The 53,834-nt window shown below is 61.8% G+C and carries 53 protein-coding genes and 1 tRNA gene (1 of these 54 only partly in view); 30 read left to right on the forward strand and 24 right to left on the reverse strand.

Annotated features, from left to right (window positions below):
* From K0F85_RS15540 to K0F85_RS15580, 9 genes are all read left to right on the forward strand, one after another.
* Positions 1–753 carry the 3' portion of a M20/M25/M40 family metallo-hydrolase gene (locus K0F85_RS15540; RefSeq protein ID WP_219116900.1) on the forward strand. It extends 480 nt beyond the left edge of the window, so only the last 753 of its 1,233 coding nucleotides appear in the window; the start codon falls outside the window, past its left edge; the stop codon is at positions 751–753.
* A gap of 63 nt (positions 754–816) precedes the next feature.
* Positions 817–2,172 (forward strand): amidase, encoded by a 1,356-nt coding sequence (locus tag K0F85_RS15545; protein ID WP_219116901.1) that lies wholly within the window; start codon positions 817–819, stop codon positions 2,170–2,172.
* A gap of 92 nt (positions 2,173–2,264) precedes the next feature.
* Positions 2,265–3,596 (forward strand): paraquat-inducible protein A, encoded by a 1,332-nt coding sequence (locus K0F85_RS15550; protein WP_257572809.1) that lies wholly within the window; start codon positions 2,265–2,267, stop codon positions 3,594–3,596.
* Positions 3,589–5,217: an intermembrane transport protein PqiB gene (locus K0F85_RS15555; protein WP_219116902.1), complete on the forward strand. Its 1,629-nt coding sequence runs from the start codon at positions 3,589–3,591 to the stop codon at positions 5,215–5,217. The genes K0F85_RS15550 and K0F85_RS15555 overlap by 8 nt, the downstream gene beginning before the upstream one ends.
* Complete coding sequence (locus tag K0F85_RS15560) at positions 5,214–5,819, forward strand: membrane integrity-associated transporter subunit PqiC (protein WP_257572810.1); 606 nt, start codon at positions 5,214–5,216, stop codon at positions 5,817–5,819. Before K0F85_RS15555 ends, K0F85_RS15560 begins: the two co-directional genes overlap by 4 nt.
* Before the next feature lie 53 nt (positions 5,820–5,872).
* The gene (locus K0F85_RS15565) at positions 5,873–6,271 is read left to right on the forward strand and encodes a DUF2946 domain-containing protein (RefSeq protein ID WP_219116903.1); all 399 of its coding nucleotides are present in this window, start codon (positions 5,873–5,875) and stop codon (positions 6,269–6,271) included.
* Positions 6,272–6,348: 77 nt separating this feature from the next.
* Positions 6,349–8,460 carry a TonB-dependent receptor gene (locus K0F85_RS15570; RefSeq protein ID WP_257572811.1) on the forward strand — a complete coding sequence of 704 codons (2,112 nt, stop codon included), beginning with the start codon at positions 6,349–6,351 and terminating at the stop codon, positions 8,458–8,460.
* A gap of 8 nt (positions 8,461–8,468) precedes the next feature.
* Positions 8,469–9,824: a PepSY domain-containing protein gene (locus K0F85_RS15575; RefSeq protein WP_219116904.1), complete on the forward strand. Its 1,356-nt coding sequence runs from the start codon at positions 8,469–8,471 to the stop codon at positions 9,822–9,824.
* Between the two features lie 57 nt (positions 9,825–9,881).
* A complete protein-coding gene (locus K0F85_RS15580) occupies positions 9,882–10,268 on the forward strand; it encodes a hypothetical protein (protein ID WP_219116905.1) in 387 nt (128 codons plus the stop codon).
* A 13-nt stretch (positions 10,269–10,281) separates the two neighbouring features.
* On the opposite strand, the gene K0F85_RS15585 is transcribed toward K0F85_RS15580, so the two are convergent.
* On the reverse strand, positions 10,282–11,196 hold the full coding sequence (locus K0F85_RS15585) for a LysR family transcriptional regulator (RefSeq protein ID WP_219116906.1): 915 nt from the start codon (positions 11,194–11,196) through the stop codon (positions 10,282–10,284).
* A 102-nt stretch (positions 11,197–11,298) separates the two neighbouring features.
* Between K0F85_RS15585 and K0F85_RS15590 the strand changes: the two genes are divergently transcribed.
* From K0F85_RS15590 to K0F85_RS15605, 4 genes are all read left to right on the forward strand, one after another.
* Entirely contained in the window at positions 11,299–12,408 is a 1,110-nt protein-coding gene (locus tag K0F85_RS15590) for a muconate/chloromuconate family cycloisomerase (protein WP_219116907.1), read from the forward strand.
* Positions 12,409–12,418: 10 nt separating this feature from the next.
* The gene (catC, locus tag K0F85_RS15595) at positions 12,419–12,709 is read left to right on the forward strand and encodes a muconolactone Delta-isomerase (RefSeq protein WP_219116908.1); all 291 of its coding nucleotides are present in this window, start codon (positions 12,419–12,421) and stop codon (positions 12,707–12,709) included.
* An 11-nt stretch (positions 12,710–12,720) separates the two neighbouring features.
* The gene (pcaD, locus tag K0F85_RS15600; RefSeq protein WP_257572812.1) at positions 12,721–13,524 is read left to right on the forward strand and encodes a 3-oxoadipate enol-lactonase; all 804 of its coding nucleotides are present in this window, start codon (positions 12,721–12,723) and stop codon (positions 13,522–13,524) included.
* A gap of 131 nt (positions 13,525–13,655) precedes the next feature.
* Positions 13,656–15,059 (forward strand): sodium:solute symporter family protein, encoded by a 1,404-nt coding sequence (locus tag K0F85_RS15605; protein WP_219116909.1) that lies wholly within the window; start codon positions 13,656–13,658, stop codon positions 15,057–15,059.
* Between the two features lies 1 nt (position 15,060).
* On the opposite strand, the gene K0F85_RS15610 is transcribed toward K0F85_RS15605, so the two are convergent.
* The 8 genes from K0F85_RS15610 to K0F85_RS15645 all read right to left on the reverse strand — a co-directional run bounded on the left by K0F85_RS15610 (position 15,061) and on the right by K0F85_RS15645 (position 24,497).
* Positions 15,061–16,455 (reverse strand): GntP family permease, encoded by a 1,395-nt coding sequence (locus K0F85_RS15610; RefSeq protein WP_219116910.1) that lies wholly within the window; start codon positions 16,453–16,455, stop codon positions 15,061–15,063.
* Positions 16,456–16,913: 458 nt separating this feature from the next.
* Positions 16,914–17,834 (reverse strand): fatty acid desaturase family protein, encoded by a 921-nt coding sequence (locus tag K0F85_RS15615; RefSeq protein WP_219116911.1) that lies wholly within the window; start codon positions 17,832–17,834, stop codon positions 16,914–16,916.
* A 10-nt stretch (positions 17,835–17,844) separates the two neighbouring features.
* Positions 17,845–18,963 carry a hypothetical protein gene (locus K0F85_RS15620; RefSeq protein WP_219116912.1) on the reverse strand — a complete coding sequence of 373 codons (1,119 nt, stop codon included), beginning with the start codon at positions 18,961–18,963 and terminating at the stop codon, positions 17,845–17,847.
* Positions 18,960–19,619, reverse strand: coding sequence for a hypothetical protein (locus tag K0F85_RS15625; protein ID WP_306984954.1), 660 nt, complete (start codon positions 19,617–19,619; stop codon positions 18,960–18,962). Before K0F85_RS15625 ends, K0F85_RS15620 begins: the two co-directional genes overlap by 4 nt.
* 55 nt (positions 19,620–19,674) lie before the next feature.
* Complete coding sequence (locus tag K0F85_RS15630) at positions 19,675–20,667, reverse strand: hypothetical protein (RefSeq protein WP_219116914.1); 993 nt, start codon at positions 20,665–20,667, stop codon at positions 19,675–19,677.
* Positions 20,668–20,684: 17 nt separating this feature from the next.
* Complete coding sequence (locus K0F85_RS15635) at positions 20,685–21,707, reverse strand: glycosyltransferase family 2 protein (protein WP_257572813.1); 1,023 nt, start codon at positions 21,705–21,707, stop codon at positions 20,685–20,687.
* A 565-nt stretch (positions 21,708–22,272) separates the two neighbouring features.
* Positions 22,273–22,349: transfer RNA gene (locus K0F85_RS15640), tRNA-Pro, on the reverse strand.
* A 54-nt stretch (positions 22,350–22,403) separates the two neighbouring features.
* Entirely contained in the window at positions 22,404–24,497 is a 2,094-nt protein-coding gene (locus K0F85_RS15645; RefSeq protein ID WP_219116916.1) for an AsmA family protein, read from the reverse strand.
* Positions 24,498–24,620: 123 nt separating this feature from the next.
* On the opposite strand from K0F85_RS15645, the gene K0F85_RS15650 reads away from it, so the two are divergent.
* Genes K0F85_RS15650 through arsH form a run of 3 tightly spaced genes read left to right on the forward strand, consistent with a single transcriptional unit; the run spans position 24,621 to position 26,168 of the window.
* Positions 24,621–24,992 (forward strand): helix-turn-helix transcriptional regulator, encoded by a 372-nt coding sequence (locus K0F85_RS15650; protein ID WP_219116917.1) that lies wholly within the window; start codon positions 24,621–24,623, stop codon positions 24,990–24,992.
* The gene (arsC, locus tag K0F85_RS15655) at positions 24,989–25,411 is read left to right on the forward strand and encodes an arsenate reductase (glutaredoxin) (RefSeq protein WP_219116918.1); all 423 of its coding nucleotides are present in this window, start codon (positions 24,989–24,991) and stop codon (positions 25,409–25,411) included. The genes K0F85_RS15650 and arsC overlap by 4 nt, the downstream gene beginning before the upstream one ends.
* A gap of 22 nt (positions 25,412–25,433) precedes the next feature.
* On the forward strand, positions 25,434–26,168 hold the full coding sequence (gene arsH, locus K0F85_RS15660) for an arsenical resistance protein ArsH (protein WP_219117049.1): 735 nt from the start codon (positions 25,434–25,436) through the stop codon (positions 26,166–26,168).
* Between the two features lie 51 nt (positions 26,169–26,219).
* On the opposite strand, the gene ispB is transcribed toward arsH, so the two are convergent.
* Positions 26,220–27,209, reverse strand: coding sequence for an octaprenyl diphosphate synthase (gene ispB, locus K0F85_RS15665; RefSeq protein WP_219116919.1), 990 nt, complete (start codon positions 27,207–27,209; stop codon positions 26,220–26,222).
* Positions 27,210–27,513: 304 nt separating this feature from the next.
* On the opposite strand from ispB, the gene rplU reads away from it, so the two are divergent.
* The 5 genes from rplU (at position 27,514) to proB (ending at position 30,931) form a co-directional block, all read left to right on the forward strand.
* On the forward strand, positions 27,514–27,825 hold the full coding sequence (gene rplU / locus K0F85_RS15670; protein WP_038500602.1) for a 50S ribosomal protein L21: 312 nt from the start codon (positions 27,514–27,516) through the stop codon (positions 27,823–27,825).
* Between the two features lie 40 nt (positions 27,826–27,865).
* The gene (rpmA, locus tag K0F85_RS15675) at positions 27,866–28,138 is read left to right on the forward strand and encodes a 50S ribosomal protein L27 (RefSeq protein ID WP_010395157.1); all 273 of its coding nucleotides are present in this window, start codon (positions 27,866–27,868) and stop codon (positions 28,136–28,138) included.
* Between the two features lie 113 nt (positions 28,139–28,251).
* Positions 28,252–29,361 carry a GTPase ObgE gene (gene obgE, locus K0F85_RS15680; protein ID WP_034754647.1) on the forward strand — a complete coding sequence of 370 codons (1,110 nt, stop codon included), beginning with the start codon at positions 28,252–28,254 and terminating at the stop codon, positions 29,359–29,361.
* 13 nt (positions 29,362–29,374) lie between these two features.
* Complete coding sequence (locus K0F85_RS15685; protein ID WP_219116920.1) at positions 29,375–29,785, forward strand: hypothetical protein; 411 nt, start codon at positions 29,375–29,377, stop codon at positions 29,783–29,785.
* Positions 29,786–29,812: 27 nt separating this feature from the next.
* Positions 29,813–30,931: a glutamate 5-kinase gene (gene proB / locus K0F85_RS15690; RefSeq protein ID WP_219116921.1), complete on the forward strand. Its 1,119-nt coding sequence runs from the start codon at positions 29,813–29,815 to the stop codon at positions 30,929–30,931.
* Positions 30,932–30,966: 35 nt separating this feature from the next.
* Here proB and K0F85_RS15695 read toward each other — a convergent pair whose 3' ends face one another.
* From K0F85_RS15695 to rsxB, 7 genes are read right to left on the reverse strand one after another with little or no spacing between them, the layout of a single operon-like run.
* Entirely contained in the window at positions 30,967–31,107 is a 141-nt protein-coding gene (locus K0F85_RS15695) for a hypothetical protein (RefSeq protein ID WP_175533213.1), read from the reverse strand.
* Between the two features lies 1 nt (position 31,108).
* Entirely contained in the window at positions 31,109–32,239 is a 1,131-nt protein-coding gene (locus tag K0F85_RS15700) for an MBOAT family O-acyltransferase (RefSeq protein WP_219116922.1), read from the reverse strand.
* Position 32,240: 1 nt separating this feature from the next.
* Complete coding sequence (locus K0F85_RS15705; protein ID WP_219116923.1) at positions 32,241–33,137, reverse strand: hypothetical protein; 897 nt, start codon at positions 33,135–33,137, stop codon at positions 32,241–32,243.
* Position 33,138: 1 nt separating this feature from the next.
* The gene (locus tag K0F85_RS15710) at positions 33,139–34,932 is read right to left on the reverse strand and encodes an AMP-binding protein (protein ID WP_219116924.1); all 1,794 of its coding nucleotides are present in this window, start codon (positions 34,930–34,932) and stop codon (positions 33,139–33,141) included.
* A gap of 14 nt (positions 34,933–34,946) precedes the next feature.
* A complete protein-coding gene (locus tag K0F85_RS15715; RefSeq protein WP_219116925.1) occupies positions 34,947–37,805 on the reverse strand; it encodes an AMP-binding protein in 2,859 nt (952 codons plus the stop codon).
* Positions 37,806–37,832: 27 nt separating this feature from the next.
* Positions 37,833–38,480: an endonuclease III gene (nth, locus tag K0F85_RS15720; RefSeq protein ID WP_219116926.1), complete on the reverse strand. Its 648-nt coding sequence runs from the start codon at positions 38,478–38,480 to the stop codon at positions 37,833–37,835.
* On the reverse strand, positions 38,477–39,205 hold the full coding sequence (rsxB, locus tag K0F85_RS15725) for an electron transport complex subunit RsxB (RefSeq protein ID WP_219116927.1): 729 nt from the start codon (positions 39,203–39,205) through the stop codon (positions 38,477–38,479). Before rsxB ends, nth begins: the two co-directional genes overlap by 4 nt.
* Before the next feature lie 327 nt (positions 39,206–39,532).
* Between rsxB and K0F85_RS15730 the strand changes: the two genes are divergently transcribed.
* Positions 39,533–40,318: an ABC transporter substrate-binding protein gene (locus K0F85_RS15730; protein ID WP_257572814.1), complete on the forward strand. Its 786-nt coding sequence runs from the start codon at positions 39,533–39,535 to the stop codon at positions 40,316–40,318.
* 210 nt (positions 40,319–40,528) lie between these two features.
* On the opposite strand, the gene K0F85_RS15735 is transcribed toward K0F85_RS15730, so the two are convergent.
* From K0F85_RS15735 to K0F85_RS15750, 4 genes are all read right to left on the reverse strand, one after another.
* Positions 40,529–41,749, reverse strand: a complete 1,221-nt coding sequence (locus tag K0F85_RS15735) for a polyhydroxyalkanoate depolymerase (protein ID WP_219116928.1) — start codon at positions 41,747–41,749, stop codon at positions 40,529–40,531.
* A 274-nt stretch (positions 41,750–42,023) separates the two neighbouring features.
* Positions 42,024–42,347: a ferredoxin FdxA gene (gene fdxA, locus K0F85_RS15740; protein WP_010395176.1), complete on the reverse strand. Its 324-nt coding sequence runs from the start codon at positions 42,345–42,347 to the stop codon at positions 42,024–42,026.
* Positions 42,348–42,679: 332 nt separating this feature from the next.
* Positions 42,680–42,967, reverse strand: coding sequence for a protealysin inhibitor emfourin (locus K0F85_RS15745; protein ID WP_219116929.1), 288 nt, complete (start codon positions 42,965–42,967; stop codon positions 42,680–42,682).
* A gap of 101 nt (positions 42,968–43,068) precedes the next feature.
* Complete coding sequence (locus K0F85_RS15750) at positions 43,069–44,466, reverse strand: hypothetical protein (protein ID WP_219116930.1); 1,398 nt, start codon at positions 44,464–44,466, stop codon at positions 43,069–43,071.
* Between the two features lie 199 nt (positions 44,467–44,665).
* Between K0F85_RS15750 and K0F85_RS15755 the strand changes: the two genes are divergently transcribed.
* From K0F85_RS15755 to proX, 4 genes are all read left to right on the forward strand, one after another.
* Positions 44,666–44,950, forward strand: a complete 285-nt coding sequence (locus K0F85_RS15755; RefSeq protein WP_071325161.1) for a polyhydroxyalkanoic acid system family protein — start codon at positions 44,666–44,668, stop codon at positions 44,948–44,950.
* A 591-nt stretch (positions 44,951–45,541) separates the two neighbouring features.
* Entirely contained in the window at positions 45,542–46,777 is a 1,236-nt protein-coding gene (gene proV / locus K0F85_RS15760; RefSeq protein WP_219116931.1) for a glycine betaine/L-proline ABC transporter ATP-binding protein ProV, read from the forward strand.
* Positions 46,774–47,877 (forward strand): glycine betaine/L-proline ABC transporter permease ProW, encoded by a 1,104-nt coding sequence (gene proW / locus K0F85_RS15765; RefSeq protein WP_219116932.1) that lies wholly within the window; start codon positions 46,774–46,776, stop codon positions 47,875–47,877. The genes proV and proW overlap by 4 nt, the downstream gene beginning before the upstream one ends.
* A 9-nt stretch (positions 47,878–47,886) precedes the next feature.
* Positions 47,887–48,945 (forward strand): glycine betaine/L-proline ABC transporter substrate-binding protein ProX, encoded by a 1,059-nt coding sequence (gene proX / locus K0F85_RS15770; protein ID WP_219116933.1) that lies wholly within the window; start codon positions 47,887–47,889, stop codon positions 48,943–48,945.
* A 93-nt stretch (positions 48,946–49,038) separates the two neighbouring features.
* Here proX and K0F85_RS15775 read toward each other — a convergent pair whose 3' ends face one another.
* The 3 genes from K0F85_RS15775 to K0F85_RS15785 all read right to left on the reverse strand — a co-directional run bounded on the left by K0F85_RS15775 (position 49,039) and on the right by K0F85_RS15785 (position 50,358).
* On the reverse strand, positions 49,039–49,500 hold the full coding sequence (locus K0F85_RS15775; protein ID WP_219116934.1) for a GNAT family N-acetyltransferase: 462 nt from the start codon (positions 49,498–49,500) through the stop codon (positions 49,039–49,041).
* 46 nt (positions 49,501–49,546) lie between these two features.
* Positions 49,547–49,801: an acyl-CoA-binding protein gene (locus K0F85_RS15780; protein ID WP_034782468.1), complete on the reverse strand. Its 255-nt coding sequence runs from the start codon at positions 49,799–49,801 to the stop codon at positions 49,547–49,549.
* A gap of 200 nt (positions 49,802–50,001) precedes the next feature.
* Positions 50,002–50,358, reverse strand: coding sequence for an FKBP-type peptidyl-prolyl cis-trans isomerase (locus tag K0F85_RS15785; protein ID WP_034760263.1), 357 nt, complete (start codon positions 50,356–50,358; stop codon positions 50,002–50,004).
* A 196-nt stretch (positions 50,359–50,554) separates the two neighbouring features.
* Between K0F85_RS15785 and K0F85_RS15790 the strand changes: the two genes are divergently transcribed.
* From K0F85_RS15790 to K0F85_RS28820, 4 genes are all read left to right on the forward strand, one after another.
* Positions 50,555–51,526, forward strand: a complete 972-nt coding sequence (locus K0F85_RS15790) for a cytochrome D1 domain-containing protein (RefSeq protein ID WP_219116935.1) — start codon at positions 50,555–50,557, stop codon at positions 51,524–51,526.
* The gene (locus K0F85_RS15795; RefSeq protein ID WP_374198711.1) at positions 51,526–52,356 is read left to right on the forward strand and encodes a polysaccharide deacetylase family protein; all 831 of its coding nucleotides are present in this window, start codon (positions 51,526–51,528) and stop codon (positions 52,354–52,356) included. The genes K0F85_RS15790 and K0F85_RS15795 overlap by 1 nt, the downstream gene beginning before the upstream one ends.
* Entirely contained in the window at positions 52,353–53,393 is a 1,041-nt protein-coding gene (locus K0F85_RS15800) for a sterol desaturase family protein (RefSeq protein WP_219116936.1), read from the forward strand. The genes K0F85_RS15795 and K0F85_RS15800 overlap by 4 nt, the downstream gene beginning before the upstream one ends.
* Positions 53,393–53,834: EI24 domain-containing protein (locus K0F85_RS28820; RefSeq protein ID WP_257572817.1), on the forward strand; the 442-nt coding region annotated here is incomplete at its 3' end. The genes K0F85_RS15800 and K0F85_RS28820, both read left to right, overlap by 1 nt.

Consider the following 53,834-nt stretch of genomic DNA (forward strand, 5'->3'; position numbering starts at 1 on the left):
GAATTCGGCGGCTTGCTGGGGCCGGGCTGGCTACTGGAACAGCAGCTGACGAAGCCCGACTTTGTCATCGCCGCCGGGTTCAGCTACGGCATAGTCACGGCGCACAACGCCTGCCTGCAGCTGGAAATCACCGTGCACGGCAAGTCGGGCCATGGTTCCATGCCGGAGACGGGGCATGATGCGCTGCAGGCGGCCAACAAGATCCTCAACGCCATCTATGGCCAGCTGCCGGAACTGAAGAAGATCAAATCCCAAGTGGCCGGCATCGACTCGCCGACCATGCTGGTGGGCCGCATCGACGGCGGCACGAATACCAATGTGGTGCCGGGCAAGGTGGTCATGAAGATGGACCGCCGCATGATTCCGGAAGAAGATCCGGTGGCGGTGGAGGCGCAGGTGCGCGCGCTGATCGAGGACGCCGTGCGCGGCGAGCCTGGCATCCGCATAGAGATCCGCCGCCTGCTGTTGTCGCACGCGCTGCGGCCCTTGCCCGGCTCCGAACAGCTGGTCGGCAGCCTGCAAAAGAATGCACAAGCGATTCTCGGCGAGACGATTCCCGCCGTCGGCACGCCCCTGTATGCGGATGCGCGCCTGTATGGCGAGCGGGGCATCCCCGCCGTGCTATATGGCGCTGGTCCGCGCACGGTGCCCGAATCGAACGCGAAGAAGGCCGATGAACGCCTGGCGCTGGACGACTTGCGCAAGGCCAGCAAGATCGTCGCCCTGACCTTGCTGGACTTCCTGGCTGCTTGATACGGCGGCGACTATGCCGCGTGCATCCGGTAAGATGCATGCTTGAAAAATCGAGGAGGCAGCATGGACTTGGCTGACAAGGGGACGATAAGGGACCTGGCCGCCGACCTGGCCGCCGGCCGCATCACCAGCGTGGCGCTGACAGAGCAGATGCTGGCACGCGCCGAGGCGCACCGGGCGCAGGGCGGCCATGCGTATGTCAGCCTCGATGGTGAACAGGCGCTGGCCGAGGCGCGCGCCAGCGATGCGGCGCGCGCGGCCGGCATCGTTGCTTCGCCCCTTGCCGGCATTCCCGTCTCGATCAAGGACTTGTTCGACGTCAGGGGGCAGGTCAGCAGCGCCGCCTCGCTGGCGCTGGCCGATGCGCCGTCCGCCGATGCGGATGCGGCGGCCGTGGCGCGCCTGCGCGCGGCCGGCGCCATCCTGCTGGGTCGCACCAACATGAGCGAATTCGCGTTTTCCGGCCTGGGCTTGAATCCCCATTACGGCACGCCGCGCAATCCGCACGACCGCGCGCGCGTGGCGGGCGGCTCCACCTCGGGCGGCGCCGTGACGGTGGCCTTGGCGATGGCGGCAGGTGCGCTGGGCACGGACACGGGCGGCTCGATCCGCATCCCCTCCGCTTTTTGCGGCTTGACCGGCTTCAAGCCGACGGCGGCCTCGGTCCCGCTGGCTGGCACGCTACCCTTGTCGCGTTCCCTGGACTCGGCCGGTCCCATCGCGCGCAGCGTCGATTGCTGCGCCATTCTGTACGCAGCGCTATCGGGCCATGACGTCGGCGCGCAGGCGCCAGCACTGAAAGGCTTGCGCTTCGGCTTTACCCTTGACTACGTCGGTACACACGTGGAGCCGCAGGTGCAGCAGGCTTTCGATGCTGCCCTGGATAAATTGCGCGCGGCCGGCGCGCTGGTGGAACAGTTCGACTTCCCTGAATTGCTCGAACTGCCGACGATTAATGGCGGCGGCGGCCTGGTGGCGGCGGAGGCGTGGCACTGGCACAGAGTGTTGCTTGAAGAGAAGGGCGCGCAATACGACCAGCGCGTGGCGGCGCGCATCCGCCGCGGCCAGCAGCAGGGCGCGTTTGACTATATCGACCTGCTCGACGCGCGCGCGCGCCTGGTCGCCATCGCAGAGCGGCGCCTGGCGCCATTCGATGCCTGGCTGATGCCCAGCGTGGCTATTCTGGCGCCGGAAGTGGCAGCGCTGGAAGCGGACGACGCCACTTTTTTTGCCACGAATGGTCTGGTGCTGCGCAACGCCAGCGTGATCAACTTCCTCGACGGCTGCGCGCTGTCGCTGCCCTGCCACGCCGAGGGCACATTGCCCGTGGGACTGGGCGTTTGCGGCCTGGCGGGCGCGGATGTCAGGGTGCTGCAAATTGGCCGGGCGGTCGAGGCCTTATTGGGCGCTCAACAATAAAGAATGCCATAGTGCAGGAAAATGCCAACTCTGTCATGATGGCTAGCATTAATATGGGATAGTCGGGCTTGCGCGCCGGCAAACTTCACACTGTGCACCGATACGAGCTGATTAGTTGTCATGACTGCGGCGTGCTGTACCGCAAACGTCCGCTGCGCCCCCGCGAGAAGGCGCGCTGCCTGCGTTGCCGCTCGGTGCTGTACCGGGCTGCCCACGCGCGAGGCGCATCGGCCGAACTGACCAAGGTGGTTGCCCTGACCCTGGGCGCCGCCCTGGTTTTCCTGATCGCGCAGTTTTTCCCCATCGTCGAACTCGACGTCAACGGCCTGACCTCCAGCGCTACCTTGCTCGGCGCCATCCGCGTGCTGTGGTCCGAGCAGATGCAGGTGGTGGCGACGATGGTTTTCCTGTTTACCATCCTCTTCCCGGCCGTCGAACTGGCTTCCCTGTTGTATGTGGCGCTGGGCCTGCGTGGCGGCGCCAAGGTGCCCGGCTTTAACCGCGTGCTGCGCGCCGTTCAGACGGCGCGCGAATGGGGCATGACGGAGGTGCTGATGATCGGCATCCTGATCACCGTCGTCAAGATGACCAGCCTGGCCACCGTGCTGCCGCAACCGGGCTTGTTCGCGTTTGGCGCACTGACCTTGCTGCTGGCTATCGTGGTCTCGTTCGACCCCAAGGCGCTGTGGAACCTGGGCGATGACCTGACCCGGCAAGCGCTGCCCGGCATCCGCTACAAGGCTTACGCGCCCGGTGAAAAGGTGCTGCCCTGCCATGCATGCGGCCTGGTGGCGCCACCCTTGGGCAAGGGCAAGCACCTGGCGTGCGTGCGCTGCGGCTCGGCTCTGCACGTGCGCAAGCCGAATAGCATCAACCGTACCTGGGCCTTGCTGATCGCCGCCATGATCCTTTATATTCCTGCTAACTTGCTGCCCGTGATGGTAACGCAATCGCTGTTCGGCGCGCAGGACGACACCATCATGAGCGGCGTGGTGCTGTTCTGGACTAGCGGATCGAAGGGCCTGGCCATCATCATTTTCATCGCCAGCGTGGTCGTGCCCATGCTCAAGCTGGGCGTGCTGGCGCTGCTGGCCTTCACCGCGCAGCGGCGTTCGCGCTGGCGGCCGCGCCAGCGCACCGTCTTGTACCGCATGGTTGAATTCATCGGCCGCTGGTCCATGCTCGACATCTTTGTCGTTACGCTGACGGTGGCGCTGGTGCGTTTCAAGTCGCTGGCCGTGATCACGGCAGGCCCCGGCGCGCTGGCCTTTGGGGCCGTGGTGGTGCTGACCATGCTGGCGGCGATGCAGTTCGACCCGCGCCTGATCTGGGACCCCGTCGACGGACAGGCGCCTGGTGAGGAGGAGCCCGTGGTGGTGGCAAATACCGGAAACAATACAGTGATTGGAGAACAGCATGTCTGACAAAGAAGCTGGCGACCTTGCCGAAACTGGGGGGCGGTCATTGCCCGAACCCGATGTGGAGCAGGGCAGCCGCTGGCTGCCGTCGCTGGTGTGGCTCATTCCGCTGTTGGCCGCGCTGATCGGCGCCGGCCTGGCCGCCAAGTCCATCCTCGACCAGGGACCGACGGTGACCGTCAGCTTCAAGAGCGCCGAAGGGCTGGAGCCGGGCAAGACCAAGGTCAAGTACAAGGATGTCGAAATCGGCCAGGTGCGCGCCATTACACTGGGCGAGGACTTGAGCAAGGTGCTGGTGACGATAGACATGAGCAAGGAGGCGCGGCGCTTCGCCACTGCAGAATCGCGCTTCTGGGTGGTGCGCCCGCAGATCGGCGCCAGCGGCGTGACGGGACTGGGCACCTTGCTCTCGGGCGCCTACATCGGCGTCGACACGGGCAAGTCGGAAGCCAAGAAGGATAATTTTATCGGCATGGAGAATCCGCCCGCCGTGGCGGGTGACCAGAAGGGCAAGCTGTACACCCTGCATGCGGACAGCCTCGGTTCCGTCGACGTGGGTTCGCCCCTGTTCTTCCACCGCCTGCGCGTGGGCAAGGTGGTCAGCTTCGCGCTGGACAAGGATGGCAACGGCATCACCATGTCGGTGTTCGTGAATGCGCCGTATGATCAATTCGTCGGCAAGAATGCGCGCTGGTGGCATGCCAGCGGCGTCGACGTGCGCCTCGATTCCAACGGTTTCAAGTTGAACACGCAGTCGCTGGCCGCGATGCTGGTGGGCGGCATTGCCTTTGAAGCGGAGAACGGCCGCAGGCCGGAGGACCCGGCACCGGCCGGCACCAGTTACCGCCTGGCGGCCGACGAGGCCAGCGCCATGCGCGAGCCCGATGGTGAAGCCATTACCACCGTATTCTATTTCGACCAGTCCCTGCGGGGCTTGCAGCCTGGCGCCACGGTGGATTTCCGCGGCATCGTGCTGGGCGAGGTGCGCTCGGTGGGCATCGAATTCGATCCCGTGAAGAAGAACTTCCGCATGCCCGTTACCGTCAATCTGTACCCGGCCCGCCTGGGCATGCGCTTCAAGGCCGCCGTCGACGATGAGGAAGGCTCGGCCGGCCATCAGCTGCTCGAACGCATGGTCAGCCGTGGTTTGCGCGCCCAGCTACGTACGGGCAACCTGCTCACCAGCCAGCTGTATATCGCGCTGGACTTCTTCCCGAAAGCGCCGAAGGCGGCGCTGGACTTGAACAGGTATCCGCTGGAAGTGCCCACCGTGCCCAATACCCTGGATGAACTGCAGACGCAGATCGCCAGCATCGCCCGCAAGCTTGACCAGGTGCCGTACGCGGAGATCGGCAACAACCTGAACGCCACCATCAAGCAGGCCAATACCCTGTTCAAGCAGCTCGATGGGCAAGTCGTGCCGGAAATGCGCGATACGCTGACGGCGGCGAAACAGACCTTCGGCACGGCAGAACAGGTGCTGCAAAAGGATTCGCCGCTGCAGTCGGACGTGCGCCAGGCCTTGCAGCAACTGACGCAAACCCTGCAATCGCTGAACGCCCTGTCGGATTACCTGGAACGTCACCCCGAGTCCCTGATCCGCGGCAAAAAAGGAGATGAAAAATGATGAAGCCTGTCCTCGCAACCTTCGCCGCGCTGCTGGCGACCGTCCTGCTGGGTGGCTGCTCCACGCCCCAGCCCGAGCATTTCTATACGCTCAGCGGTGGCGCCGACGCGCAGCCGGCCAAGCCCGTCAAATACTATGTCGAGGTGCTGGCCGTCAGCGTGCCGCAGCAAGTGAGCCGCAACCAGTTCGTCGTGACGGCGCCCTTGGGACGCATCGAATTACTGGAGCAGCAGCGCTGGGCGGGGCCGCTGGCCGGCGAGATCGGTCAGGCCCTGTCGACGGCCGTGACGAACGATCTGGGCGCCATCGATGTGTTCCGCACGCCGCACCCCGACAACCTGCCCGTGTACCGCATCAGCACCAATGTGCAGCGCTTCGAATCCGTGATGGGCCAGTATGCGCTGATCGATGCCGTATGGAGCGTGCGCCAGCTGGCCAGCAACAAGGTGGTCACCTGCCGCACTGTCGCCAATGAAAAGGTGGGCGCTGGCTACGATGAACTGGTGCTGGGCCACCGCCGCGCCGTCGGCCGCATCGCTGCCGATGCGGCGAGCGTGGTGCGTGCTTTTGACAACGGCAAGGCCGCCTGCCCGTCGGCTTGAGCCGTTTTCGCCTACCCAGTCCCGTCGGCCGCTGGTAAAATACCGGCATGGGAATGACCTCTTTCACACGCCGCTTTGCCGCCTGGATCGCCTGTTTCGCGATCCTGCTGGCGGCGCTCGCGCCGTCGATTTCCCAGGCTGTCGCCAATGCCAAGCAGGAATCCGGTTCTGGCTGGGCGGAAATCTGCTCGGTGGCCGGCATCCGTTTTGTCCAGCTTGTCCAGGTCGATGACGGCGCTGCCGACGGCAAGTCCGGCGGCAAGGTCATGCAGATGGAGCATTGCGCCTTCTGTTCCACGCATGCCGGTTCCGTGGGCTTGCCGCCCAGTCCCGTGCTGCCGCTGCCCATCGCCAGCGGCACGGCCATTTTCCCGGCGCTGTACTACCAGTCGCCATCCCCGCTCTTCATCTGGTCCACGGCGCAGTCACGCGCGCCGCCCACCCTCATTTAAGTCTTTGCATTTCCTATGCCTGCCCTGTCTGCCTTGCTGCATGACGGGCGGCATCCGCACACTTAAACGAGAATCACATGAACAAGAAATTATTGGTGCTGGCCGCAGCCATCACCCTGGCTTACCCCTGCGCGCAGGCGCAATCCGATCATGCCATCGACACCGTCGTCGTTTCCGGCTCGCGCGCGCAGGCGTGGCTGTCCGAAACGCCGCAGGCCATCGGTGTAGTCAATGCCAAAACACTGGAACGCGACAAGCCAAAGACCATGGGCGATATCCTCAACCGCATCGCCGGCGTGTACTGGAATGACTTGGGCAACGAGCAGCACAGCATGAGCATCCGTCAGCCGATCGGCACGAATGCCGTCTATCAGTACCTGGAAGACGGCATTCCCATTCGCCCGCTGGGTGTCTTCAACCACAACTCGCTCAATGAGATGAACATGGCGGGGGCCAGCGGCGTGGAAGTGGTGAAGGGCGCCGCCTCCTCGCTGTACGGCAGCAATGCCGTCGGCGGCGCCGTCAATTTCCTGACGGCCGGCGCCAGCGCGACGCCCACGGCCAAGGTGGGCGTGCGGCGCGACAACGTGGCCGGCTTCACCCGCTACGACAGCTCCGCCAGCGATACCTGGGGGCCGCTGGGTCTGCGCTTTTCCCATTACAGCTCGCGCCGTTCGCGCGACAACTGGCAAGAGTACAGCTATGGCGACAAGGATTCGTTTTCGCTACGCGCCGACTATGCACTCAGCCCCACGTCGCAGCTGCGCGCCACCATCGTCCACACGGATCTCGATGCGGCCATGACAGGTAGCCTGTTCGAGAATGACTACCGCAACAATCGAGGCAAGAGCCTGAACACGTTTAGCTACCGCAAGGACAAGACCACGCGCATGAATGTGGCGTGGGAGGGCGCGACGACGACCAATGGCACGAGCACCGTCACCGTGTTTACGCGCAAGAACGACCATGGGCAGATTCCCGCGTACTCCATAGGCAGCTGCGTGGGCGTGCTGTGCAAGGGCGTCATCAATAACAACCACGTCGATTCGCTGGGGCTGGACGTGAAACACCAGCAGAATTTTACGTGGCTGAACGCGCGCCTGATAATTGGTGTGTACGTGGACAAGAGCGACAATCCTTTTGTCAGCGATAACCTGTCCATCGTGCGTGATGCCGCCACGGGGCGCTACCTGCGCTATACGCTGGCCAATGCCAGCAATCCGCAGGGCGTTCGCGACTACCAGACGGATATCCTCAATACGGCCGTCTTCGGACAATGGGAATTCACGCCGCTGGCGGGTACGCGCGTGGTGCTGGGCGGCCGCTCGGACGCCATCCGCTATGACTACCATAACAAGCTGGCACCCGGCGGCAGCGTCAATTATGGCGCGCCCGACGAGTCGCGCAGCTTCTCGCATGTGAGCCCGAAGCTGGGCGCCACCTACGCCTTAGGCCATGCGGGCAGTGCGTATGCGAACGTCAGCCAGGGTTTCACGCCGCCCGAGGTGAGCCAGTTGTATGGCAAGACGGGCATCGCCGAGCTGCAGCCGTCCGTGTATAACAACTATGAACTGGGCTTGCGCTGGGCTTTCCTGCAGGGCCGGCTGAAACTCGATACGGCCCTGTACCGGCTCGACGGGCGCGACACCATTGTCAGTTACACGCTCTCGCCAGGCAACAGCGAAAACCGCAACGCGGGGCGCACGCGCAGTGAAGGGCTGGAGTTTGGCCTGAACTACGATAGTGGCCCGTTCGACGCGCGCTTCGCCACGGCTATCGCGCGCCACCGCTACCTGCGTTACCAGGTATCTGCCACTTTGGACTACAGCGGCCGCACCATGCCACAGGCGCCGCGCGACATCACGTCGATCGAGATCGGCTACAAGCCCGTGGCGGGTGCGCGTATCGCACTTGAAGCGGTGCACCAGGGCCGCTACTGGATGAACAATGCCAACACGGTGGAGTACCAGGGTCACGCCTTGCTGAACCTGCGGGCCAGCTATCAGGTCACGCGCGGGTGGGAAGCGTGGGCGCAGGTGCGCAACCTGGCCGATAAACGCTATGCCGATTCGGCCAGCAGCAGTTACGCGGGCACGGGCAGTTACGCGGCCAATACGCAGAACCAGTACACGCCCGGTGCGCCGCGCAGCGTGATGCTGGGCCTGGGTTATACCTTCAACGCACTGTGAGGATGGCCATGGACGACGCAACTTTTCTCATCGCACGGCGTAAAAGCCTGTACTGGCGCATCCACTTCTGGGCCGCGCTGATCGCCTCGCCGTTTGCGCTGGTGGCCACCCTGACGGGCATCCTCTATGTTTTCACGCCGCAGATCGAGGCAAGGCTGTACCAGCACCTCGATCATGTGGCGCCGCAAGCATCCATGCTGCCGCTGGACGCCGCCGTGGCGGCAGCGGAACGGGCGGCGCCGCGTGGCTGGGCAGTGCAGCACGTGGTGCCGCCGTTTCAACAGGACGACGCGGTGCAGGTGGCGTTCGCGCCGTCCGGCGGCGGCGTCGATGAACATGCCGGCCATGGCGGACATGCCGCGCCGGTCACGCCCGCCAGGCCGAAGTTCGGCCTGCCCGCGCAAGCCGTCGTCGTGTATGTGAATCCCTACGACGCGCGCGTGCTGGGCAAGCTGGCCAGCAGTGAGCGCTTCGGCAACTGGGCGAAAAAGCTGCATTCTCGCCTGCTGCAAAACGATGGCTGGCGCTGGATGATCGAGCTGGCCGCCAGCTGGCTGATGGTGATGCTGGTGACTGGCGTGGTGCTGTGGTGGCCGCGCGGTGCCCAATCGGGCTTGCCGAAGCGCGGCGCGCGCGGGCGCAATGGCTGGCGCCAGTGGCATGCTTTTCTCGGCGTGGCGCTCGGCGTCATCAGCTTCGTGATCCTCACTACGGGGCTGACGTGGAGCCAGCAGGCGGGCGGGCGCATCCGCGCGCTGCGCGACATCAGCGGCCAGGCGCCACCGCCCGTGCCGCGCGGCCTGCATTCGACCGAAGATGCGGCTGGCGGCCCGCTCGACTGGCAGGGCGCCTGGCAGGTGGCGCGCAGGCACGCGCCCGCCATCGCCGTGCAGCTGACGGCGCCAGCCAGCCAGGACGATGTGTGGCGCGCCACCATGGCCGACCGCAGCCAGCCCACGTTGCGCTTCGACCTGCAATTCGATGCCTACAGCGGCCAGCCCCTGTATTACGCTGGCTGGGAGGCGCAGACGGCGTTCGGCAAGGCGACCGCCATCGGCATCCCGTTTCACCGCGGCGAATTCGGCTGGTGGAATCAGGCCTTGCTGCTGCTGTTTGGCGCCAGCGTGCTGTTCTCGCTGGTGTCTGGCTGGGTGATGTTTTTCAAGCGGCGCCTGCCAGGTTCGCTGGGTTTGCCCAAGCTGCTGCCGGGCGCCTGGACCTCGCCCTCCGCGCTGGCCTGGCTGGTGGCGGCCGGCATGTGCGCGCTGATGCCATTGCTGCTTGTTTCCGCGTGCGTGCTGATGCTGCTGGAGCTAGTCCTGGCAAAATGGGGTAGGCGTATCGGCAGGATGCGACTACGCTAGAATAGGGGGCGCGGCCAGGCTCCTTGTCACGGGCCGCCCCTTTGCAATGGCAGAACCATGGTATTCATCGACTTTCCCGCCTTGTCCGCACTGGCCGCCGCGTCGGCGCTGGTGACAAAAAAATGCAGCTGCTGCGCAGTGCCGCTGGACGCCTGGCAGCGTCTTCCCACCTCGCTGGAACTGGACCGTTTCGAAGAGGTCGGCACCCTGCGCGAAGATCCGTACGAAGAGCCGACCTTCGCCGAATACCACCCCGATGGCACGCGCTATGACAGCATGGATGCGCCCATCGCGCCCCGTTACTATCCCGCCAATCTGAGCCAGGTGGCGCGTTGCCTGAACTGCGGCCGCCACTATCTGCGCTACAACGAAGCGGGCGGTTATTTTACGGAACTGCGCATCCGCGCACTGCGCCCGGAATTGCTGGCCGACGCCGCCTTGTAGCCAGCTCTTGCCGCTACAGGCTTTCCTTGACGTGCGCGATGCCGTGTTCATCGTAGATCGAATACACGGCAGCGAGGAGGTCTTCCAGTTCCGGCGAGCGGTCCCTATGCCGCATGCTGAATAAAATGGGCGAGAACGCATGCTTGTCATCGAGCTTGCGGTACACGACGTTCCGGTGATGCATGGCCTGTACGCTTTCCGGCACGATGGAAATGCCCTGGCCGGCCGCCACCAGTCCCATGGAAATCTGCAGTTCGCGCACTTCCGTGACGGGGCCGGGCGTGACATTGCCTACACTGAACATGCTCAGCACCTGGTCGGCGAAGCTGGGGCGGGGCGCTTTCGGATACACGAGCAGGGTTTCGTGTACCAGTTCAGTCAGGCGCAAGCCGCCTTCCCCCTCGGCCAGCCGGTGGCCGGGCGGCAGGGCGACCACTAGCCGCTCCTCGCGCAGCAGGATGCGGCGGATGCTGGGATCTTCGCTTTTCAGGCGCCCGAAACCCACGTCGATGCTGCCTTCCTTCAGGGCCTTGAGCTGCTGCACCGTGGTCATTTCATGCAGGCTTACGTCGACCTCGGGATGGCGCTCGCAATAGCGGTGCACGATGTCGGGCAATTCCCCATACAGGGTCGAGGCGACAAAGCCGATTGACAGGGTGCGTTCCAGCTTGCCCACGCGCTGCGTCATCGCCTGCAGGTCGCGCACCTGGTCGAGCAGGGGGCGCGCATGGGCAAGGAAAAACTCGCCCGCTTCCGTCAGCCGCAAAGGCCGCGAGCCTTTCTCGATCAGCGCCACGCCCAGCGTTTCTTCCAGTTGCTGCATCTGCCGGCTAAGTGGTGGCTGCGCGATATGCAGGCGCGCGGCGGCCCGCGTGAAGTTCCTTTCCTCTGCTACCGCAACGAAGTAGCGCAAGTGCCGTAATTCCATCTTCATACCTTTCAGGTATAGGTTCGATACCAACTCGGTGTTGGACGCCGCATCTCATGGGGAATATCGTGTCAACACTCCACAGAATTATACGGAATAAATATGATTCAAAATATCGAGACCTACCTGGTCGATGTGCCAACCATTCGCCCGCACCGGATGTCCGTCGCCACCATGAATACGCAAACCCTGGTGCTGGTGCGGCTGCGCTGCGCCGACGGCATCACGGGCTGGGGCGAGGCGACCACCATCGGCGGCTTGAGCTACGGTGGCGAAAGCCCGGAAAGCATCAAGACGAATATCGATACCTATATCGCACCGCTGCTGGTCGGGATGCAGGCGAGCGCAGTGGCCAAGGCCATGGCCAAGGTGCGCAAGGTCATCCAGGGCAACCGCTTCGCCAAGTGCGCGATCGAGACGGCGCTGCTGGATGCACAAGCGCGTCGCCTGAATGTGCCGCTGTCGGAATTGCTGGGCGGCCGGGTGCGCGATGCGCTGCCCGTGGCCTGGGTGCTGGCCAGCGGCGACACCGCGCGCGATATCGCCGAAGGGGAAAAAATGCTGGACTTGCGCCGCCACCGCATTTTCAAGCTGAAGATCGGCCTGCGCGACGTGATGGATGACGTGGCCCATGTGCTGGAGATCAAGCGCGCGCTGGGCGAACGTGCCAGCGTGCGCGTCGATGTCAACCAGGCCTGGAGCGAGACGGACGCCGTGCGCGGCATCGCCGCGCTGGAAGCGGGCGGCATCGACCTGATCGAGCAGCCCGTCAAAGCCGGCAACCGCGCTGCGCTGGCGCGCCTGACGCAGCGCTTCGACGTGGCCATCATGGCCGACGAAGCCTTGCACGGTCCCGCCGACGCGCTGGCGCTGGCACGGGCCGATGCGGCCGACGTGTATGCGGTCAAGATCACCCAGTCGGGCGGCTTGCTGCCCGCGCTGGAAGTGGCCACCGTGGCGCGCCTGGCCGGCGTGGGCCTGTACGGCGGCACCATGCTCGAAGGCGGCATCGGCACGGCCGCCACGGCCCATGTCTGTTCCACGTTTGCCGAACTGGCCTGGGGCACGGAGCTGTTCGGCCCCCTGTTGCTGACGCAGGAAGTCTTGCGCGAACCGCTGGTGTACCGCGACTTCATGCTGCAGGTGCCGACGGGTCCGGGCCTGGGCGTCGAGATCGACATGGACAAACTGCGCGCCATGCAGCGTCAATAAGGGAGAGACCATGTTATTCCATGTACGCATGAACGTGAACCTGCCATTGTGCATGCCCGCCGAGCAGGCGGCGCAGCTGAAGCAGACGGAAAAGGAACTGGCCCAGCGCTTGCAGCACGAAGGCAAATGGCGCCACCTGTGGCGCATCGCCGGCCAGTACGCCAACGTCAGCGTCTTTGACGTGGACAGCGTGGACGAGCTGCATACTTTGCTGACCTCGCTTCCCCTGTTCCCTTACATGCAGATCGACGTGATGCCGCTGTGCCGCCATCCATCGTCGGTGCGCGACGACGATTCCTGAGGAGACATGCAATGACGCATATAGGCAACGACACTGCCGGGAAAACGTGTGAGGTGGACGGTATTCGCATGCATTACCGCACGGATGGCGAGCGCAGCAAGCCCTGCCTTGTCCTGTCGAATTCCCTCGGCACGGACCTGTCCATGTGGGATGCGCAGGCGGCCGCGCTAGCCGGCGACTTTTTTGTCGTGCGCTACGATACGCGCGGCCATGGCCAGTCGGCCAGCGGCAGCGCGCCGTTCGGCATCGAGCGGCTGGGGCTGGACGTGGTGGCGCTGCTCGACCACCTCGATATGGCACGCGCCGCCTTCTGCGGCATTTCCATGGGCGGCTTGACGGGCCAGTGGCTGGGCATACACCAGCCGCAGCGTTTGACGAAGCTCGTGCTGGCGAATACGGCGGCGCGCATCGGCGGCGCCGCGCCGTGGCAGCTGCGGGCCGAGCAAGTGCGTCGCGATGGCATGGCTGCGGTGGCAGAGAGCGCCGCCGCGCGCTGGTTCACTCCGCAGTTTATCGCGCGCGAGGCGGATACGGTAGCGCGCCTGGCCGGCATCTTGCGCGGCCAGGATGCAGGCGGCTACGCAGCCTGCTGCGAAGTGCTGGCCCAGGCGGACTTGCACGCCTGCGTCGGCAAGATCAGCGTGCCGACCCTGATCATCGCCGGCGAGTACGATCCCGTGACCACCATCGATGACGGGCGCTGGCTGCAAAAGCAGATCGCCGGTGCCCGCCTGGCAAGCCTGCCCGCCTCGCATATCTCGAACGTCGAGGCGGCGGACTTGTTTACGGCGCAGTTGCGGACCTTTTTATTGTGAGCCTTGCTATACCGTATCGGTATGGCAGGAATGTAGTTTTCCCCTGAGCACCGCCGCCGGCTGGTCCGGCATGCGGCAGGGGAAGCTTTCTTGAAAAATAAAAATAAGAAAAGCAGACTTGGAGTAGACGGATGGAAAACAGATTGATCATCATCGCTGCGATTACGGTGGGCTATTTCGCCCTCATGTCGTACATTACGTATAGCGTGCGCAAGCATGCCAACAGCGCCGAGGGCATGACGGCTGGCGGGCGCAACTACCCTGCCTACCTGATAGGCGCGCTGTTGTTGTCGGAATTTATTGGCAGTTCCGTCAGCATCGGCACGGCCCAGAAGGGCTATGAACTGGGTATTTCCGCCGCGTGGAATCTGGTGGCGCTGTCGCTGGGCTTCTTGCTGCTGGCCATCGTGCTGGTGAAAAAATACAAGGAAAGCGGGCAGTCGACGATTTCCGGCATCCTGGCGCAGACGTATGGCGAACCCGTGCGTTATGCCGCATCGATACTCACCATCGTTGCGCTGAGCATCGTTGCCGTGGCCCTCTACGCCAGCGGTGGCGCCGTGCTGGCGGCCGTGTTGCACATCAATAAAACCGTGGCCATTTTGCTGGTGGGCGCCATCACCGTAATCTATGTCAGCCTGGGCGGCATGCGTTCGGTGGTGTACACCAATTTCGCCCACTCCATCGTCAAGTACCTGGGCGTGATCCTGGCGCTGGCGTATGCGCTGGAAGCAACCGGCGGCATCGGCGCGCTGCAGGCACAATTGCCGGCCAAGATGTTCAACTGGGTCGAGATAGGCTGGGGCCAGATCATCGCCTGGATGATAGGCGGCATCGGTTCCATCTTCGCCACGCAATACGTGATCCAGGCCCTGGTCAGCACAGACAATCCGGCCGTGGCCAAGCGCGCCTGCTATTACGTATCGTCGCTGATGATACCGTTCGGCCTGATGGCCGCCCTGATCGGCATGTGCAGCGCCGTGCTGTACCCGGGCATGAAGTCGATCGACGCCTTCCCGACCCTGATCGCCCACATGCCGGCGTTTTCCGCCAGCATCATGATCGTCGGCCTGGCCGGCGCCCTGTTCGGTGGCATTTCCGCCACCACCCTGGCATCGGCCACCCTGGCCATGAAGGATTTTTATGATCCCTGGTACAACAAGGCGAAGAACGACGCGAAATCGCTGATGTTCCTGCGCATCGCCATTGTCGTGGCCGGCTTGCTGCCGCTGGTGCTGGCGCTGTATGCGGAAAAACTGCTGATGATCGCCTTCCTCGGCAAGGCCTTGCGCGCCACCCTGGCCGTGCTGGTGCTGATGGCCTTCTATGCGCCGAAATTCGGCACGCCGCGCGGCGCCTTCGTCGGCGTGATCGTTTCGGTGATCGCCACCATAGGCTGGTTCCTGGCGGGCAATCCGTATGGCGTGGACAGTTCCTACCTGGCACTGGCCGGCCCGCTGCTGACCATGGGCATCAGCCATTTGTTCAAGCCGGCGCAAGCGTTGGAGAAGTCGGCATCGTCGCCAAAGCTTTAGGTCATACCAGCCCCGTCATGTAGTAGACGGCAATGACGAGAAACACGGCCACCGTCTTGATGACGGTGATACCGAAAATGTCGCGGTAGGACTGGCGGTGCGTAAGGCCCGTGACGGCCAGCAGGGTGATCACGGCGCCATTGTGCGGCAAGGTGTCCATGCCGCCGCTGGCCATCGCCACCACGCGGTGCATGACTTCCAGCGGAATGTGCGCCTGCTGCGCGGCCTGGATAAAACTGTCCGACATGGCGGCCAGCGCGATGCTCATGCCGCCCGAGGCCGAGCCGGTAATGCCGGCCAGCGTCGTCACGGACACGGCCGCATTGACGAGGGGATCGGGCACGCTGCGCAAGGTGTTGCTGACGGCAAGAAAACCGGGCAGTGCCGCGATGACGCCGCCAAAGCCATATTCGGACGCCGTATTCATGGCTGCCAGCAGCGCGCCGCCCACTGCCGCCTTGGTGCCTTCGGCAAAGGCGGCGCGGATGCGCCCGAAGGCCGTCACGCACACGAGTAAAATTCCCATCAGCAAGGCGCCTTCCACTGCCCAGATACCGGTGACGGAAGCGATCGACGTAGCCACGGGCGCATGCAAGCCCGGCAGAGCGTCAGCGGTGAGCACGTAACTGCTGCCATACCAGTGGGGAATCAGCTTGGTCAGTGCAAAGTTGGCCACGCCCACCAGCACCAAAGGCGCCACCGACAGCAGCGGATGGGGCAAGTCGCCACCACCGGTCTTGGCCTGTTCGGCCTCCACTCCATAACCTTCGCCCGTCGCCATGACGGAACGGCGGCGCCATTCCAGGAAAGCCAGTCCCATGCTCACCGTCAGCACCGCGCCGATGGTGCCCAGCCATGGCGCGGCCCAGCCGGTCGTGTTGAAAAAAGTGGTCGGGATGATGTTCTGGATTTGCGGCGTGCCGGGCAGGGTATCCATGGTGAAGGAAAACGCGCCCAGGGCGATGGCGCCCGGCATCAGCCGCTTGGGGATATTGCTCTGGCGGTACAGCTCGGCTGCGAACGGATAGACGGCAAACACCACCACGAACAGCGACACGCCGCCATAGGTCAGCGCCGCGCAGACTGCAACGATCACGGCATTCGCGCGCGAGCTGCCGATGTATCGAATGGCCGCCACGACGATGGATTGGGAAAAGCCGGACAGTTCAATCAGCTTGCCGAACACGGCGCCGAGCAAAAAGACGGGGAAATACAGCTTGATGAAGCCCACCATCTTTTCCATGAAGATGCCGCTGAAGACGGCCGGCACGGCGGACGGATCGGTGAGCAGCACGGCACCGAGCGCGGCGACGGGCGCGAACAGGATCACGCTGAAGCCGCGGTAGGCGGCCAGCATCAGGAAGGCCAGTGCGGCCAGAACTATCAGGAAAGACATAAGACCGGGCCCTTGGCGATGGAAGTGTTTAATTAATCAATTGTTCAATTAATATCATACTTCTCAGCAACACGCCAACGCATGGGTCAAGGATTGCGCAGTGTAGGCAGGTACCGGCGCCAGCGGCCTGCTAGCCTACTGTCGCGTTGGCCTTGCCGATGAGCGAACATCCGCAGGCCGTCTTGCAGCCATGGACGGCTACGGGGGCCTCCAGGGTCGAACTGTGGGTAGTGTCAAGCTCCTTCGCAGTTATTAACACCCGAGGCCTCTCAATTCTTGCACCAGTTCCTGTAGGAACTTCAAGAACCGCACCACGATAATGAGTGTTGCAATAAAAACCATTCCATACTGCTCGCCCATTGTGATTTGGCCTGATTTTTGCAGCTTGAACGATGCCCAAAGAAACAGCCACCTAGCTTGGCTCGGCAATTGATCGTGTACGAACGCAAAGCATGTGGTCAGTGTTCAGCAGGTTGCTTGAGTTGGCTGACGTCTCTCAGCACCTGTCCGTAAGATCGATACAAGTTGGCCGCCGGCAGGCGGCCTTGTTGCGCCATTAGCACATGCACCTGCTGCAGGCGATAGAAGGGTACGCGTGGATATTCATGATGCTCGATATGGTAATGGATTCGATGTGGTCCTACGAAAAAAGTTTGCCAGCTGCGCCGCACGACGGTACGCGCACTGAATCGCTGATCTTCCGACGCCCGGTAGCCGGCATGCTCGGTGATCGCGCGTATGCGCCCGAACAGCGGTAGCAAGGTCAGCGCTGGCAAGATCCAAAGCCCGAAATACAACGCTGCATGTCCCGCCGCCGCGAGCAGGCCGATTATCACGCCCTGCACCGCAACGATGCTGGCGATTGCGTAGAACCCCTTGCTGTGGCCGGCAGCCTTGTGCTGATTGCGGCCACGCTGCCTGGCGCGCACCAGATTGCGCGCGCTGAGGAAGTAACCAAGGCCGGTGGCATCTTTGAGCAAACGCCACACCAATTCCCTGCGCGTCACAGGGTAGTCGTCGATGCCGAATATGGTGGCGACCGGATCGTCGGCCACCATCGGCGCACGGTGATGCTGTAAGTGCCCGCTGCGATAGAAGTCCATCACCAGCAGCAGCGGCGCTGCCGCGAACAGTTGGCCTGCGATGTCGTTCAGTCGCCGATGCGACAGCAGGGTGCCGTGAGCGCTTTCATGCATCAGAACGGCTAGCGCGAGCTGGGTGCGGGCGATCAGGATCGCGCTTAGCAGGAACACCAGCGGATGGGAAAAGCGGATAGCCGCGATGAAGCAGGCAGCAATCAGCGCCCAATCAAGCGCGACGGCGATTAGTGCGCGCGGATTGCTGATCGTTGTGAGATGCGCCGGTAGTGGCGGCCTCATGATGGGCGCCTCATCGGTGGACAGACCGCGCGGCCAGCTCGTACAGCACCGCTACCCAGCTCTGCAGGCGTGCACCGGCTACCGCGCGGCCGTCCGGCGCAGGCAAGGTGGGGGCGCTTTGTAGCAGATCGACGCACGCGCTGCACAGGTCTTGGGCGAACGTTGTCGCGTCGCCGCGCCAGATGACGATGCGATGTGCCAGCCCCAGCGCCGCCGCGCGAGCAGCGTTGATTTTCTGCTCCGGCTGCTCGGTTAACACCAGCACGATGGGCCGACCATAGACCAGCGCCACCGACAACGCCGCCATGCCGGGTGCCGAGACGATCAGGTTGCTGGCGGCGGCTTGCCGCACCCAGTCGGCGTCTTGCGCCTCCCATCGCGCGCGTCCGGCATAGCCCTCGCCGACCAGGGTTGCGTGCATGCCGGCGAGGTCCAAGCCGGTTTCGACGCCATCGGCCAGGCAGGAGTCGCGGAAATGGGGATTGAGGTAGACGGCTGCGCACGCCTGCGCGCGCGGCACTGCGGCGTCAAACAGCGCGGCCACAACGACCGGAGTCGGCAGGCGGAATGTGGCGCCGTCGCAAGTCGCCTCGTAGCTGAAGTCGTGCTCAATGCGCGCTAAGCTGGCGTTGATCTGCCATCCGACGATGCGATGGAACAGGCGTGACAGGGTAGCTGGTAGGCGCCCGGAAAAATTGTTCAGGACCGCCTGCCGCAGGCTGGCGCCGTAGACGTGTACCACCTTTCCCCGCCATGCGGGCATGCATCCCATGAACAGCAATGCCGGGTGAAAGGAGTCGTTGATGATTAAGTCCGCGCTACGCAGAGCGACGCGTAGTTGCATAATGTCCCGGCACATCCGCGACGGTCGGAACAGATAGTTGGCGATATTTGCGTCGGTTTCTGCGGGCAGCATGTTTTGCCTCGTGTCGAACTGGACTGCGTAGTGGCGCGACAGCACGTGCGCAGTGATGCCAAAGCCGGCCAGGAAAGCGACCCCTTCGTCCGATGTGGTCAGTACTTCGACATCGGCGCCGTATTCGCGCAACGCATGCGTGAGTAGTTGCGCGCGCATCAGGTGTCCGCGGGCGTCTGCCGTTGCCAGATAGGTCACCTTGATGGTGTTCATGGACGCGCGGGCCACAGCCGCAACGCGGCGCCGGCCAGATACATGATGAGCGCGCTGGAAACGCCCCAGGCACGGTCGATGGCGCGAATCTCATCGAGCAGCGATGCTAGGCTCCCGTGTTCGGACGGCAGTACCAGACGCGCCAGCGTATGCTGGCACAAGCGAACGTGGCGGTCTTCATCGCTCAGCACGCCAGCCAACAGGGGATATAGCGGATGAACTGCGCCAATCAGCGCGCAATGACGCCGCAGAACGCGGGTGAACGTCTGTTCGGCGCACAAGCCGATAGCGAACGCCGGGATGAGGTGGCCTGCGGAAAAGCTGGTACCGTAGCGATGCGCGAGTGTGCGCCATTGCGCGATCTTGCGCAGAGTGAGCGCATCGGGCCGCGCGGACAAAGGCGTCGGCGCTATCCCGCCCCGCGCCCTTAGCGCAGCCGAAAATAGCGAAGCATGACGCCGTTCGTCTGCCAGGTGCTTTCCCATTTGTCGCGCCAGCCAGGCCGGTGGCTGGGCCAGCAGATCAGACTGCAGCGCGATTTCGCTGGCCTCCTCGCCGATCAGGTAGATACGCAACAGCAGCCGCTCACCGGCCAGGCTGGCATGCAGTTGGCGCAGGGCGGCATGCTTGATGCTGTCGACCCAACGCGCCTGCATGGCCGGCAAGCCGCTTAGTGGTGGGGCTGCCAAGCAGGCCGGCAGCGGCCATCCATCAGCGTGCAAGTGCATCGCCCGCCGCCAGTTGATTGCCCAGCACCAGCCCGATAAAACTTTGCTGCAGGAAAGCGGCCGCCGTATCGCCGGCCCCGGCAAAGGCTTGTTGCTGGTCGCCATAACGCAGGTAGCCCTGGCCGTGCACGGCGCCGATGGTCAGCTTGTCGCGTGCGGCGAAGCCACGCTTCATCAGCGGCTTGAGCAGCGGCTGGTCGCTCAGGCCGTACAGGAACAGTTCGCGCTGGACCACGTGGTCCGGGATTTTACCGCTTAGTGCTTCCAGCTCGAATGACCAAGTGCCGTGCGCCAGCAGGCCGCCGGCGTTGCCGGCGCTTGCCGGATCGCTGTGCAGCCGTGCGCGCATTACCGGCTTGGCTACCTTGCCTGCACCGAGCGCGATGGTGATGTCGGCATCGTCCGTGTTCGTGCTGCGGTTGTCACTTACCTGCACCAGGTGGCTGGACAGGCGCGCTGCCAGGGCGGGATCGGACACCAGCTTTGTGGCTTGCTCGAACGATACCAGCACACGTCGGCCACTTGCTGCCGGCACGTCCACCAGATAGGGGTCGATGCGTACCGCGCTGAACGCCCCTTTGACCGGTGTATGCGCATGGCTGCTGACTGACCAGCTGTCTGCGGTTTTGCTCAGTATCAGGTGGACGCTGACCGGTACGCGGCGGCCCGCTTTGTCCATTGCCGAGCCTTGCAACAGCACGTCGCCGACGATGGTCTTTTTGTCGTAACTGCGGGCATTGTTGAAGTGGATCTGGTGCGAGCTGGTGTCGACTGCTGCCGTGGTGGCCTGGTCGTCGAGGCCGATGCGGTTGCACATCTCGGCGCGCATGCTCACCTCGGGAAGCGGGCAGCCGCTGGTTGATGCAAAATAGTGAACGCCACGCCCCTCCAGGTCGGTGGCGCGGGTGCTACCGGTCAGGGCCAGCGCGCTCAATGCTGCCCATTGCAAAGTGGTATAGGAACGGTGCAAGGTCATGGTAGGGTTTCCCGTGGTTAGCGTTCATGGTAGGACAGCGATTGTGTGTCGGCACCCTCGGCGGCAGCGCTGCGGATACCCAGGCCCCGGCACAGTGCGCCAAGCATGTCCAGCCCGGAAAAAATCCCGATCAGGACGACGGCCGACACCCAGCGCAGGCCGAGCACCGGGGCCGCATCCTGATGGTTGAGTGCGCGCAGGCTGTACCACAGCCGCGCCGTCAGCACGCAGAGCGGTCCGACAGGGCCGCTACGACTCAGCCATTGCATGGACCTTGGCAGATAAGTGCGCACCAGGTGTGGCGTCAGGCCGAGCGTGTCCTGTCCACGCATCCAGCGCAATTTGAGCAGCTCGAAGCGGGTATCGGGCAGCTTGTGCTCGGTGTGCGCCCGCGCCGCGTAGTGCAGAGCCACGCCCGCGGCGTGGAGGCGCAGGCCCAGCACCTGACAGTGCGCGCGGTACACGCCGTCGAGTGGCTGATAGCGGTTCTGCGCGAACACCTCGCGCAAGAACACCACGTTGTTGGCGTAGAAGTTGCGCGTCGCGCGAGCTTGCAGCTGGCTGGGGAAGTACATGAAGTCTATCGTGGTTAGGGCGGTGCCTACCACGGTGGCGGCGTAGCTGGTACGGCCGGCCACCACTGCCGGTGGCACTGCGTCCGTCAGCGGCGCGATCAGCTGTTCAAGCCAGTCTTGTTCGGGCTTGCAGTCGGCGTCGGCGAAGCAGACGTAGTCGCAGCGGTCGGCATCGACGGCGTCGAAACCGTCGTTCTTGGCCTGGTAGTAGCCGGTGCTGGCATTGATCCGCACGAAGTCGATGCTGCGGCCTGCCAGGCGCTCCGCGCTTATGCGAATGCGCTCGCACAAGCCGTCGTGCGTGACGACCACTTGCGCGAGTGCGCTCAGTGCTATGCTCTGTTGTGCCAGCAGGCCGATCACATGCAGCAAGCTGGCGCCGGCCGCATCCATGCCGGCGCCGCCGCGCAGGTTATTCGTCTCTAATACTATGGCGGTACGCGCGGCGACGTGTTCATGCGGCATATTGTTTCCCATTGCCCAAACAAGACGAGGGCCGTTAATTGGTCAAATCGGTGCACCGTTGCGTGGCCGGCCCTTCAACTCTACCCAGATGAGGCTGCTAACCAAGCCCAGTTGCAGGCGTACGGATTGTCTATTCCGAGATGCCATTTTGCTTTGCTAGTTCCGAACCCATCTTGTTCTTGGACAAAATCATCATTAGTTTTCCCTGGGGCATTTATGGGATCAGCTTACTGCCGTTATGCTGGCGAACGGCGGGCCACGGTGAGTCATGGGACACCTGTCCTCACGGCCGTATTCTGGTTCGAGCAGGCTGATGTAGTGATGTTGGCTTGGTAATATTTTCCTCTATGCTATCAGCCGAAGTTTCATTACTGGCACAGCGGCTGATGACGCCGCCGGCGCCTGCCACGCCGATGAGCCGCTGCCGTTCGTCGGCGGCCACGGTGAACCGATACTAGAAGTGGAAACACCGAACAGCTACGCTAATTTGCCACTAACGGGCTAAAAAATGACAAAGCCCCAGAGGCTGGGGCTTATGTAAATTCTTGATTTACAAGAAGAACTTTGGTCGGGGTGAGAGGATTCGAACCTCCGGCCTCTGCGTCCCGAACGCAGCGCTCTACCAGGCTGAGCCACACCCCGCTTTCCTTCATTACAGCAGATGGCGGGGCGGCTTTCAAGCGACTGCATCGCGGTCTATTTCTTTTCCTGCTGGGCCTTTTTGATCTCCGCTTCGCTGACTTTTTTTGCCGGTGCATTTGTCGCCGGCGAAGTCGGGGCTTTACGCGTGGCGTTGGCTTGCGCCATCACGGCGGCGCAGTCCGTGTCCGGGGCTTTGTCGACGTTGACCAGGGGCAGCAGGGCGGCCAGCGGTGTGACGATGGTGGCCAGGGCTACGGCGGCGCCCGCTTTCAGGGCCAGCGGCCCTTTTTGCGGGCCCACGTCCGGGTTCTTGAACGTGCCTTTCGCGTACAGCGGCGTGCGCAGGGTGATGATGCGGGCGCCCTTGGTGCGCGGGCGCACATCGAGGTCCAGGGTTTCGCGGGCCAGGTTGACGTTGCCCGTGACATTCACGACGGCCGTGTCGGTGTCGAGCACGAAGCGGCGCACGTCGGCCTGGCCATTCGTGACGGCGAAGTCGCTGGCCAGGCAGTTCAGGTGCACCTGCTTGTCACCGAAGACTTTCACGAAGACGGCATTGGCCAGGTTCAGGCCGGCCAGTTCCAGCATGAACTGGCTGACGGAGCCTTCGCTGACGGTGGCCGCCAGCTCGCCATCGGCGCTGGCCAGCATGGCCGAGATCGAATTGCCGTGGCCGGTGAGTGCGGCGTCGCCGTACACTTCGCCGAAACTCGCTTGCATCGATTGCAGCTTGGGAAACAGTTCGCGAATTTTGAGGTGGCGCGCCGCCACCTTGGCTTGCGCGGCGATGGTCTTTTGGCGGCCATCGAGCGTGATGTTCGAGGTGATATCGCCACCGGCCATGCCGAAGTTGAGCGGCGTCAAACTCAGCACCTTGTCTTGCATGTGGATGTTGGCGACGATGTCGTTGAGGGGGATGTCATGCGTGCGTACCAGTTTCTTGCCCGTAAATTTCACATCGGCGTCGAGCGCATTCCATTTGGCCGTATTGAACTGTTCCACTGGCAAGGCTTTGTTGTCGGGCTGCACGGGCGCCGTGCCGCGCGCCTGTTTCTGCGCATTGCTGTCGGCGCCGATGCTGGGGCCCAGGTCTTCCAGGCGCAATTGCTGCGAGCTCACTTCGCCGCGCAGCAGGGGACGGGGCTGGCGCGGTAAATATTGCAGGGTGCCGGCCAGGTCGCTCTGGCCGACCGTGCCCTTGAAGTCCTGGTACGTCCAGTGCCAGCTGGCGCCATCCTTCTTGCCCAGCAGCCGGCCTTTGGTGGCGTAATCCGGCGTTTCCGGCAGCAGCACGCCGGTCAGCGGATACAGCTCGGCCATGCTGGCGCCGGCCAGGCTCAGCTGCAAATCGATTCCAGACAATGCGCGCGGGTCCGTCAGCGTGCCGGCTATGCTGGCCTTGTTCTTGCCCAGTACGGCGTGCGCCTGCACGGGATACACGGTGTTGTTGTCGGTCAGGGACAGCACGGCACCTGCCTTGCCGCCGCCCGTCACGGGTGCCTTGCGGTAGGTGCCTCCCAGGGTGAATTCGATGCCGTATTTCTGCACGGGCGCGCTGCCTGGTGCGTCGCCCGGCGTGGCGTCGGGCGCCGTCGAGCTGACCCTGGCGTGCACGTCCAAGGCGATACCCTCGTCCAGGTAGCGGATGACGCCGTCGCCGAAGGCCATGCGCTGGATTTCCACTTCCCACGCTGACGGGCCATTGTCTTTCAAGGTCCAGCTGTTGCTGCCGTCGGCGCGACGCTGCAGGGCGATGTTGGGCGCCTCGAGCGCCAGGTCCGTCAGCACCAGCCTGTGCTGCAACAGGGGCAGCGGATGGATGGTCACGTCGATGCGCCTGGCGCTGGCCAGTTGCCGGCCGGCAGTGGCCCAGTCCGGGTTGCTCATGCGCACGTCTTGCGCGCTGATGACAGGGCGTGGCACGTAGCGGCGCCAGCCCGGTTCCGTCTTCAGCCCTTGCTTCCACTTGACTCGCAAATCACCGCCGATGACGAAGCTACGGTCAGTGCTTTCCGACACCTTCTGATTGAGGTAGGGGCGGGCGCGGTTCCAGTCGAAAGTCAGCACAAAGATGACCACGATGGTGATCAGGAACAGCACGGCGGCCAGGCTCCAGCCGAGGATTTTCAGGGGTGTCGAGCGCGTCATGAGAATGCCAATCGCAGTGATTTTTCATCAAGGTAGACCGATTGTTCATATCGGTCGGTGCGCTGGCTTACGTAGGCATCGCGATGGCTGGCATTGATTCCATAATTCGATTATTATTGAAATATGGGAAATGAAAAGACAATCACGGCGCAAGCCGGACCACTGACGAGTACGGCCGCTATCGCGGCGCTGGCCGCGCTGGCACAGGAATCGCGGCTGGCCGTGTTCCGCCTGCTGGTGCAGACGGGACCGCAAGGCATGGCGGCGACGAAAATCGCCGAAGCTCTGGCGATCGCGCCCTCGTCGCTGTCGTTTCACTTGAAAGAACTGGCGCATGCCAATCTGGTGACGGCAAGCAAGGCAGGGCGTTCCATCATCTACGCCGCCCACTATGCGGGCATGAACGGCTTGCTGGCCTTTTTGACCGAGAACTGCTGCGCTGGCGCGCCTTGCTGCGTCAACGAACCACATTTACTGAAGGAAACGACGACATGACGATCACGATCTATCACAACACGGCGTGCGGCACCTCGCGCAATACCCTGGCCTTGATCCGCAACACGGGCGTCGAGCCCGTCATCATCGATTACGTCAAGCATCCGCCGTCGCGTGAAGAACTGGTCGACCTGATCAAGCGTGCGGGCCTGACCGTGCGCGCGGCGATGCGCGACAAGGGCGCCCTGTACGACGAGCTGGGCCTGGCTAATCCTGAACTGAGCGATGCGGCCTTGCTTGATGCCATGCAAGCCCATCCTATCTTGATCAACCGTCCCATCGTCGTCACGGAACTGGGCGTGCGCCTGTGCCGGCCATCGGAAAAAGTGTTGGACATCCTGCCGCTGCCGCAGCAAGGCGCTTTTGCCAAGGAAGACGGCCAGCCCGTGGTCGGTGCCGACGGCAAGCCGGTGGCCTGAGATGGAAGATTTGCCCAATGAGCTGTCCAATGCGTTGCCCAATATCAGCGCCGCCCACCTGGACCTGCCCAGCCTGGATAAATTGGCGCCGCGCAACGTGTCCACGCATGCGCCACGCATTTTGCTGCTGTACGGCTCCTTGCGCGAGCGCTCGTACAGCAAGCTGCTGACCCTGGAAGCGGAGCGCATCCTGCGCCACTTTGGCGCCGACACGCGCGTATTCGATCCGCATGGCTTGCCCATGGTCGACAGCGTGTCGCCCGAACATCCGAAAGTGCAGGAGTTGCGCGCGCTGTCGCTATGGTCGGAAGGGCAAGTGTGGTGCAGCCCCGAACGCCACGGCGCCGTCACGGGCGTCTTTAAATCGCAGATCGACTGGCTGCCGCTGGAAACGGGCAGCGTGCGCCCCACGCAGGGCCGGACCCTGGCCGTGATGCAAGTGTCGGGTGGTTCGCAATCGTTCAATGCCGTCAACGGCTTGCGCTTGCTGGGACGCTGGATGCGCATGGTGACTATCCCGAACCAGTCTTCGGTCGCCAAGGCATATCAGGAATTCGACGATGCGGGCCGCATGCAACCATCGCCGTATTACGAGCGCCTGGTCGACGTGATGGAAGAGCTCTATAAATTCACCTTGCTGGTGCGCGACCGCCGCGATTACCTGGGCAGCCGCTACAGCGAGCGGCTGGAGGCGGAGCCGGCCATCGTGCAGGCATTGGCGGGTGCGGCGATGGAGCATGAGCGCAGCACGACGTAATAAGAAACGACGCCAGTGGCGCCGTTTCTTATTGCTTGTATTGCAACGCGATCAGTGATTGCGGTCGACGGCAAACGAGCACAGTTGCAGCATGGATTGCTTGTAGACGCTGTCCGGCCAGCCGGCGATGGCATCGGCGGCGCGCTTGCCGGCGATTTCCGCCTGCTTGCGCGTGTAGTCGAGGGCGCCGCTGTTGGTGATGGCCGTCAGGACGGTATCGAAATGCTGTTCGTCGCCTTGCTCGATGCAGCTGCGCACGAGTTCGCGTTGCTCCGGCGTCCCGTTTTCCATCAACCAGATCAGCGGCATGGTCGGTTTGCCTTCGCGCAAGTCGTCGCCCACGTTCTTGCCGATTTCGGCGGCGTCGCCTGCATAGTCGAGCACGTCGTCGATCAACTGGAAGGCCGTGCCCAGCGAGCGGCCGTATTCGGCAGCCGCTTCAATGTCGTCTTCGCTGGCGCCGGCGATCAGGGCGCCCAGTTGCGCCGACGCTTCAAACAGCTTGGCCGTCTTCGAGCGGATGACGTTCAGGTAGCTTTCCTGCGTCACGTCCGGATCGTGCATGTTCAGCAACTGCAGCACTTCGCCTTCGGCGATCACGTTGGTAGCGTCGGACAGGATTTGCATGACGCGCATATTATTGAGCGACACCATCAGCTGGAACGAGCGCGAGTGCAGGAAATCGCCCACCAGCACCGAGGCGGCATTGCCGAACAGGGCATTGGCCGTCTGGCGTCCGCGACGCATCGACGATTCATCGACGACGTCATCGTGCAGCAGGGTGGCGGTGTGGATGAATTCGACCACGGCGGCCAGTTCATGGTGCGCCGTGCCGCGATAGGCGTGGGCATTGGCTACCAGCAAGATCAGCACGGGACGGATGCGTTTGCCGCCTGCGCTGATGATGTATTCAGCGATCTGGTTGATCAGAATCACATCGGAGTGCAATTTTTGGCGGATCACCGTATTGACTGCGTCCATATCGGCGGCAATCGTTTGCACGATGGTGTTTTGGTTAACGTGTTTGTTAGCGTCAGACAAGGCGAACCTGCATTAGATTGTGGGTGCCGCGATTATACGACAAGGCTTGCGTGCGCGTGATGTTTGCCTATGGCTGTAGGGCAATTGATTGATCTTGTTGGCACTGGCGCGCGTTTTTCTGTCCGCCCGGCACAAGCCTGCGCTGGTGGCCAGGTTGTCGACATACCACGATCGTCAAGCTTTGTGAATAGTTTTTGACGCAATTTCTCAGTCCGTGTATAATCGCTGGTTCCCCCTGTTGTGCATGGCTTGCTTTTCATGGCAGTGGGACAAATTCTTTCAACATTTGATGAGGTTTCAAATCATGTACGCGGTCATAAAAACCGGTGGCAAACAATACAAAGTTGTCGCTGGCGAAAAACTTAAAGTAGAACAGATACCGGCAGACATTGGTTCCGAAATCACCATCGATCAAGTTCTCGCAGTAGGCGCGGGCGACACCATTAAATTTGGTGCGCCATTGGTCGAAGGTGCAACGGTACTGGTTACGGTTGTGGCGCATGGTCGCCATGATAAGGTCAAAATTTTCAAGATGCGTCGTCGTAAGCATTACCAAAAGCATCAAGGCCATCGCCAGAATTTTACCGAAATCCAAATCGTTTCGATCAACGGCTAATCGCCGCTGTTTGAATTAATCAGCTATCAAGGAGTCTTAAATGGCACATAAAAAAGGCGGCGGCACAACGCGAAACGGCCGTGATTCAGAATCAAAACGTCTGGGCGTTAAAGTCTACGGCGGCCAAGCTATCAATGCTGGCGGCATCATCATTCGTCAACGCGGCACGCCAGTGCGCGCCGGCGAAGGCGTAGGCATGGGCAAAGACCACACCTTGTTCGCGTTGATCGCGGGCAAAGTGAAGTTCGTTGTCAAAGGTGCTGGCTCGAAGCAATTCGTGACCGTTGTACCTAACGCAGCAGTACCAGCGTAATTCATCGCGGGGCGCCAGTTCGCTCCGCTGTGATCGCATGATGTAAGGCGCAAGCCTTCAATCGAAAGGCTCTGCCCAAGGTAGAGCCTTTTTAGTTTTATGGCGGCAAAATTATGAAGTTTATCGACGAAGCAAAAATCGAAGTCATCGCGGGCGATGGCGGCAACGGCTGCGCCTCTTTCTGCCGTGAAAAATTCCGGCCTTTCGGCGGCCCCGATGGCGGCGATGGCGGCAAGGGCGGCACCATTTGGGCAGTCGCCGACCGCAATATCAACACGCTCGTCGATTTCCGCTTCTCCAAAATGCACAAGGCTCGCAATGGCGAGCCTGGCCGTGGCGCAGATTGCTATGGCAAGGGCGCCGATGACATCCACCTGCGCATGCCGGTCGGCACCTTGATCATCGACAACGCGAGCGGCGAAATCCTGGCCGATCTGACCGAACACGGCCAGACCGAAATGCTGGCCAAGGGCGGCGAAGGCGGCTGGGGTAATATCCACTTCAAGTCCTCGACTAACCGTGCACCGCGCCAAAAAGGCGAGGGCAAGGAAGGCGAACGCCGCGAACTGCGCCTGGAACTGAAAGTACTGGCTGACGTGGGCTTGCTGGGCATGCCGAACGCCGGCAAGTCGACGTTCATTTCGGCCGTCTCGAACGCGCGCCCGAAAATTGCCGATTACCCATTTACCACCCTGCACCCGAACCTGGGTGTGGTGCGCGTGTCGCACGAGAAGAGCTTTGTGATCGCCGATATTCCCGGCTTGATCGAAGGCGCTTCCGAAGGCGCGGGCCTGGGCCATCAATTCCTGCGCCACTTGCAGCGCACGGGTCTGTTGTTGCACATCGTCGACCTGGCGCCGTTTGAAACCAACGTCGATCCTGTCAAGGAAGCCAAGGCGCTGGTCAAGGAATTGAAGAAGTACGACGAGTCGCTGGTCGACAAACCACGCTGGCTGGTGTTGAACAAGCTCGACATGGTGCCGGAAGAAGAGCGCAAGAAGATCGTCAAGGACTTCCTCAAGCGTTTCGCCTGGAAGGGTCCCGTTTTCGAGATTTCCGCACTGAACCATCAGGGTTGCCCGGAACTGGTGAATGCGATCTACCAGCATCTGGAAGAGAAGAAACACAGCGAAAGTCGTGCCGAAGAAACGCAGATGACCGAAGAAGCGCGCGGTATCTCGTCGATCGACCCGGATGATCCGCGTTTCAAGATCCTCGACTAAGAGCCTTACCCCGATGTCGGTACAGACGGCCGCTGCCGCGCCAGCGCGCAAGCAAGTGTGGCAGCGCCGTGTATTGCATCTGATCGCGTATGCTTACGGGCTGAGCGCGGTCGCCTGTCTGCTGTTCGCCGATGAAATGGCGGCCGGCATGGGCATCTTCCTCAATGGCGTCAATGGCTACAGCCAGTTCTACGCCACTCATGTCGGTGTCTGGGGCGCTACCGCGCTGCTGGCACTGTTCGCGGCAGGGCAGGGCGAACCGCCTGTCCTCGGCGATATCACTGCAATGTTGGTCCTGGCGCAGCCCGCCGGCCGTTTGTACGCGGCCATCAGCTTTGGCTTGCCCCAGGGTTTTGTGTTGTTCATGTGCGCAATGGAGCTGACGGCGGGGCTGGCCTTGCTGCTGCTGCGTCCTGCGCGCTGACGTCTATAAAGTGAAGAGCGCCGCCCCATGGATTCCGTGATTCAAAAAGCTACCCGTATCATCATCAAAGTCGGCTCTTCGCTGGTCACCAACGATGGCCGCGGACTCGATCATGCCGCCATCGCGCGCTGGGCTGCGCAGATTTCCGGTTTGCGCGCCCTGGGCAAGGAAGTCGTTCTCGTCAGCTCCGGCGCCATCGCCGAAGGCATGCTGCGCCTCGGTTTCGAACAGCGCCCTACCGATATCCACGAATTGCAGGCGTGCGCCGCCGTCGGTCAGATGGGCCTGGCGCAAATCTATGAAAGCAGCTTCCGCGCCCACGGCCTCGGCACGGCGCAAGTGCTGCTGACGCACGCCGACCTGGCCGACCGCGAACGCTACCTGAATGCCCGCTCCACCCTGACGACCCTGCTGCGCCTGGGAGTGGTGCCGATCATCAATGAAAACGACACGGTCGTCACCGATGAAATCAAGTTCGGCGACAACGATACCCTGGGCGCCCTGGTGGCCAACCTGATCGAGGCCGATGCGCTGGTCATCCTGACCGACCAGCACGGCCTGTTTTCGGCCGACCCGCGCAAAGACCCGAATGCTTACCTGATTACGCAAGGCATTGCCGGCGATCCGGCCCTGGAAGCGATGGCCGGCGGTGCCGGCAGCAGCCTGGGGCGTGGCGGCATGCTGACGAAAATCCTCGCCGCCAAGCGCGCTGCCAAGTCCGGCGCCCACACGATCATCGCCTGGGGCCGCGACAGTGACGTGCTCAGCCGTCTGGCGCAGGGCGAGGCGATCGGCACGCAATTGCGAGCACAAACGGGGCAATTGACGGCGCGTAAGCAGTGGATGGCCGATCATCTGCATACGGCCGGCGCCGTCGTGTTGGATGCCGGTGCCGTGCAGAAGCTGCGCCAGGAAGGCAAGTCTTTGTTGCCGATCGGCGTGACGGGCGTGAACGGCGAATTCGGCCGCGGCGCCGTGATCACCTGCGTCGATGCTGCCGGCGTGCCCGTGGCGCGCGGTCTGTCCAACTACACGAGCGGTGAAGCGCGCCGCATCATGCGCAAGCCCTCCACCGAGATCGAGTCGATACTCGGCTACATGGAAGGCCATGAGCTGATTCATCGCGACAATATGGTGTTGGTGTAGGCGGCAACGTGGCCGGTGCCTGCACCGGCCACGGCCTACAGTTGTCCGTAACGGAAGCCCACGCCCAGGGCCAGCGGCCATTTCAGCCACAACAGCAGCAGCAATCCCCCATACCATAGCGTGAAGAGTCCGTGCACGAGCGGTGCCGGCAGGTAGCGCAAGAGAAATTGGTACACCTTAACTCCCAGGTAACAGCGGTGCGAACAGCACCGTCAGACAAGACCAGGCCGCCAGCAAGTCGCTGGTCGACGTCAGCGCGAAGCTGAGTATGACAAATTGCAAGGTCAAGAACCAGCTGAAGACACGCCACAGGGCGTAGCGGCGTAATTGCTCCGCCCATGGCATGTGCTTGCCCCACAGGTGGACGATGGCCAGGCCGGCGCCGTGGAACAATCCCCAGGCCAGGTAGCGCGGCGACAATTCATGCCACAAGCCCAGCACCATCATGCTGCCCAGGCTGGCAAACAGGTATTGATGCGTGTGCGAGAGGATGGGGCGAAAGACGAAATCGCGGCACCATTCCGACACCGTGATGTGCCAGCGGCGCCAGAAATCGGACAGGTTACGGGCAGCAAAGGGGAAATGAAAGTTTTCCGGCACGCGTATGCCCAGCAATGCGGCAAAGCCGATGGCTATATCGCAATAGCCCGAGAATTGCCAGTACAGGTTCAAGCCATAGCCCACCAGCGGGAGGTAGGCATCGAGCCAGGCGTTTCCGGTGGACAGATTCAGAGTGTTGAATTTGAAATTGAGAAGATACCCTGCGAGTAAAACCACCTTGCAATAACCGTACAGCATGCGCTGCAAGGCTTGCGAAGCGAGTTGCCTGTCCCACCGCGCGCGCAATAGTTCCATGCGGAAGGCATCGTAACGCTGGACCGGACCGACGGCCAGGGTGGGTGGGAAGAGCAGATAACCCAGCGTAGTGCCGGCGCGGCCATCGCGCGCGATGCCACCGCCGTCATGCTCGGCGATCAGGTGCCAGGCTTTCAGCGAGACGAAGGCGTAGCCCAGGTAAGCGGCCAGGCCGTGACTGGCTTTGGCATACTGGTAAGCGATAAAGGCGAGCAGCACGCCGGCCAGACCCAGCGTTTGCATCATGGCCGGGCGGTGCCATTGCGGACCGCAGATGAGGGCCAGCCACGCCAGCAAGGCGCTCCAGGCTGCCACGTTGCGCCAGCCATCATGTGCGAGCAAGATGGCGCCGCCCAGTGTCAGCAGCCAGGGCCGCCATACAGGCGGCAGGCGCCAGTAGAGCGGGATCAGCACCAGCATGCTCAGCATGCCGAAGGTTGTCATCCACACCATGTTAACGTTCGTCCCGCAGTTGCTGCAATTGCGCGGCCCACCAGGGGGCGAACAGGCGTGCGCCAGCCGCGTTCATATGGCTGCCGTCAAAGTACAGGTCTTGCTGTGAGAAATGAGGTGATGCAATGTAGTTGACCAAGGGGCCGGGCGGGAGTGCCCGCCGCAACTGTTCTTGCCAGCGTTTCTTTTGTGGAGCAATGACTTGTTCCACGAATTCGGAGCGACGCAGTTCGAGAACGATGATGTGTATGCCGCGCTGCGACAAGCGCCGCAGTCGGTCAGTCAACGCTAGGTTGATCGCACCATGGGAGAATATGGTTTGCAGGTTGTTGGCATTCTTGAGGATCAGCTGTTTCTTTTTATCCTGTGGAAATTCCTCATAGGGCAAAGGCTCTTTTTGGTCTGCCAGTTCCACATAAGCCCGTGGGGGCGCAAAGTGTGCCTGTGCGGTGACTTTATAGGCAGCAGTTCTCATTAATAGGAACAGATCGTCGCGTAGTTGGTCCGTTGCCGTACTATCGGCGAAAAACAGGTTTTCCTCAATAACGAGGACGTTCGGTGGCTTGCTTTCGATTGGCGTCAGGCTCGCTTGCAGTGCGCCCAATCCTGTACCAAGCTTGGTCATGCGCATCCAGCAAATGCCAGGAAGCAGGGCGATTTCATCCATTATCGCGGGAGGGGTGGCCGCCCATAGCAAGGATGAGCCGAGGCCCAGCACGCGTATTGGCGTTTCGCCGCCATACGCAGATGCCAGAAAGCGCTGCGTATGCTTGGTGATGACTGGCTCAGGTTTGGGCTCAAGCCACGGGGCATGGCGCTGCAACGCCAGTAGCGCGACCACACTTACTGCCAGCAATGCGCTGCATAGCCATATGCGCAAAGGAGGTGCTGAGGCCATCTCAGCGCGTCAGCCGTTTGATCAGTTGCACGGTGGCGTCCATCGTTTCCATGTGTACTACATCCGATGGACTCAGGCGCACTTTGAACCGCGTCTCCAGTCCGATTACGAAATTGATATGCGCCAGCGAATCCCAGCCTGGCGTATTCGCGGGACCTGAATCACCCTTCAGTACGCCTGCTTGCAAGTTGAACAGGCTCGTGGCCAGTGCAAAAATGTCTTCCTGCTGATTGCCGTGCGCGCTTGCTTCCTTGGGACCAAGCGATAGCGCGTGCTGCAACTGTTCCGTGATGACCTTGCCGGATGGCGTGCGCGGCAATTGACCGGTAAAACTAATGCGTTTCGGCAATTCGTGTGCCCCCAGGTGCTGGGCGCAATGCTGGAGCAGTTGTTGCTGATCCGCCTCCATGCCGGGGCGCAATACGACGCAGGCGACGGGGATTTCTCCCCAGGTCGGGTCGGGCAGGGCGACGGTCGCCGCTTCCAGTACGGCCGGGTGTTGCAGCAGCACGCTGTTGATGGCTTCCGGCGACAGGTTGTAGCCGCCGCAAATGATCACGTCCTTGAGGCGCCCCGTGATCCAGTACACGCCATCGCTGTCGCGCCGTGCCAGGTCGCCCGTATGCAGCCAGCCGTCGCGCAGCACTGCAGCGGTTGCTTGTGGATTATCAAGATAACCATGCATCAGGTTGGCTCCTTGCAGGTACAGTTCTCCTGCCTCATCGCAGCCGGCCTCGCCGCCATCCTCGCGCACGATTTTGGCCAGCATGTCGCGAGGCACGCCCACGCTGCCGATCTTGTGGCTGGCGGCATCCGGTCCCGCATACAGGCCGCAAGCACCCGTTTCGCTCAAGCCATAGGTATTGATGAGTTTTACCTTGAAACACTGGCTGAAGCTGGTCCAGGTGGCTGGACTCAGGGGAGCACTGCAGGAAATGGCGAAGCGGAAATGGCCATTGTCGAAATTTTCCGCCAGGTGGGCGCCATATTGCTGGAGCAGGGCCAGCGCTGTCGGCGCGGCGATCAGATGGCTCACCTGTTCGCGGTAGATGGCAATTAAGATGGCTTCGATGGCGACAAGGCTGAAGGGCGCGGGACGCACCAGAGTACAGCCCCGCTGGTAAGCCAGCAGCACGCCTTGCACCAGGCCATCGGCGTGCGACAGCGGCATCAGGTTCAGCAGGCGGGATGCGGATGTCAGTGCGTAATGTTCGCCTATGGTCTGCAGGTGTGCGAGCAGGGCGGGCCAGTGCATTTCCACGCCTTTCGGCCTGGCCGTGCTGCCCGATGTGAATACGACGTAGGCGGGCCCTTCCTGCCTTGCCTGTGGCAAGGGCACCGGCGCTGGGGCTGCCAGCAGGCCAGGCCAATTGTCCAGGTCCGCGGGTGGCCGCCGCCCCAGCAATTTGCTCAACAGCGCTCCCTTGGCCTGGGCCGCGCCGACGCAGATTTGCTGCGTTGGCAAGGGCAGATCCTGGGTGCGCCATAGCGCGATTGCATCCGCATCGGCAATGACTGCATCGATGCGCGTATGTTCCAGCAGATCCTTGACTTGTCGTACGGAGGTGCCCGGATCGAGCAGCAGGGGAATGGCGCCGGCCCGCATGCAGCCGAGCAGCAAGGGGACAAATGCCAGATCGTCGCGCACCATCAGCAGCACGCGTTTATGTTGCAGTTCGCTTGCGATCAGCCTGGCCGCCACTTGCAGCAGTTGTTCTTCCAGATCGGCGTGCGACAACGACCTGGGGCCGATCAGGAATGGCGTATTCGCAGGCGTGGGACGGGTGTGAAACATGGTGAGCGGGTCGCTTATGATGAGATTGAATGAGCCAGTGCGCGACGGTCGAGTTTTCCTGCCGCCGTATAGGGCAAGGTTGCCTGCAGGCGCAATTCGCGGGGGAAGGCGTCGATTTGCGCATGTTGGCGGCAAAAGGCGACAAAAGCGGGAAAATCGAAGCCGTCGTCGACCACCAGCATCCCGATCAAGCCCTGCGGCCCGGCAGTGACCGCCGCTTGCCGTACCAGCGGATAGCTGCACATGGCGTGTTCGAGCGGGGCGGGATGGACGATGTCGCCATATTCATTCTTGAGCTGGTCATCGTGCCTGCCCAGCAGGGTGATGTTGCCCAGGCCATCGTGGCTGGCAATGTCGCCCGTGTAGATCCAGCCGTCGCGGGCAATGGCGGCAGTTTGCGCCGGATCTCCCCAGTACGCGCTCATCAGCTGGTTGCTGTGCACGCGTAGCTCCCCAGCTTGGCCCGGCCCAAGCGGCAGACCCTTGCCATCGCAGATTTGCACCACGGCGCCTACGGGACGGCCGCACGCTTGCGTGGCACCGGAAGCGTGCTGGAACAGCATGCACAGGCCGCCCGTTTCCGTCAGTCCGTAATAATCGATGATGGCAAGCCGCATGCGCTCGCTCAAGGCCGTGTGCAGCGCCGATTGCAGGGGCGCGCCCGTGCAAATGATTTGCCGCAAGCTGGCCGGGTGCAGGGTCAGGTGTGCGGGCAGCCGCTGCAGCATGGCCAGCCAGGCGGGGCCTGTCGCCAGCACGGTCACGCCATGGCGTTGCACCGCCTGCAAGGTCTTGCCGACATTGCCGCGTTCGCTTTCATCGGCCAGATACACGCTGGCGCCGGCAAACAGGGCGGCGACCATGGGGTTGCGCAAGCCGCTCATGGTGTGGCAGTCGCCCAGCGACAGCAGTATGTCGCCGTCGTGCCAGCCAAATTCCGTGGCCGCCAGCTGGCCGCTCTGCATGAGGGCACGCTGGCTGTGGACGACGCCCTTGGCCGTGCCGGTGCTGCCGGAGGTAAACAAAATCACGGCAGGATCATCGGGGTGGATGCCATGGCCGGACAGCTCCGGTGTGGGCGGCAAGTCCATCCAGCCTTCCAGCAAGGCCGACAGTTCAGGCAATGCACAGTCTGGCGGCAAGAGCGCTGCGGCTTCGTGGCCGATATCGTCGAGCAGCAGCGCCGGGCACGGTGCCAAAGCGGCGGCGCTGTAGCGGGAATGATCGAGCACGAGCAAGGCGGGTTCAATGCGTTCAAGCAAGGGTTGCAGCAAGGCAGGCGTGTCCGCGAGTTCCTTGCGCAGCGGAACCACGACCGCACCGATGCGCCAGCAAGCCCAACTGAGCAGCACCGCTTCAGGGTGTTGGGCGCACAGCATGGCGACGCGGTCGCCTGCGCGAACGCCCATCGCCAGCAAGCCCCGTTGCAGCGCCGGCACGAGCAGTTCCACTTCCGCCCAGCCAAATGCGCTGTCGTCCATTCCACACAGCAGTAGCGGGCGTTGCTGGTACAGCGTGGGCAGTAGTTGCCACAGATATTCGAAAGTTTCTTCCTGTGGCAGGGGACGCACGATCTGGCTGGCATAGTAGGACTGCAAACGGGCCATGGCGCCGCTGATGGGCGCCATCTGCAGCAGTTCGGTATCGACCATGCTTTTTGCTTGCTGGCAAACGTATTCCACGGGCAGGTGCAGGCGCTGCGCCACCTGTTCCAGCGTGCGCAGCTGGCCCAGCTGAAACAGGATCTGCAATTGCTCGGCACTCAGTGTTTGTTGTCCCAGACGCGCCAGGCGTTCCGCATAGCAGGGATGGCGCAGCAGCAAGTCTTGCATCAAGCCGCCCAGCGCGTTTGCATCGGGGATGGCGCAGCCATTCAGGCTGTCTATTTGCAGCAGGGCATTGACGATGGCGCGCGATGCGGGCAAGGCCAGGTCGAGATCAGCCTGGCGCAGGGGTGCTCCTTCCCATGTGGGCGGCACCAGCGCCACCAGACCGTTGTAATGTGCAGTGTCCGGCTCGCCATGCAGCTGTCCCCTGGCGTCGAACAGGGTCACTTCCGACATCACCAGCGTCTTGCGTGCGCCGCGTGCTTGCGCAGCATCAAAGCGCTGCTGATAGCTCCGGCCGTGAAGGATGTTGCCGCCGCGCTCGAAGTACGGCGCGGGCTGGCTGTTGGCCATGTGTACGTGCGGGAAGATGATCGGCGCGTCGCTGCGGGCGATGCGCAGCATGTCGCCGGCAAAGGTCAATGGTGCATAGCGATGCAGTGAGTCGAGGCCGTGAATCAGCGCGAATGTGCCATCGCGAAAAGGCATGGGACTGCCCGGTGGCAAGAAAATGATGTCATGGTTGGGCGCGCGCTGTCCTGCGGGCAGCCAGTGCGCGTATCCCCTGTAACCGAGCACATCGAAATTGCCTTCCCATACAGAAATGACATGTTGCTGGGGAAATGCCGCCGCCAGCATTTCGCCACTCCAGCCCGTACGGCCCCAGGTATCGAGGATGACGTCGCCTGGATGCAACTGCTCCCTGGTCAGGTCCAGCAAGGCATAAAAGGCGCGGCTCGATTCATTGAAAGGCTGGAAGGCGGCGTAGCGGTCGGGAATGCGGCGCACATGGCGGCGGTGCATGAAGGACAGATACTCAGCGCTGGGCGTCAGCTGGGCACGCAGCGCCGACAGCATCTGGGCATCGCAGCCTTGCCGCGCTTCCGTGAAGAGCGCGAAGCCCTGTATGACGGGAATGTCGATGGCGCATGCCGGACAGTGCAATACTGCTTCCAGCAACGGTGCCAATGCCCCGGCTGGTGTGTTGCTGTGCAGGGGCAGGCGGCAGGCGGGACAAGCCAGGATATCTAGTGTTGTGTGCAACATGGTGTCGCCGTTCGTAAGGGCATGTTGTCAGACCACGGCCGGCATCGGCGACTTGCTCTTGTAGTCGCACAGGTCGGCAATCATGCAGTTCCAGCATTGCGGCTTGCGCGCCGTGCATGTGTAGCGGCCGTGCAAGATGAGCCAGTGGTGGGCGTCATGCAGGAATTGCTTGGGTATGAATTTGAGCAGCTTTTGCTCGACGATATCGACATTCTTGCCTGGCGCGATGCCGGTGCGGTTCGAGACGCGGAAGATATGCGTGTCGACCGCCATGGTCGGTTCGCCAAACGCCGTGTTCATGACCACATTCGCCGTCTTGCGGCCGACGCCGGGCAAGGCTTCCAGCGAGGCGCGGTCGCGCGGCACTTCGCCGCCGTGCTGATCGAGCAGAATCTGGCAGGTGGCGATGACGTTCTTGGCCTTGGTACGGAACAGGCCGATGGTGCGGATGTAGCTGGCCAGTTCGTCCACGCCCAGCGCCAGTATCTGGGCCGGGGTATTGGCGACCGGATACAGCAAACGCGTGGCCTTGTTGACGGACACGTCCGTCGCCTGCGCCGACAGCAGCACGGCGATCAGCAGTTCGAACGGCGTCGTGTAGTCGAGTTCCGTTTTCGGGGAAGGATTGGCGGCGCGAAAGCGCGTAAAAATTTCCAGGCGTTTGGCGGCGTTCATGCGTCTTTTTTCGGGGCGTTGGGGACAGGTGTTTCGGTTTGGGCAGCGGCGCTGGCGGCCGCCTTGGCGCGTGCGCGCTCCATGGCGGCGGCGATGATGGCGCGCTTGCGTTCCTTTTCCGCCTGTTCATCGGGCGTGACGGGCACTTCCTGCGTCACTTCCTGCATCTTGGCGACGGCCTTGGCGGCCAGGCGCGCGTCGTTGGCCTCGGCTTCGCGGCGCAGGCGCAGCGTGCGGAAATCGTGGCGCGCGCGCGCGTCGTCGGCGTCCATCTGGCTCCATGCATCCCAGCCCGTGGCGTCGCCGCTGACCGGATACATGACGATGCAGTCGACGGGGCAGGGCGCTATGCACAAGTCGCAACCCGTGCACAGATCGGAGATTACCGTATGCATCTGCTTGGCGGCACCGATAATGGCGTCTACCGGGCAAGCCTGGATGCACAGGGTGCAGCCGATACAGAGCGATTCGTCGATGTAAGCGACCGATCGCGGACGTTCGAGGCCGTTGACGGGATTGAGCGGAATGACTTTTTTGCCCAGCAAGCCGGCCAGGCGCACGATGCCTTGCGCGCCGCCCGGTGGGCACTGGTTGATGTCGGCGCTGCCTGCGGCAATCGCGTCCGCATACGGGCGGCAGCCGTTGTAGCCACATTTGGTGCATTGCGTTTGCGGCAGCAAGTCTTCGATCTGGTCGGCAAGTGAGGGAGGGGCGGGATGCGGCACGGTCGTCTTTAATACGCTAAAACATCATTATCGGCCATCTGAGCCGCCTGCAAGTAAAAACCTGTATCGCGTGAGGGGCATAGCGCATGCCTCGGCTGGCTGTTGCGGGCGCGCCGCAATCGTAATTTATTTCCTGTGGGAATGTCAAAGTGCAAATAAACAACTTTGCATTTCCTTTTTTTTGTGGGAGCATGATTTTTATCAAGTCAGTAATCAAAAAAAGCCGACCGCCAGTCCTGTTGCCGCGTCTGTACTGCGAGGTGCGCCAGGCCATAGGAGCAAAACATGCGTTTCCTCGGGACAGTTGGTTTGCCCTTCTGTTTATTCATGCACGCCACACTTGCCCTTGCACACGGGCAGGCTAGCGCCCCCATGGCGGCGCCGGGCCTTGCCAGTTCGCGCATCGTCCGCTTCGCTGCGGACGACTGGCCGCCCTTCATTTCCCGTAGCCTGCCCGCCGATGGCGTGTCGGGCGCCATGGTCAGTGCCGTTTTCGAGCGTCTCGGCTATACGGTCAGATATGAATATTTTCCCTGGAAGCGTGCCATGCAGTTTGGCCTGGCCAGTTCCCGCTATGCCGGGCTGCTGGCCGTCTGGCGCACGCCGGAACGGGAAAAACTCTGCCACTTTTCTGTTCCGGTTGGCAACACGCAGGCTGTGCTGGCCTATCTGAAGGAGGATGGCGTGCCCGGCGCGAGCCTGGCGGAGCTGGGCAAGTTGCGTATTGGCACCGTGGCCGGCTACTCGAATGGAGAACAGTTCGATGGCATGGTGGCGCGCGGCGAGTTGAAGACGGAAGAGGGCTTGAACGACGCCACGAATCTGAAGAAACTGTTCATCAAGCGTTACCGTGTGATTGTCATCGAGCGCCATGTGCTGCAGCACTTGCTGATGGGACGCAACTTCAGCAAAGCCGAAAGGGAGCGCATCGGCATCATCGATAGCGTCTTCAAGGAGCGCCCCGTGCATGTGTGCTTCCAGCGCGATGCCGAAGGCGCCGCCCGGCAAAAACGCTTCAACGAGGCGGCGCGCGATATCGACACGGCCCGCCTCGAGCGCGACTACTGGAAGCGGCTCGACCAGAGTCTGGCGACCGCCCCTTCCACTCCCTGACGTCCTGCGTCACTGACGCACTGTGGGTGTGCCGTGCGCCGCCCATGCATGGCTCATGCGATGAAGAAGCCGGACGCGGGCGAGCCGGGAGTCGGGCAGGTCTTTGTCAAGATGCGTCCGACGGCAACAATCAAGCGTGCATGTGCCAGGCATAAAAGAAAACGGCACGCAGGCTAGCCTGGCGTGCCGTTTTGATAGAAACGCTGCGGATCAGGAATGTTTCTGGATGAATTCGCCGATTTTCGGGCAAATGATCTCGCGCCAGCGGCGGCCCGAGAAGATGCCATAGTGGCCGCATTTCGGCGCCACGAAGTCTTGTTGCATCTCGGCGGGAATGCCGGAACACAAGTCATGCGCCGCCTGCGTCTGGCCGGCGCCGGAAATGTCGTCCAGTTCGCCTTCTACGGTGAATAGCGCCACATTCGTGATGTCTTGCGGACGCACCAACTGGCCGCCCACTGTCCAGGTGCCCATCGGCAGGCTGAACTCCTGGAACACGGTCTTGATGGTTTCCAGGTAGTACTCGGCCGGCATGTCCAGTACGGCGTTGTACTCGTTGTAGAACTGGCGGTGGCCTTCCGCCGGCTCGTCATCGCCCGTCACCAGGTGCATGTAAAACTCGCGGTGGCTTTGCGCGTGGCGGCCCGGGTTCATGGCGATGAAGCCGGCGTGCTGCAGGAAGCCCGGATACACCTTGCGGCCAAAGCCCGGGTAGTTCGGCGGCACCGCGTAGATCACGGTGTTTTCAAACCACGAGAATTTCTTTTCGGTCGCCAGGTTGTTCACTTGCGTGGGCGAACGGCGCGGGTCGATCGGTCCGCCCATCATCGTCATGGTTTTCGGCATGTGCGGATCTTTGGCCGTCGCCATCAGCGAGATGGCCGCCAGCACGGGCACGGTCGGTTGACAGACGGAAATGACGTGCAGGTCAGGCGCCAGCAGGCGAATGAACTCCTGCACATAATAAATGTAGTCGTCCAGGTGGAACGGGCCTTCCGTCAGCGGTACCATGCGCGCGTCCGTCCAGTCGGTGATGTAGACATCGTGCTCGGCCAGCAAGCCGCGCACGGTATCGCGCAGCAGGGTCGAGTGATGACCGGACAGGGGGGCAACCAGCAAAACTTTGGGCTGTTGCAAGCCAGTGGCTTCTTTTTTGAAGTGAATCAGGCGGCAAAACGGTTTTGTCACGACAACGTGTTCGCGGATGTCGACGCTCTCGCCTTGGACGAGAACGGATTTGATATCGAATTGTGGTTTTTCGTAGTCTTTGCCAAGGCGGTACATCAGCTCGTAGCCGGCTGCGATGCGTTGCGAAAACGGGGTGTGGGCCAGTGGAGAAACCGGGTTGGTAAATAACTTGGAGGACATGTCTGCCCATTGCATCACCGGAGTGAGGAAGGAGCGTTGCAGTTCGTGCAGTTGGTAAAGCATATAGAGTCCTTGTTTAATTCCAAGCGCCAATATCGGCTCAAATATCATAATCCATTTTTACGATATTTGTGGAGGACAAAATGTGCTTTACCGCGCATAGCGTCACAGTTTGCGCATTGCCGTGACAGCGCGCCACACTTGCGTGGATAGACTCGCAACGATGTTTTAAAAGCAAAAAAGCAGCGTTTCCGCTGCTTTTTATACATTTTTTTTGCCGTCATGCCCCTGCGGGAAGCGTCCCCCTGCAAGCGCTGCCGCGGCAAGTGCCGTGCGCTTAGCGCACCAGCATGTCGAGCTTGTCCTTGACGTCCTTGTACTGCTCGGCTTCCGGCAAGGCCGCTTTCGTCTTGGTGATCGAAGGCCAGTTACGCGCCAGATCGACGTTGATCTTGATGAAGGCTTGCTGGTCGCCCGGCACGTCTTCTTCCGCGAAAATCGCATTCACCGGGCACTCTGCCACGCAGACGGCGCAGTCAATACATTCGTCCGGATCGATCGCCAGGAAGTTCGGGCCTTCCCTGAAACAATCTACCGGGCAGACATCAACGCAGTCGGTATAGCGACAGGCGATGCAGGATTCGGTGACAACGTGGGTCATAACAGTCCTATCAATTTGGGGGGAGGTGCTGTAGCGCCTGCAGGAACCTCGGCGGCGCATACTAAAGCAAAGCATTGTATTTTAAGGCAATTCGCTATTTCTCACAAATCCCGCTTATATACAATACATATAAGCAAATTCATTTTTTGACAGTGCCGTTGCCGCGCAACGCGTGCAATTCAGCGACTATCCGGGACGTTGCCATGTAGAACGCGGCAAGAAAGCGACAGTCGCCGCCTGCGGCAGGGCGCCGGGCAGGCGGCGCAGGGGCTTGCCGTGTGGTGTTTTTGTTTTACCCACATCAAGATCGGTAAAAATAAGTGCCAGAACAATCAGGCGCTGGCGCGTATTTGCGTCAGCAACTGTTGCCAGCGTGCATTTTCAGCACTGCCATCCTCGGCAAAGGTGATGCTGCGGCGCGCGGTGGGTGCCTCGACGGTGATCTGCCAATGGGGGATATCGGCGCCAAGCTGTTCGCCCCTGCTCGGCGGGTGCGTGAAAAAACCGCTGCTGGCCAGTGCCGCTTCCAGTCCGGGGCCGGCCGGGTGAGCTTGCGTATCGATGTCGTACTGTTCGCTCAGGCCGGCAAAGCCGCCGCTGCTGCGGGCTGAAATTTTCATGCTGCTCCTTCTTGACGATGGTGGTGAGGACGGTGGTGGGGACGTGATACGCCATGCCAACGCCTGAGGCGGACTGCTGGCTGGTCTGCGGCATAAGGCGCTTAGCGTGGGGCGTAACTGCGGCACCAGGCCGCCAGCGCTTCGCGCTCCACTTCCAGCAATTGATCCGATTCGCTGTATTCGGCATGGTTCATGGTACCGCAGCAGGCGCGCCTGTCTTGTACGGCACCCTCGTCATCGACTGTATCTGCGACAAAGCGCATTTGCCCATCCTCCGCCATGGCTGAGGCCTTGAGTACTTCGCGCACGGTAAAGCTGTTGCGGATGAAAACGAGGTAGGCGTCGTTGCCGTCGGCCTCGGCGATCGTCAGCATGTGGCCGGCCACGTCGGCATACGTGGCCGCATGGTCGGGCGACGCCAGCAGCGCGCGCAAGACCAGGCGGCGCATGTAGTCGCCGCAGCGGTGCAGCACGGCCGCGTCATCTTCCAGCTGGGGCTGGCGTTCGTGGGCAAAGATGTCGGCCAGGATGTCGTAGATGGCGCCTGTGAACACTTGCGAGATGGCATGTACTTCCGTGCCTGCCTCCGATAATTTGATGTCGTTGTCGGCGTTGCGCAAACCGTTCGGCCGACCCAGCGCCAGGCCGAACTGTTCCGCCAGGTCGGCCAGGAAGGTTTTGTCGTGCAGGTCGGATTTCGTTTGGACGATCACCGCTTCGACCTGATCCAGCTGCGACAGGGCCAGGAAGATGGCCGTCAGGTCGCCGAACGATTCGTGCAATCCGCCCGTCTGCGGTGGATTATTGTTGAGCAGCCAATTGGGCTTGAGGCCATCGAGAATGGCGTGCCCTGTTTCATGCGAGACGATGTCGAGCGAACGGCAGGTGTAGACGCGCTCGGTAGCGCCGCTGGGAATGAAGTCACCGAACTTGAGGGCCTTGTCGCTGCGGCTGTAATAGGCATTCATGACATTGGGCAAGCCGTGCGGGAACACGCGCAGCGGGGCCGTGTTGCTGGCGCTATTCCATTGCCAGGGCAGGGGCGGCGCCGTGTCGTTGCTGGCCAGCGCGCGCTGGTACATGGTCAGCGTCATGCGCACGATGGCAAAGGTATGCACGGCATCGAACTGGTCGGTGTTGGGCGAGACGATGAAGTCGCCAAAAGCGTTCGGGCTGACCTGGGCGATGCCCGGCTCGCCAAAAGTGATGCGCGCGTCGCGCGGGCCTTGCAGGGTCAGGCCGGGCAGGAAGGCCTTGCGCATGCCCAGTTCGCTCACGGACGGGTCTTGCTTCCAGATCAGCACGCGCGAACCGACGGGCACGGCGGCCAGGTAGCGGACCGTTGCCTCTGTCAAACGTGGCTGGCCCGGTTGCAGGGTCAGTTGCGCACTCTTGCGGTGCAGGCGATATGGCGCCGAAGGGGTAGGGACATAGCCGACGGGCAGAGACACGCATTTGCTCAGCACGGCTTCGACCGGCACGATGACTTTCTGGTCCATGGTAGCTCTCCAAGATACGCGCAACTGGAACTGCGATAGTCGGCCCGCTTGGCTGGTTTCGGTTTGATTCGGCGCAAGTGCGGCGCAAGAAACAGCGGTTTTTTCCGTGTGCCGGCGTTCCCCATGGCTGCGGCTGTCGCGTGGCGGCTGGTATGATGCTGGCCGTATTACACCGTTTTTATAATAAAAGGATCGTTTGATGGCGGATATAAATATAGTTCAGCAACATAAGCTGACAGCAGTAAAGGCGCGCGAAGCGGCGCAGCAAGTGGCCGACAAGCTGGCCCAGGAATATGACCTGGCGTGCGCCTGGGATGGCGATGTGCTGCGCTTCGAGCGCAGCGGCGTCGATGGTTCGCTGACCCTGGAAAAAGAGCAGGCGCAACTGCAAATCAAGCTGGGCTTCATGCTCAGCGCCTTCGCTTCCACCATCGAAGGCAAGATTGCCGAGAAGATGCGCAAGGTGTTTACCGAGCCAGCTTGAGTGCCTTGCACCCGCTGGTATGACGCTTCTTTGGTGCCAGGGATGGCGCGGCGGCGGGAGGGCGAAAAGATGCAGCAAACAGGCGTCCTTTCGCCGCTCTACCCCCTTTTTCTGTGTTGGACCGTGCGCTGGCGAACATTGCTAGCACATTTCTATTTGGAAAGCCATTGGACTTTGGTGGCTTTTTGCGTTATACTTGGTACATATTTACAACAGCTACCCCGCGTTTCACCCTCTGCTTCGCAGTACTCCCACTCGCTGAGTGGTGAATAATTCTTCGGGTTTTACACCCGCATCCAGTTAAAAGTAGCTTGGTCGATTTTTTCGGTCAAATACATTTGGTGCCATGTATTTGCATGGCGCTAGCGTTGTTAAAAGTCCTGAACCACAGCCTCTTTTAGCACGCACACGGCACCCCGGCATCGGCTTTGGCCATCGGCTGGTCACACGCGTGTCACCCCCTGTTTCCTGTCGCTCCCGTGCGCTCTTGCGCCGTGGCGTAGCCGACGCAACAGGGTTTGCTGATTCCCGCCGCAAGCTAGCAGCTTGCTGGGTTTCATTCCATTCGTCAAATCGAGGGAGAACCACATCGTGGCAAAACAAATTATTATCGACCAGGTGTTCAAAGTGTTCGGCGACAAGCCAGAAGAAGCACTTGAACTCGTCCGCCAGGGCGTACACAAGCAGGAAATCCTGGCCAAGACCGACTGCACCATCGGCGTTTTCGACGCCACTTTTACTATTGAAGCAGGCGAGATCTTCGTCATCATGGGCCTGTCCGGTTCGGGCAAGTCGACCCTGGTGCGCATGCTGAACCGATTGATCGAGCCAACCGCTGGCCGCATCCTGATCGATGGCAACGACATCAATACCTTGCCGGACGCCCAACTGCGGGCCCTGCGCCGCAAGGACATCAGCATGGTGTTCCAGTCGTTCGCGCTGCTGCCGCAAATTACCGTGCTCGACAACACTGCCTTCGGCATGGAACTGGCCGGCATGCCCAAGGCTGAGCGCCATGCGCTGGCCCAGCAAGCGCTGGAGCAAGTGGGCCTGGACGGCTATGGCGCCAGCTATCCCGACGAATTGTCGGGCGGCATGCAACAGCGCGTGGGCCTGGCCCGTGCGCTGGCCTGCGATCCCTCGATTTTGCTGATGGATGAAGCATTTTCCGCGCTCGACCCGATTATCCGTACGGAAATGCAATCGGAACTGCTGCGTTTGCAGCAAATCAAGCGCCGCACCATCGTCTTCATTTCGCATGACCTCGACGAAGCCATGCGCATCGGCGACCGCGTTGCCATCATGAAAGACGGCCACGTGGTGCAAGTGGGCACGCCGGAAGAAATCCTGCGCAAACCTGCCAACGATTACGTGCGCAACTTCGTGCGCGGCGTCGATGCAGCGGCCGTCTTCAAGGCCAGCGATATCGCTCGCAAGAGCCAGATCGTGGTGTCCGAGTCGCCGAGCCGCGGTTCGCGCGCCGCGTTGTCGATGCTGGAAGAGCAGGATCGCGCCTTTGCGTATGTCGTCAATCCGCAGCGCAAATTCCTCGGCGTCGTTTCGGCCGACTCCTTGCGCAATGCGCTCGACGGCCATGTCGGCCCGCTGGGCCTGGCGCATGCCTATCTGCCCGACGTGCAGACCATCAACGCAGACGAGCCAGTTGCCGGCCTGTTCGGCCAGGTGGCGCAACTGCCTTACGCCGTCCCTGTGGTGGCCAATGATGGCAGCTTCCGCGGCGCCATCAGCAAGACGACCTTGCTGAAGTTCCTCGACCGCGATACGCCAGCCATTGCCGAGCCACAACAACAGAAAGGACAAGCATGAATCCAAGCACCGTTTCCACAGTAGAACCTGTTGTTGAACAGGCCGCTCAAATCAATCCCTGGGCGCTGACGCCGCCCACCGACGCCAGCACCGCGTGGCTCGACGCCGCCGTGCCTGCCGTGCAGCCGGAACATGCGAGCGGCTTTCACCTGACGCAGATTTTCGACGGTTCGCTGCCGCTGGAAAGCTGGATCAACCAGGGCCTGGGCTGGGTCGTTGCGCATTTCCGCCCCTTCTTCCAGGCCGTGCGCGCGCCGATCGACAGTGTGCTGTCCGGCGTGGAAGGCGTGCTGCTGGCGGCACCGTCGCTGACGGTGATCGCCATCATCGGCTTGCTGGCGTGGCAATTTACCAGCCGCACCCTGGCCATCGGCACCGTGCTGGCGCTGCTGCTGGTGTCGATGCTGGGCATCTGGCCGGAAGCCATGACCACCCTGTCGCTGGTATTGACATCGCTGGCCTTCTGTCTGGCCATCGGTTTGCCGCTGGGTATTTTCCTTGCCAGCAGCGACCGCGCGCAGAATATCCTGCGCCCCTTGCTTGACGCCATGCAGACGACGCCTGCCTTCGTCTATCTGGTGCCGGTGGTGATGCTGTTTGGTATCGGTAATGCGCCGGGCGTGATCGTGACGATCATCTTTGCCCTGCCACCGCTGGTGCGCCTGACCAACCTCGGTATCCGCCAGGTGCGTCCCGACCTGATCGAAGCGGCCCGTGCCTATGGTGCCTCGCCGTGGCAGTTGCTGACCCGCGTGCAATTCCCGCTGGCCATGCCGTCCATCATGGCTGGTATTAACCAGTCGCTGATGCTGTCGCTGTCGATGGTCGTGATCGCCTCGATGATCGCCGTCGGTGGCCTGGGCCAGATGGTATTGCGCGGCATCGGCCGCCTGGATATGGGTCTGGCAACAGTGGGTGGTCTGGGCATTGTGCTGCTGGCCATCACCCTGGACCGCTTGACGCAAGCGATGGGCCAGCCACGCCGTGGCGTGCGCCATTGGTACCAGACGGGTCCTACCGGTTTCGTGCTGCGCCTGGTGCGCGGTAACACGGAAAAAAATAATGTTGAACAGCAAGCAACGCTGGCCAACGCACAATAAAGGATACACATGCATCAAATTGACAATTTTAAAGTGACGCAAAAATCGCAACGCAAGTTCAAGCTGTTTTCAGCCCTGGCCATCGCGGCCCTGGCCCTGACCACCAGCCTGGCCATGGCACAGGCGCCGGCCGCCCCGGCCGATGCGCTGCCCGGCAAGGGCGTCAGGGTGCAAGCCTTGCAAAGCTCGATCGCGGAAGAAACCTTCCAGACCATGCTGGTCGACAAGGCCCTGGAAAAGCTCGGCTATGACGTGCAGCCGATCAAGGAAGTGGAATATCCGACCGCGCATATCGCCGTCGCCAACGGCGACGCCACCTTCATGGCCGTGCACTGGGACCCGATGCACAAGGATTTCTATAACAATGCGGGCGGCGATGCCAAGTTGCTGCGCACGGGCCAGTATGCCGGTCCTGCCGCGCAAGGTTATTTGATCGATAAAGCGACTGCCGAGAAGTACAACATCACGAATATCGACCAGTTGCGCGATCCTACCCTGGCCAAGCTGTTCGACCATGATGGCGATGGCAAGGCCGACTTGACCGGTTGCAACCCCGGTTGGGGCTGCGAAGCGCTGATCGAACACCACATGGATGCGTACAAATTGCGCGAGACGGTGACGCACGTGCAGGGCAGTTATGCGGCCCTGATTGCCGATACCCTGGGCCGCTACAAGCGTGGCGAACCCATCCTGTACTACACGTGGACGCCGTACTGGGTCAGTGGCGTGCTGGTGCCGGGCAAGGACGTGGTCTGGCTGAAAGTGCCATTCTCGGCCAATCCGGACAAGGTAAATACCCGTCTCGACGATGGCAGCGATTACGGCTTTGCCGTCAACACGGCGCGCATCGTGGCCAACCGGGCCTGGGCGGAGAAAAACCCGGCTGCGGCCAAGCTGTTCGAAGTGATGCAATTGCCGGTGGCGGACATTAATGCGCAGAACGAGCGCATGCGTCGCGGCGAAAACACGCAGGCCGATATCGCCCGCCATACGGCCGGCTGGATCAAGTATCACCAGCAAAAATTTGACGGCTGGATCGCGCAAGCGCTGGCGGCGGCAAAAAAGTAAGTTTGCGGCGGCTACCGGCGTAAAAAAAAGTGGCTACCATTGCGGTAGCCACTTTTGCGTTAACGCGCTGTTTTGGTGGTTTTTCGTGAGTTTTTAGGCGTTTTCGGCCAGTTTCAGGTGCAAAATGGGGAAGGGCTTGCCGAACGGGTCGAGTTCGGAACGGCTTTCCACGATAAAGCCCAGGTGACGGTAAAAGCCATGGCCTTGCGCGTTGTGCTCGTTGACATCGACGGCCGTGGCTTCCAGGCTGGCAATGGCGTACTGGACCAGCGTGCGGCCGGCGCCGCTGCCGCGCTGTTCCGGGTGCACGAACAGCATCTCGATCTTGGCGTGCTCGACGCACAGGAAGGCATAGGCGCTGCCACCGGCATCGCGCAGCACGCGCAGCAGGCCTTCGGCTGTCACTCTTGCCAGCTCATCGCGCACGAAGGGCGTCAGGAAGGCGATATCGCTGTCGGCGAGGAAATCGTGGGTGGCGCGGACTGATTGTTGCCAGACATCGAACAAACGGGGCAGGTCGGCGGCGTGCGCCAGGGAAGTTGGTGATGGTGTCATACGTAAATAATAACATTGCCCCGGCGCCTGCCGGGGCAGCGAAGAATCAATCCTTCAAGTCTTCGATCAGGTCGATGTACTGCTGTTGCGCCTCTTCTTTCGAGGTGCCGGCCAGGGCCGCCCAGGCGTCGAACTTGGCGCGGTTGACGAAATCGGTCATGCCGGGACGCTCGCCCGTGGCATCGCCGCTCGACGCTTGCTTGAACAAGGCGTAGATTTTCAACAAGGTCATATTGTCCGGACGCTCGGACAGGGTCTTGGAATCGAGCTGCGCTTGTTCGAATTGCTCTTGTAAACTCATGATGGCTCCTGTGTGCTGATGGAATCGCTGGAAAAGTGCGGCAGGCCTGGCGGAGTGGCCACCGTGCGTGCTGCAGTACCTGACATCATAGTGAAAAAAGGGCGCCGCGCATTAGAGGGGAACTTCAAAAAAAAAGCGCCGCCGCTGAGTGAACAGGGGCGGCGCCAGGCGCAAGCGCTTGAGCGCTGCGCAAGCTGTTCTTAGACGCCCAGCAGTTCGACGTCGAAAATCAGGGTGGCGTTCGGTGGAATCACGCCGCCGGCGCCGCGTGCGCCATAGCCCAGTGCTGCCGGGATGATCAACTGGCGCTTGCCGCCCACTTTCATGCCTTGCACGCCTTCGTCCCAACCCTGAATGACGCGGCCGGCGCCCAGCGGGAATTCGAATGGGTCGTTGCGGTCCTTGCTAGAATCAAATTTCGAACCGGCGCTGCCGTCGTCGTTTTGCAGCCAGCCCGTGTAATGCACGACAACATTGTTGCCGGCTTGCGCTTCAGCGCCTTCGCCAACGACGGTATCGATGTATTGCAGGCCGGAAGCAGTAGTGGTGGTGGTCATGATAATCCTTGTGTAGGCGATGAAAGCTTCAGATTGTAGAGCAATGAGTTGCAAAGCGCCATTCCAGCCGGGCGCAGGCAAAAAGGGGAAGTGACGGCGAAGTGTGGCGGCCGCTTGCATTTAAGGGGGGATTTCACACAATAAATACAGTGTTCCACGTAAAATGCCTGTTTTGCATTTAACAGTGATTTTTTCCATGTTCCGCAGTCTACGCCGCCTTGTTTTTTCCTCGCTGTGCCTGGTTTCCGCAATGTCTACGGCGCAAGCCGAAGTGGTGGTGGTGCTCAATTCCCGTGATGCTACGGTGCAACTGCTGGATCAGAAAACCTACGCTCCCCTGTCCACCTTTGCTGTTGGCAAGGAACCGCATCACCTGATGGAAACGCCGGACGGCAAGTCGCTGATCGTTGCCAGTTCTGTCGGCAACGAGCTGATTTTCCTCGACCCCGTCTCGGGCCAGATCCAGCGCCGCATCAGCAACATCCTCGACCCTTATCAGATCGGCTTTTCGCCGGACCAGAAGTGGTTCATCTCGAACTCGCTGCGCCTGGACCGCATCGACCTGTATCGCTACGACGGCAAGAACCTGACCCTGGCCAAGCGCATTGCGCTGCCGAAGCTGCCCAGCCACATGGCGTTCACGGCCGACAGCAGCATGGCCTTCATCACGCAGCAGGGCAGCAACCAGGTCAGCGCCATCGACCTGGCTACGCAAACGGTGAAATGGACGATGCCTGTGGGCCCCGCGCCAGCCGGCATCACCATGACGCCCGATGGCAAGCATTTGCTGGTGGGCATCATGGGCAGCGATTACGTGGAAGTGATCGACTGGCGCACGCAAAAGACCATCAAGCGCATCAAGGCGGGGGCCGGCACGCATAATTTCCGCGCGCTCGGTGACAATCGCATGACGTTTGTCTCGAACCGCGTGTCGAACACGATTAATATCATCGACCAGCAAACCCTGGAAAACGTGGGCACCATCAATGTGCCGGGCGGCCCGGACTGCATGGAAATCACGCCCGATGGCAAGACCATGTGGGTGACCCTGCGCTGGATCAAGAAAGTGGCCGTGATCGACCTGACGACGCGCAAGGTCATCAAGACGATACCGGTGGGCCGCTCGCCCCATGGCGTGTATTTCGCCACTCATTCGCCGCGCATGTGATGATGCAGCGTCTTATTCTGACTGGCGGCCTGCCCGCCGTGCTGCTGTGCACCAGCGCCATGCTGCCGCCCGCCCATGCGGGCACGCCTGTTGTCGCAGCGGTATCTTCAGCGCCGGCCGCCTGCAAGGGCACCATCTATATGACGTTCGACACGGGCAGCCAGTCGCAAGCGCAACTGATCGCCGACGTGCTGAACAAACGTCATGTGAAGGCAACTTTCTTCCTGGCCAATGAAAAGACCACGCGCGGCGACTATTCGCTCGACCCGTCGTGGGCGCCATACTGGAAAGCCAGGGTCGCCGAAGGCCATGCGTTCGGCACGCATACGTTTGACCACGTGTACTGGAAGAAGGATCTGGCCAACGGCTTGATCCAGGTCAAGCCCCAGTTCAGCAAGGAGGGCGGCAAGCTGGCGTCCTTCACCGACAAGCAGTTCTGCGAGCAATTGCGCCGCGTCGATACACGCTTCCAGGAGTTGACCGGGCACAAGCTCGATCCGTTCTGGCGCGCGCCGGGCGGCTACACCTCGCCGCGCACCCTGGCCGCTGGCAGCGCCTGCGGCTACCAGCATGCGGGCTGGGCGCCGGCCGGCTACTCGGGCGATGAGCTGCCCAGCGATAGGTATCCGAATGCCATGCTACTGAAAAAAGCCCTGGCGAACTTGCGCAGTGGCGACATTTTTATTGCCCACATGGGCATCTGGTCGCGCAAGGACGCGTGGGCGCCCGCCAACCTGGATGCCTTGATTTCCGGCTTGCAAGACAAGGGTTTTTGCTTTGCCACGCTGCGCGAGCATCCTGCCTATGCGCAAAAGAAGGGCCAGCCATGATCGCCGCCGACCTCAGCGCCATCGTGCAACTGGCCATCGATGCCGTGGTCGACGCCTTTGGCGTGGCGCAAGGCTGGCTGTTCCAGACTGTGGTGAATCCCCTCGTGTATCACCTTGGCTTTGGCGAATTCACGGAAGAAGCGTTCGAGGGCACGGAGTGGCTGCTGATCGGCCTGTGCGAACTGGTGCTGCTGTTTCTCGTGCTGCGCCCGCTCGAAGCCTTGATTCCCGCGCAAAAGATCAGCGACCCGCGTGCCCGCTGGAACGACTTTATTTACACGGTGCTGCATCGCATCGGCCTGTTTTCCGTGCTGGTCTTCTTCACGCTCGATCCGCTGATGGATGCCTTGGCGGGTGCTTTGCGTTTCGATAATATCCATCCCCTGAACCTGGAGTCGCTATTGCCCGGCATCAGTCCCTTGCTCAGTTTTATCATTTATTTCGTGATACTGGACTTCGTCGATTATTGCTACCATCGGGCTTCGCACCATGTCGGCTGGTGGTGGGGCTTGCACAGCCTGCATCACAGCCAGCAAAACATGAATTTGTGGAGCGATGACCGCAACCACCTGCTCGATGACTTCCTGCGCGACGTGGTGATGGCCCTGGTGGCGCTCGGTATTGGCGTGCCGCCAGGACAATATGTGTTGCTGGTATCGATTTCGCGCATCTTGCAAAGCTTGCAGCATGCGAATGTGAGGATACACTTCGGCCGCATCGGCGAGCGGCTGTTGATCTCGCCGCGTTTCCACCGCACGCATCATGCCATCGGCGTGGGGCACGAGTCGAAGGGCAAGGGCAGCATGGGCGGTTGCAACTTCGGCGTGGTCTTGCCGATTTGGGATATGCTGCTGGGCACCGCGAATTTCTCGGCCGGCTATGCGCGCACGGGCGTGCGCGACCAGCTGGCCCGCATCGACAGCCAGGGCGCGGGCCGGCCGGGACGCAACTATGGTCGCGGCTTCTGGCAACAGCAATGGCTGGGCCTGCGCCGCATGGTGGAATTTGCAAGAATCAAACGAAAAGGACGTCGCTGATGCGTAATGTGTTGAATTCGTATGGCCGTGCCTTCCTGTCACAGTTGCACGGCAAGATACTGCTGCTGAGCATCGCGCCATTCATCCTGTCGCTGATCTTGTGGGGCGCGCTGCTGTATGTGGGCTTGCAGCCGCTGATCGACAGCTTGCATGCCTTGTTTACCGAATACGATTTCTTCCACACCAGCGGGCAGGTGCTTGCCACCTTCGGCCTGGGCGTGCTGAAAACCGTGATCGTGCCCCTGATCGCCATGTTCATGCTGCTGCCGCTGATGATACTCACGGCGCTGATCTTCATGGGCCTGTTCGCCATGCCGGCCATCGGCCGCCATATAGGCGGGCGGCACTTTCCGCAGCTGGAAAAGCAGCACGGCGGCAGCTTGCTGGGTAGCGTCGGCACCTCGCTGGCCACGTTTTTGCTGTTCATCGTCGTGTGGGTGC

The sequence above is a fragment of the Janthinobacterium sp. UMAB-56 genome (genome assembly GCF_900095265.1).
GTDB lineage: Bacteria > Pseudomonadota > Gammaproteobacteria > Burkholderiales > Burkholderiaceae_D > Janthinobacterium.

Coding starts and splice junctions, on each gene's coding strand:
- K0F85_RS15545 (WP_219116901.1), top strand. CDS start 817: ATGGACTTGGCTGACAAGGGGACGATAAGGGACCTGGCCGCCGACCTG.
- K0F85_RS15555 (WP_219116902.1), top strand. CDS start 3,589: ATGTCTGACAAAGAAGCTGGCGACCTTGCCGAAACTGGGGGGCGGTCA.
- K0F85_RS15560 (WP_257572810.1), top strand. CDS start 5,214: ATGATGAAGCCTGTCCTCGCAACCTTCGCCGCGCTGCTGGCGACCGTC.
- K0F85_RS15565 (WP_219116903.1), top strand. CDS start 5,873: ATGACCTCTTTCACACGCCGCTTTGCCGCCTGGATCGCCTGTTTCGCG.
- K0F85_RS15570 (WP_257572811.1), top strand. CDS start 6,349: ATGAACAAGAAATTATTGGTGCTGGCCGCAGCCATCACCCTGGCTTAC.
- K0F85_RS15575 (WP_219116904.1), top strand. CDS start 8,469: ATGGACGACGCAACTTTTCTCATCGCACGGCGTAAAAGCCTGTACTGG.
- K0F85_RS15580 (WP_219116905.1), top strand. CDS start 9,882: ATGGTATTCATCGACTTTCCCGCCTTGTCCGCACTGGCCGCCGCGTCG.
- K0F85_RS15585 (WP_219116906.1), bottom strand. CDS start 11,196: ATGGAATTACGGCACTTGCGCTACTTCGTTGCGGTAGCAGAGGAAAGG.
- K0F85_RS15590 (WP_219116907.1), top strand. CDS start 11,299: ATGATTCAAAATATCGAGACCTACCTGGTCGATGTGCCAACCATTCGC.
- catC (WP_219116908.1), top strand. CDS start 12,419: ATGTTATTCCATGTACGCATGAACGTGAACCTGCCATTGTGCATGCCC.
- pcaD (WP_257572812.1), top strand. CDS start 12,721: ATGACGCATATAGGCAACGACACTGCCGGGAAAACGTGTGAGGTGGAC.
- K0F85_RS15605 (WP_219116909.1), top strand. CDS start 13,656: ATGGAAAACAGATTGATCATCATCGCTGCGATTACGGTGGGCTATTTC.
- K0F85_RS15610 (WP_219116910.1), bottom strand. CDS start 16,455: ATGTCTTTCCTGATAGTTCTGGCCGCACTGGCCTTCCTGATGCTGGCC.
- K0F85_RS15615 (WP_219116911.1), bottom strand. CDS start 17,834: ATGAGGCCGCCACTACCGGCGCATCTCACAACGATCAGCAATCCGCGC.
- K0F85_RS15620 (WP_219116912.1), bottom strand. CDS start 18,963: ATGAACACCATCAAGGTGACCTATCTGGCAACGGCAGACGCCCGCGGA.
- K0F85_RS15625 (WP_306984954.1), bottom strand. CDS start 19,619: ATGCAGGCGCGTTGGGTCGACAGCATCAAGCATGCCGCCCTGCGCCAA.
- K0F85_RS15630 (WP_219116914.1), bottom strand. CDS start 20,667: ATGACCTTGCACCGTTCCTATACCACTTTGCAATGGGCAGCATTGAGC.
- K0F85_RS15635 (WP_257572813.1), bottom strand. CDS start 21,707: ATGCCGCATGAACACGTCGCCGCGCGTACCGCCATAGTATTAGAGACG.
- K0F85_RS15645 (WP_219116916.1), bottom strand. CDS start 24,497: ATGACGCGCTCGACACCCCTGAAAATCCTCGGCTGGAGCCTGGCCGCC.
- K0F85_RS15650 (WP_219116917.1), top strand. CDS start 24,621: ATGGGAAATGAAAAGACAATCACGGCGCAAGCCGGACCACTGACGAGT.
- arsC (WP_219116918.1), top strand. CDS start 24,989: ATGACGATCACGATCTATCACAACACGGCGTGCGGCACCTCGCGCAAT.
- rplU (WP_038500602.1), top strand. CDS start 27,514: ATGTACGCGGTCATAAAAACCGGTGGCAAACAATACAAAGTTGTCGCT.
- rpmA (WP_010395157.1), top strand. CDS start 27,866: ATGGCACATAAAAAAGGCGGCGGCACAACGCGAAACGGCCGTGATTCA.
- obgE (WP_034754647.1), top strand. CDS start 28,252: ATGAAGTTTATCGACGAAGCAAAAATCGAAGTCATCGCGGGCGATGGC.
- K0F85_RS15685 (WP_219116920.1), top strand. CDS start 29,375: ATGTCGGTACAGACGGCCGCTGCCGCGCCAGCGCGCAAGCAAGTGTGG.
- proB (WP_219116921.1), top strand. CDS start 29,813: ATGGATTCCGTGATTCAAAAAGCTACCCGTATCATCATCAAAGTCGGC.
- K0F85_RS15700 (WP_219116922.1), bottom strand. CDS start 32,239: ATGGTGTGGATGACAACCTTCGGCATGCTGAGCATGCTGGTGCTGATC.
- K0F85_RS15705 (WP_219116923.1), bottom strand. CDS start 33,137: ATGGCCTCAGCACCTCCTTTGCGCATATGGCTATGCAGCGCATTGCTG.
- K0F85_RS15710 (WP_219116924.1), bottom strand. CDS start 34,932: ATGTTTCACACCCGTCCCACGCCTGCGAATACGCCATTCCTGATCGGC.
- K0F85_RS15715 (WP_219116925.1), bottom strand. CDS start 37,805: ATGTTGCACACAACACTAGATATCCTGGCTTGTCCCGCCTGCCGCCTG.
- nth (WP_219116926.1), bottom strand. CDS start 38,480: ATGAACGCCGCCAAACGCCTGGAAATTTTTACGCGCTTTCGCGCCGCC.
- K0F85_RS15730 (WP_257572814.1), top strand. CDS start 39,533: ATGCACGCCACACTTGCCCTTGCACACGGGCAGGCTAGCGCCCCCATG.
- K0F85_RS15735 (WP_219116928.1), bottom strand. CDS start 41,749: ATGCTTTACCAACTGCACGAACTGCAACGCTCCTTCCTCACTCCGGTG.
- fdxA (WP_010395176.1), bottom strand. CDS start 42,347: ATGACCCACGTTGTCACCGAATCCTGCATCGCCTGTCGCTATACCGAC.
- K0F85_RS15745 (WP_219116929.1), bottom strand. CDS start 42,967: ATGAAAATTTCAGCCCGCAGCAGCGGCGGCTTTGCCGGCCTGAGCGAA.
- K0F85_RS15750 (WP_219116930.1), bottom strand. CDS start 44,466: ATGGACCAGAAAGTCATCGTGCCGGTCGAAGCCGTGCTGAGCAAATGC.
- K0F85_RS15755 (WP_071325161.1), top strand. CDS start 44,666: ATGGCGGATATAAATATAGTTCAGCAACATAAGCTGACAGCAGTAAAG.
- proW (WP_219116932.1), top strand. CDS start 46,774: ATGAATCCAAGCACCGTTTCCACAGTAGAACCTGTTGTTGAACAGGCC.
- proX (WP_219116933.1), top strand. CDS start 47,887: ATGCATCAAATTGACAATTTTAAAGTGACGCAAAAATCGCAACGCAAG.
- K0F85_RS15775 (WP_219116934.1), bottom strand. CDS start 49,500: ATGACACCATCACCAACTTCCCTGGCGCACGCCGCCGACCTGCCCCGT.
- K0F85_RS15780 (WP_034782468.1), bottom strand. CDS start 49,801: ATGAGTTTACAAGAGCAATTCGAACAAGCGCAGCTCGATTCCAAGACC.
- K0F85_RS15785 (WP_034760263.1), bottom strand. CDS start 50,358: ATGACCACCACCACTACTGCTTCCGGCCTGCAATACATCGATACCGTC.
- K0F85_RS15790 (WP_219116935.1), top strand. CDS start 50,555: ATGTTCCGCAGTCTACGCCGCCTTGTTTTTTCCTCGCTGTGCCTGGTT.
- K0F85_RS15795 (WP_374198711.1), top strand. CDS start 51,526: ATGATGCAGCGTCTTATTCTGACTGGCGGCCTGCCCGCCGTGCTGCTG.
- K0F85_RS15800 (WP_219116936.1), top strand. CDS start 52,353: ATGATCGCCGCCGACCTCAGCGCCATCGTGCAACTGGCCATCGATGCC.